This window comes from Terriglobia bacterium (assembly GCA_020073205.1).
GTDB lineage: Bacteria > Acidobacteriota > Polarisedimenticolia > Polarisedimenticolales > JAIQFR01 > JAIQFR01.
This window is the reverse complement of sequence record JAIQFR010000001.1, coordinates 1-57,671: the sequence shown is the minus strand read 5'-3', so window position 1 is coordinate 57,671 and position 57,671 is coordinate 1. Positions and strand designations below refer to the sequence as shown.

At 68.7% G+C, this 57,671-nt stretch carries 42 protein-coding genes (1 of these 42 running past the window's edge); 6 read left to right on the top strand and 36 right to left on the bottom strand.

What is annotated here, in order from left to right:
- The 3 genes from LAO51_00210 to LAO51_00200 form a co-directional block, all read left to right on the top strand.
- A protein-coding gene (locus tag LAO51_00210; GenBank protein ID MBZ5637156.1) for a 2-hydroxyacyl-CoA dehydratase family protein crosses the window boundary here: on the top strand, positions 1-891 show its 3' portion. It extends 354 nt beyond the left edge of the window; the window shows 891 of its 1,245 coding nt (coding positions 355-1,245); its start codon lies off the left edge, out of view; its stop codon occupies positions 889-891.
- Positions 892-914: 23 nt separating this feature from the next.
- Positions 915-1,775, top strand: coding sequence for an acyl-CoA dehydratase activase (locus LAO51_00205; GenBank protein ID MBZ5637155.1), 861 nt, complete (start codon positions 915-917; stop codon positions 1,773-1,775).
- Positions 1,776-1,848: 73 nt separating this feature from the next.
- Complete coding sequence (locus LAO51_00200) at positions 1,849-3,927, top strand: acetate--CoA ligase family protein (protein MBZ5637154.1); 2,079 nt, start codon at positions 1,849-1,851, stop codon at positions 3,925-3,927.
- Positions 3,928-4,007: 80 nt separating this feature from the next.
- Here the strand turns inward: LAO51_00200 and had are convergent, their stop codons facing one another.
- The 19 genes from had to bcrC all read right to left on the bottom strand — a co-directional run bounded on the left by had (position 4,008) and on the right by bcrC (position 26,158).
- Complete coding sequence (had, locus tag LAO51_00195) at positions 4,008-5,045, bottom strand: 6-hydroxycyclohex-1-ene-1-carbonyl-CoA dehydrogenase (protein ID MBZ5637153.1); 1,038 nt, start codon at positions 5,043-5,045, stop codon at positions 4,008-4,010.
- Positions 5,046-5,109: 64 nt separating this feature from the next.
- On the bottom strand, positions 5,110-7,011 hold the full coding sequence (locus tag LAO51_00190) for an AMP-binding protein (protein ID MBZ5637152.1): 1,902 nt from the start codon (positions 7,009-7,011) through the stop codon (positions 5,110-5,112).
- Complete coding sequence (locus LAO51_00185; GenBank protein MBZ5637151.1) at positions 7,001-7,822, bottom strand: acyl-CoA dehydratase activase; 822 nt, start codon at positions 7,820-7,822, stop codon at positions 7,001-7,003. The genes LAO51_00190 and LAO51_00185 overlap by 11 nt, the downstream gene beginning before the upstream one ends.
- Positions 7,823-7,848: 26 nt before the next feature.
- Positions 7,849-10,125 carry a 2-dehydropantoate 2-reductase gene (locus tag LAO51_00180; GenBank protein ID MBZ5637150.1) on the bottom strand — a complete coding sequence of 759 codons (2,277 nt, stop codon included), beginning with the start codon at positions 10,123-10,125 and terminating at the stop codon, positions 7,849-7,851.
- A gap of 39 nt (positions 10,126-10,164) precedes the next feature.
- Entirely contained in the window at positions 10,165-10,938 is a 774-nt protein-coding gene (locus LAO51_00175; protein ID MBZ5637149.1) for an enoyl-CoA hydratase/isomerase family protein, read from the bottom strand.
- Entirely contained in the window at positions 10,935-11,411 is a 477-nt protein-coding gene (locus LAO51_00170) for a Zn-ribbon domain-containing OB-fold protein (GenBank protein MBZ5637148.1), read from the bottom strand. Before LAO51_00170 ends, LAO51_00175 begins: the two co-directional genes overlap by 4 nt.
- Before the next feature lie 4 nt (positions 11,412-11,415).
- Entirely contained in the window at positions 11,416-12,570 is a 1,155-nt protein-coding gene (locus LAO51_00165; protein ID MBZ5637147.1) for a thiolase domain-containing protein, read from the bottom strand.
- Positions 12,571-12,580: 10 nt separating this feature from the next.
- Positions 12,581-13,330, bottom strand: coding sequence for an SDR family oxidoreductase (locus tag LAO51_00160; protein MBZ5637146.1), 750 nt, complete (start codon positions 13,328-13,330; stop codon positions 12,581-12,583).
- A gap of 12 nt (positions 13,331-13,342) precedes the next feature.
- Positions 13,343-14,305, bottom strand: a complete 963-nt coding sequence (locus LAO51_00155) for an enoyl-CoA hydratase/isomerase family protein (GenBank protein ID MBZ5637145.1) — start codon at positions 14,303-14,305, stop codon at positions 13,343-13,345.
- Between the two features lie 2 nt (positions 14,306-14,307).
- Positions 14,308-15,258, bottom strand: coding sequence for an XdhC/CoxI family protein (locus LAO51_00150; protein MBZ5637144.1), 951 nt, complete (start codon positions 15,256-15,258; stop codon positions 14,308-14,310).
- The gene (locus LAO51_00145) at positions 15,255-15,911 is read right to left on the bottom strand and encodes a TetR/AcrR family transcriptional regulator (GenBank protein MBZ5637143.1); all 657 of its coding nucleotides are present in this window, start codon (positions 15,909-15,911) and stop codon (positions 15,255-15,257) included. Before LAO51_00145 ends, LAO51_00150 begins: the two co-directional genes overlap by 4 nt.
- Positions 15,908-18,442, bottom strand: coding sequence for a molybdopterin-dependent oxidoreductase (locus LAO51_00140; protein MBZ5637142.1), 2,535 nt, complete (start codon positions 18,440-18,442; stop codon positions 15,908-15,910). Before LAO51_00140 ends, LAO51_00145 begins: the two co-directional genes overlap by 4 nt.
- 326 nt (positions 18,443-18,768) lie before the next feature.
- Positions 18,769-19,665: a xanthine dehydrogenase family protein subunit M gene (locus LAO51_00135; protein ID MBZ5637141.1), complete on the bottom strand. Its 897-nt coding sequence runs from the start codon at positions 19,663-19,665 to the stop codon at positions 18,769-18,771.
- A 163-nt stretch (positions 19,666-19,828) separates the two neighbouring features.
- The gene (locus LAO51_00130) at positions 19,829-21,010 is read right to left on the bottom strand and encodes an acyl-CoA dehydrogenase family protein (GenBank protein ID MBZ5637140.1); all 1,182 of its coding nucleotides are present in this window, start codon (positions 21,008-21,010) and stop codon (positions 19,829-19,831) included.
- Between the two features lie 76 nt (positions 21,011-21,086).
- Positions 21,087-21,551 (bottom strand): GNAT family N-acetyltransferase, encoded by a 465-nt coding sequence (locus LAO51_00125; protein ID MBZ5637139.1) that lies wholly within the window; start codon positions 21,549-21,551, stop codon positions 21,087-21,089.
- The gene (gene bcrD, locus LAO51_00120; GenBank protein MBZ5637138.1) at positions 21,512-22,381 is read right to left on the bottom strand and encodes a benzoyl-CoA reductase subunit D; all 870 of its coding nucleotides are present in this window, start codon (positions 22,379-22,381) and stop codon (positions 21,512-21,514) included. The genes LAO51_00125 and bcrD overlap by 40 nt, the downstream gene beginning before the upstream one ends.
- Positions 22,378-23,655 (bottom strand): acyl-CoA dehydratase activase, encoded by a 1,278-nt coding sequence (locus tag LAO51_00115; GenBank protein ID MBZ5637137.1) that lies wholly within the window; start codon positions 23,653-23,655, stop codon positions 22,378-22,380. The genes bcrD and LAO51_00115 overlap by 4 nt, the downstream gene beginning before the upstream one ends.
- The gene (gene bcrB / locus LAO51_00110; GenBank protein MBZ5637136.1) at positions 23,652-24,926 is read right to left on the bottom strand and encodes a benzoyl-CoA reductase subunit B; all 1,275 of its coding nucleotides are present in this window, start codon (positions 24,924-24,926) and stop codon (positions 23,652-23,654) included. Before bcrB ends, LAO51_00115 begins: the two co-directional genes overlap by 4 nt.
- Positions 24,926-26,158 (bottom strand): benzoyl-CoA reductase subunit C, encoded by a 1,233-nt coding sequence (gene bcrC / locus LAO51_00105; GenBank protein MBZ5637135.1) that lies wholly within the window; start codon positions 26,156-26,158, stop codon positions 24,926-24,928. Before bcrC ends, bcrB begins: the two co-directional genes overlap by 1 nt.
- A gap of 322 nt (positions 26,159-26,480) precedes the next feature.
- On the opposite strand from bcrC, the gene LAO51_00100 reads away from it, so the two are divergent.
- Positions 26,481-27,611, top strand: a complete 1,131-nt coding sequence (locus tag LAO51_00100; protein ID MBZ5637134.1) for an SRPBCC domain-containing protein — start codon at positions 26,481-26,483, stop codon at positions 27,609-27,611.
- Positions 27,612-27,624: 13 nt separating this feature from the next.
- Here LAO51_00100 and LAO51_00095 read toward each other — a convergent pair whose 3' ends face one another.
- The 3 genes from LAO51_00095 to LAO51_00085 all read right to left on the bottom strand — a co-directional run bounded on the left by LAO51_00095 (position 27,625) and on the right by LAO51_00085 (position 36,340).
- Positions 27,625-33,810 carry a translocation/assembly module TamB domain-containing protein gene (locus tag LAO51_00095; protein ID MBZ5637133.1) on the bottom strand — a complete coding sequence of 2,062 codons (6,186 nt, stop codon included), beginning with the start codon at positions 33,808-33,810 and terminating at the stop codon, positions 27,625-27,627.
- Between the two features lie 168 nt (positions 33,811-33,978).
- Positions 33,979-35,802, bottom strand: coding sequence for a hypothetical protein (locus LAO51_00090; protein ID MBZ5637132.1), 1,824 nt, complete (start codon positions 35,800-35,802; stop codon positions 33,979-33,981).
- A gap of 100 nt (positions 35,803-35,902) precedes the next feature.
- On the bottom strand, positions 35,903-36,340 hold the full coding sequence (locus tag LAO51_00085; GenBank protein ID MBZ5637131.1) for a hypothetical protein: 438 nt from the start codon (positions 36,338-36,340) through the stop codon (positions 35,903-35,905).
- Positions 36,341-36,466: 126 nt separating this feature from the next.
- On the opposite strand from LAO51_00085, the gene LAO51_00080 reads away from it, so the two are divergent.
- The gene (locus tag LAO51_00080; GenBank protein ID MBZ5637130.1) at positions 36,467-37,870 is read left to right on the top strand and encodes a sigma-54 dependent transcriptional regulator; all 1,404 of its coding nucleotides are present in this window, start codon (positions 36,467-36,469) and stop codon (positions 37,868-37,870) included.
- A 101-nt stretch (positions 37,871-37,971) separates the two neighbouring features.
- Here LAO51_00080 and LAO51_00075 read toward each other — a convergent pair whose 3' ends face one another.
- From LAO51_00075 to LAO51_00025, 11 genes are all read right to left on the bottom strand, one after another.
- On the bottom strand, positions 37,972-41,241 hold the full coding sequence (locus LAO51_00075; protein ID MBZ5637129.1) for a hypothetical protein: 3,270 nt from the start codon (positions 41,239-41,241) through the stop codon (positions 37,972-37,974).
- A 609-nt stretch (positions 41,242-41,850) separates the two neighbouring features.
- The gene (locus LAO51_00070) at positions 41,851-43,596 is read right to left on the bottom strand and encodes a hypothetical protein (protein MBZ5637128.1); all 1,746 of its coding nucleotides are present in this window, start codon (positions 43,594-43,596) and stop codon (positions 41,851-41,853) included.
- A gap of 35 nt (positions 43,597-43,631) precedes the next feature.
- Positions 43,632-44,972, bottom strand: coding sequence for a radical SAM protein (locus tag LAO51_00065; protein MBZ5637127.1), 1,341 nt, complete (start codon positions 44,970-44,972; stop codon positions 43,632-43,634).
- A gap of 64 nt (positions 44,973-45,036) precedes the next feature.
- Entirely contained in the window at positions 45,037-46,059 is a 1,023-nt protein-coding gene (locus LAO51_00060; protein MBZ5637126.1) for an NAD(P)-dependent oxidoreductase, read from the bottom strand.
- Complete coding sequence (locus LAO51_00055; protein ID MBZ5637125.1) at positions 46,056-47,243, bottom strand: nucleotide sugar dehydrogenase; 1,188 nt, start codon at positions 47,241-47,243, stop codon at positions 46,056-46,058. The genes LAO51_00060 and LAO51_00055 overlap by 4 nt, the downstream gene beginning before the upstream one ends.
- A gap of 176 nt (positions 47,244-47,419) precedes the next feature.
- The gene (locus LAO51_00050; protein MBZ5637124.1) at positions 47,420-48,139 is read right to left on the bottom strand and encodes a class I SAM-dependent methyltransferase; all 720 of its coding nucleotides are present in this window, start codon (positions 48,137-48,139) and stop codon (positions 47,420-47,422) included.
- Between the two features lie 20 nt (positions 48,140-48,159).
- Positions 48,160-48,660 carry a hypothetical protein gene (locus tag LAO51_00045; protein MBZ5637123.1) on the bottom strand — a complete coding sequence of 167 codons (501 nt, stop codon included), beginning with the start codon at positions 48,658-48,660 and terminating at the stop codon, positions 48,160-48,162.
- A gap of 378 nt (positions 48,661-49,038) precedes the next feature.
- Positions 49,039-49,395 carry a cupin domain-containing protein gene (locus LAO51_00040; GenBank protein ID MBZ5637122.1) on the bottom strand — a complete coding sequence of 119 codons (357 nt, stop codon included), beginning with the start codon at positions 49,393-49,395 and terminating at the stop codon, positions 49,039-49,041.
- Between the two features lie 109 nt (positions 49,396-49,504).
- The gene (locus LAO51_00035; GenBank protein MBZ5637121.1) at positions 49,505-50,098 is read right to left on the bottom strand and encodes a YIP1 family protein; all 594 of its coding nucleotides are present in this window, start codon (positions 50,096-50,098) and stop codon (positions 49,505-49,507) included.
- Between the two features lie 214 nt (positions 50,099-50,312).
- Positions 50,313-50,807: a hypothetical protein gene (locus LAO51_00030; GenBank protein ID MBZ5637120.1), complete on the bottom strand. Its 495-nt coding sequence runs from the start codon at positions 50,805-50,807 to the stop codon at positions 50,313-50,315.
- 235 nt (positions 50,808-51,042) lie between these two features.
- Positions 51,043-51,984: a hypothetical protein gene (locus tag LAO51_00025; protein ID MBZ5637119.1), complete on the bottom strand. Its 942-nt coding sequence runs from the start codon at positions 51,982-51,984 to the stop codon at positions 51,043-51,045.
- A gap of 571 nt (positions 51,985-52,555) precedes the next feature.
- On the opposite strand from LAO51_00025, the gene LAO51_00020 reads away from it, so the two are divergent.
- Positions 52,556-53,800, top strand: a complete 1,245-nt coding sequence (locus LAO51_00020; protein MBZ5637118.1) for a hypothetical protein — start codon at positions 52,556-52,558, stop codon at positions 53,798-53,800.
- Positions 53,801-53,833: 33 nt separating this feature from the next.
- Here the strand turns inward: LAO51_00020 and LAO51_00015 are convergent, their stop codons facing one another.
- The 3 genes from LAO51_00015 to LAO51_00005 form a co-directional block, all read right to left on the bottom strand.
- Complete coding sequence (locus tag LAO51_00015; GenBank protein MBZ5637117.1) at positions 53,834-55,834, bottom strand: cache domain-containing protein; 2,001 nt, start codon at positions 55,832-55,834, stop codon at positions 53,834-53,836.
- A gap of 98 nt (positions 55,835-55,932) precedes the next feature.
- Positions 55,933-57,213, bottom strand: coding sequence for a Ni/Fe hydrogenase subunit alpha (locus LAO51_00010; protein ID MBZ5637116.1), 1,281 nt, complete (start codon positions 57,211-57,213; stop codon positions 55,933-55,935).
- The coding region (locus LAO51_00005) for a hypothetical protein (protein ID MBZ5637115.1) at positions 57,210-57,671 on the bottom strand (462 nt) is incomplete at its 5' end. The genes LAO51_00010 and LAO51_00005, both read right to left, overlap by 4 nt.

Here is a 57,671-nt window from a genome sequence, read left to right as displayed (position 1 = left end):
CCGAAGCCGGATGTCCTGGTCTTCAACACCAACCAGTGCCGCGACGTGCAGGACTGGTTCGCCTTCTACCAGCGGCACTGGGGCGTGCCGATGGCCGGGATCGACACCATGCGCGGCCTCGGAGAGATCACCCGGGACCACCGCGACTCGCTCGTCGCCCAGCACAAGGCCCTCCTTCCCATCCTCGAGCGGGTCTCCGGGAAGAAGTTCGACATCGACCGGCTCAAGGAGGTCGTGGCCTCGAGCTACCGCTGCACCCAGCGATGGAAGAGGGTCCTTCGCCTGGCCGAGCACGACCCCTCGCCGATCACCTTCTTCGACGGCACCATCCACATGGGCCCGGCGGTGGTGCTCCGGGGCGACGAGCGGGCGGTCCTTTACTACGACGTCCTCATCGCCGAGCTCGAGGAGAGGATCGCCCAGCGCGTCGGGGCGGTGGACGGCGAGGCCCACCGGTTGTACTGGGAGGGGATGCCGGTCTGGGGCAAGATCCGCGAGCACGCCGAGATCTTCGCCGGCCACCGAGCCTGCGTCGTCGCCTCGACCTACTGCAACAGCTGGATCTTCGAGGCGCTGGCCGAGGCGGATCCCTTCGAAGGCATGGCCGGCGCGTACTCGGAGCTGTTCATCGTTCGATCGGAGGCCTTCAAGGAACACTACTTGAGCGGCATGGCGCGCGACTACCTCATCGACGGCATCATCTATCACGACGCCAAGACGTGCCCCAACAACTCCAACAATCGTTACGGCATGCCGGAGCGGCTCGCGAAGAAGCTGGGCATCCCGTTCGTCGTCATCCACGGCGACCTGAACGACCTGCGCCTCTACTCCGAGGAGCAGACGAAGACCCAGTTCGAGGCCCTGGTCGAGCAGCTCGGCGAGCGGGCCTGAGGAGCCTCGGAGGCCACGGGCCGATGACGGATCGACCTTCGAACCCGAAGAGCGAGCAGGGCGTCCCACGGTCCCTGTATTGCGGTGTGGACATCGGGGCCTCGGCCACGAAGCTCGTGCTCATCACGGCGGCATCGCCGGCCGCGGACCCGGGCTCCGAGATCGTGGCCCGCGCCGTCCTTCCCTCGGGTGTCGACTACTCGAACACCGCCCATCGCTGCCTCGCGGCCGCGCTCGAAGAGGCCGGGGCGGCTCCCGCGGACATCGTCCGCACGCTGGCCACGGGGTACGGCCGCAGAAACGTCGACTTCGCCCAGGGCTCCGCCACCGAGATCCACTGTCACGGGATCGGCGGGTTCCACTTTCACCCCCACGCCATGACCGTGGTGGACATCGGCGGCCAGGACAACAAGGTGATCCGCATCACGGCCGTGGGCCAGCGCGCCGACTTCCGCATGAACCGCAAGTGCGCCGCCGGCACGGGAGCCTTCATCGAGGAGATCGCACTGCGGCTCGGCCTGCCGCTCGAGGAGCTGGACGTCTTGGCCGCGAGCACCGACCAGGCGGTGAAGCTCAGCAGCTTCTGCACCGTCTTCGCCAAGACCGAGATCCTCGCTCACCTGCGCGCGGGCGAGCCGGTGGCCCGGATCGTTCGCGGCGCCTTCCAGTCGGTCGTAGCGAGGGTCCTCGAGATGGCGCCCCTCGACGGCGACGTGCTCTTGACCGGCGGCGTGGTCGACCACAACCCGAGCATCGCCGCGATCTTGAGCGAGAAGATCGGCCGCGACGTACTGGTTCCCCCGCACCCCCAGTTCGTCGGCGCCCTGGGGGCGGCGCTCCTCGTCCGCCGGCAAGCGGCGCTCTCCGAGGCCCGGGCGACGTGACCGGTCGGACCCGACACGCGAGACGTGTCCCGAGGCGCGGTCCGCGTTGACGCGCGCCGAAAGGGAGCACAACATGCTGGACGGACTGTTCAAGCCCGGATCGGTCGCCATCGTGGGCGCCTCGAACAACCCCCACTCCATCGGCCACATCGTGATCAGGAACCTGGCCGCCTACGGCTTCAAGGGGCCCATCTACCCGATCAACCCGAAGGAGCGAAGCATCCGCTGCTTCAGGTGCTTCAAGTCGGTCCTCGACGTTCCCGACCGGATCGATCTCGTGAACATCTCGGTCAACTACAACCTGGTTCCGGCCGTGATCAAGGACTGCGGCGAGAAGGGGGTCAAGTTCGCCATCGTCCACACCGCCGGGTTCAAGGAAGTCGGCGAGGAGGGCGCGAAGCGCGAGCGGGCGATGGTCGAGCTGGCCCACTCCTACGGGATGCGCATCTTCGGCCCCAACAGCCAGGGCATTCAGAACGCCGACCCCGAGGTGTCGGTCTACGCCAACTTCACGTTCGTCCCCATGAAGCCGGGCAACATCTCCATGGTCGCCCAGGGCGGGGGCATGGGCGAGATGCTCAAGCTCCACCTGCACAACGTCGGCCTCGGGCACCGCATGTACTGCTCGTACGGGAACGAGTGCGACGTGTCCATGCCCGAAATCCTCGCCTACTACGGCCAGGACCCCGGGACGCGCGTGATCATGATGCAGATCGAGAGCTTCAAGGACCCCGCGGCCTTCCTCGAAGCCGCCTCTCGGATCACTCCGGAGAAGCCCGTCCTGGCCATCAAGGCGGGAAGGACCCTCGAGGGCTCGGTGGCGGTGTCGTCGCACACGGGGACCCTCGTGGACCAGGCCATGATGGCCCGGGCGCTGTTCAAGAAGGCGGGTGTCATCCAGTTCACCGACACGGACGAGATGATCAAGACCGCGGGGGCCATGTCCGTGCAGGAGATCCCGAAGGGCCGCAGGATCGGTATCATCACCAACACGGGCGGCCCCGGTATCCAGGCCGTGGACGAGTCGGTGGAGCAAGGGCTCGAGCTGGCCCTCTGGTCCGAGGCCGGCGAGAAGCGCCTCTGGGAGAGCCTCTACGCCGAGGCCAGCTTGGGCAATCCCGTCGACGTGGTGGCCACGGCCAACGCCGATCACTACCACGTGGCCGTGGAGACGCTGCTCCGGGAGGAGAGCGTCGACATGGTGCTGGTCTTCTTCGTGACCGCGCCCTTCACCGATACGAACGCCATCGCCACCCGGATCCGGGAAGCGTGCGACGCGGCGCAGAAGCCCGTGGTGGTCGTGGTGGAGACCTCGTCGGAAAGGTACGGCCTCATCGAGAAGCTCCGCTCGAGCGGGCTGCCGGTGTACGAGTTCCCCGAAGACGGCGCGCGGGTCCTCGCGGCGATGGCCCGCTACGGCGAGGTGCGCCGCCGCGCTGTGGAGCCGCCTCAAGCGCTCGCCGTGGACCGCGCGGCGGCGGCCGCGATCCTCGATCAGCACAGGGGAAACGACGCCTACGTGCCGCAGGCGGACGCCTTCGCCGTGCTCCGAGCGTACGGGATCCCGGTGCCCAAGTTCGCGGCCGTGAGCAGCGAGAAGGACCTCGCTCGGGCCACCGCCGAGGTGGGGTTCCCGTGCGTGCTCAAGGTGGACGCGGCGTCGGTGGTCCACAAGTCGGACGCGGGCGGGGTCGTGCTCGACCTCGACGACCTGAAGGCTGCGTCCGACGCGCTCGCGAAAATGAAGGCCCGGTTCCCCGGCCCGGACGCGAGCTTCCTGCTCATGGAGCAGAAGCGGCCGGGGAGGGAAGTCATCATCGGGGCCAAGACCGCCCCTGGCCTGGGCAGTCTGGTGCTCTTCGGCCTCGGCGGCATTCTCGTCGAGGTCATGAAGGACGTGACCGTGGCCGTAGCGCCTCTCAGCCGGCCCGAGGCGCGCGAGATGCTGCGCGGGATCAAGGGATACACGGTGCTCCTGGGCGTGCGCGGCCAGGCGGGGGTGGATCTTACGGCGCTCGAGGACGCGCTGCTGCGGACGGCCAGGCTCGTCGCCGACTTCCCGGAGATCGCCGAGCTGGACCTGAACCCCGTGTTCGCCTATCCCACGGGGACGCCCCCCGCGGCGGTGGACGTGCGGATGCGGGTGCGCTGAGCGGCGCGAGCAGCAGCCCTCCATGTCTCACGGCCTCGCACCAGGCGCCGCGGCTCGCTGGCTCGGGCACTACCGTCGCCTCACGGGACCAGCACGGCCCTCTTGAGCAGCTCGCCACGGTGGGCGGCCTCGAACACGCGGTTGATCTCGGCGAGGGGGTGCTTCTCGACGAAGGGGGAGATGCGGATCCTGCCGGCGCCGATCCAATCGAGGACCTCGGGATAGAGCACCGGGTCGCACCCCCAATTGCCGGAGAGCGTGGCGTCGTACGCCATGAGGTTGCTCAAGCGCACCTCGAGGCGGTCCATCGTGAAGCCGACGATCGCGACCACCGCGCCGAACCCCATCAGCCCGAACGCGGTCTCCTGGCCGGGGCGGGTTCCGGAGGTCTCGAAGATCTTCCACCGGTGCTTGGGCGCGCCGATCTTCTCCGCCTCCCTACGGACCTGCTTGAGCAGGTCCTTCATCGCCAGGCCCGAGACGTTCACGGCGGCCGAGGCGCCGGAGGCCAGCGCGACCTCGAGCTTCGCGGGGTTCACGTCGAGCGCGATCACCTTCGCCCCCGCCGCCGCGGCGATCTGGACCCCGTGGATCCCGATGCCGCCGGCCCCGACGAACACCGCGAGGTCCAAGGCCGCGAGGCCCGCGCGCCGGATCGCCTGGAACGGGGTGGTGACCGCGTCGGAGACGATCGCGAGCTCCCACAGCTCGTGACCTTCGAGGACCTTCTCGCTCACGCGGCAGAGGTAGCGTGCGGGCACCACGACGTGGGACGCGAATCCGCCGTCGCGGTCGTTTCCGGGCATCACCTGCGAGCGGCAGATCGTCCGGGCCCCGGCGCGGCAGAGATCGCACTCGCCGCAGGGGAGAACCGCGGGAACCACCACCGGCCTCCCGATCCAGTCGCGATCGACGCCGTCGCCGGCGTCCACCACGACGCCGCTGATCTCGTGGCCGAGGACCAGCGGGAGCTCCGCCCGGGTCTTCACCCCGTGGTGCAGGAACGAGACGTCGGTGTGGCAGACTCCGCAGCCCGCGACCTCGACCAGGGCCTCGCCCGCCGCCGGGTCGCGTCGGGGAAGGGAGCGCCGCTCGAACGGAGCGCCGGCGGCGGTCATCGCCCAGGCGTCGATCGTCGATTCCGATCCGGTCGCCATGCTCATCGTCGCCCCCCCCTGACCCTCACCTGTCGCCGAACACGAAGCTCCCGCACTCGTGGCACTGGTCGAGCGTCTTGTCGCTGTCCACGAAACACCGACGCGGGTCGGGCGCCAAGCGCATGACCTTCTGGAGGAGGCGGCAGTCGCTGTCCTCCGTCGGCGCGTAGATCGCCTCGAGGTGCTCCTCCGCGTTTCGCAGCACGTTCCGCACGCGCACCTTCATGGAGGGCGTCAGCTCGTTGTCCTCGATGGACAGCTCCTTGCTGACCACCGCGAACGCCTGGAGCCGCTCGTGCTCCACCACGCGCTCGCGGTTGAACTCCAGGACCGTCCGCCTCAGCGACTCCTTGACCACGCTCTCGGCCTTCTCCCGGTCCTTCCCGAACTCCTCCTCGATGAGGAAGAAGTCCGGGAAGATCAGCGCCGAGAGGAAGCTCCTCCCGTCCCCCGCGACGACGACGTGCCGGACGTACTTGTTCCTGCCGGCCAGGTCGTTCTCGATCTCGGTGGGGAAGATCCTCCCGCCTCCGGCCATCTCGAAGACGCGGTCCTTCCTCCCGACCAGCCTGAGGCCATCGCCGGCGAAGCCGCCGAGGTCTCCTGTGCGGAGCCAGCCGTCCCCCGGGAGCACCTTCGCCGTCGCCTCGGGATCGCCGTGGTACCCGCGGGTCACGTTCGGTCCTTGCACGAGGATCTCTCCGTCCTCGGCGAGCCTTATCCTCACCCCCGGAAGCGGGTATCCGACCATTCCCCGAACGGTCCGGGGCTCGTCGACGTTGGTCAACGTGCAGCAGGGAGAAGTCTCCGTCAGACCCCAACCCTCGATCAGGGGAATCCTCTTGGAGGCCAGGAAGTCGGACAGGTTGGCCGGCAGGGGAGTCGCGGAGGTGAAGAGGAAGCGCAGCTCCTCGTGGAACACCCGGCCCTCGTCCTCAGGGTGGAGCCGGACGTGGCCCACGAGCTGCTGGTAGATCTTCGGCGTGCCGAAGAACACGGTCGGCCGGATTTCCTTCCAGTTCCTGAGCAGGAGGTCGAAGTCCTCACCGACGCCGTCGTCGAGTGCCAGCGTCGCGCCCTGGTACAGCGCCGTGTACTTCTCGAAGATCCCGCCGAAGCCGTGGTGCCACGGCAGGTAGGAGAGGAGGCGGTCCTGCGGGCCGATCCGCCAGAGCTGGGAGAGGGCCCGCTGTTGCGACAGGATGTTGTCGTGGCTCAGGAGGACCCCCTTCTGCGGCCCGGTGGTCCCCGAGGTGTACAGCAGGAGGCACGGCGCGTCAGGGTCGAGGCGTGCGGCCGACCACAGGAACATCTTCAGGCGCAGGTCGTCCTGGTCGCCGGTCCCGTTGCGGCGGAGGGCCGCCTTGAAGGTGAAGTACTCCGCCTCGCGTCCAGCGATCGCTTCGTCGACTCTCGCCCTCGCAATCGGCTCGAACGAGACGATCAAACGGACCGACGGCGGCACGAAGACCTTGTCGAGCTGCTGGCGGTCCGACAGAAGGAGCGCCACGGCGCCCGATTGGTCGATCAGCGCGCGGGTCTGCTCCGCGGAGTAACCTGGAAAGATCGGGACGTAGACGGCGCCGAGGCACATCGAGGCGAACTCCGCCACGAGCATCTCGCCGCGGTTGCGCGAGACCACGGCGACGCGGTCCTTCCTGCCGATGCCGCAGGAGGCCAGGAACTGGCCCAGGGAGACCACGTCGTGGAGGAAGTCCTCCCACGTCACGCCGACGAAGCGTCCGCCGCGCTTCTCGCTGAAGACCGCCCTCTCGGCCATGGCGGCGGCGTTCCTGGCCAGCATGGAGCCGACGGTCTCCCGTGGCCCCACCGGCTCCAGCGTGGAGTAGATGACGTCGCCGTCGCGAACCGTCGAGCGGGTCTGGCCCTCGCCCCACCCCCTGCGGGGAAGCTCTTCAGCGTTCATGGGTCCCTCCCGAGGCAGCGCCGCCCGCCGCGGCTTCCTCGAGCGCCTTCAGCGCCGCCCCAAGCGCGCCGGCGAAGAGGGGCTGTGACACCATCGTCACCTTCATGCCCGACTGCGACTCGAGCGCCCGGATCACCCCGGGAAAGTACTCGGGAACGCCGCCGGTCACGACCAGGGGCTCCTTGAACCCCCCGATCTCCAGGATCCGCTCCGCGATGGAGTGCATGCTGCCGAGAGCAATCTCCTCCCGGCTCGCCCCCTCGCGCAGCCTCTCCAGGATCTCGGTCCCGGAGAACACGGAGCAGAAGCTGCTGATCGGGGCCGGCCTTTCAGCCGCCGCCGCGAGCTCCTGCAGCCGGGTCGGGTGCACGTCGAGGTGCCGCGCCGTGAACATCAGGAACGTTCCGATCCCGACGGCGCACCGGCGCACCGCCAGCGCCTCGAGCCTCCGTCCGGCGTCGTCCACTTGGATCACCCGCGGGTCCCGCCCGCCGATGTTGATCACGGTCATCGCCGACGGATGGTGCCGGAACGCGCCCCGCGCGTGGCACGCGGTCTCGGTGGCGGTCGTGGTCGCCTGCGGCACGCAGGACGCGGCAAAGCCGGTGGCGCAGACCCCGGCGAGGTCTTGCTCGCGGGCCTGGGCGTCGTCGAGGGCGGCGGCGAGGGCCTCGTGGACGCAGGCCTCAAAGTACCCGCGCGTGAATACGACCGACCGGCCGATCACCCCCCCCGAGGCGTCCACGACGATCGCCTTGACGCATTCGGTCCCGACGTCCACCCCGGCCGCGGCACGATTCTCGCTGCTCACCGGCTCGTCCCTCGCTTTCTCCCGCGTTACGCCAGTCCCTGGCCCCGGCCCGCGTCCCGCTCCTCCCGCTGCTCGAGGAAGTCCGCGAGGAGGCTCTCGAGGCGCTCCGTCGAGACGAGCCTCGCGTCGTGCGAGTCCGCCTCGAGGACGAAGGACGGCAGGCCCGTCAGCCGCCGAACGCGGACCTCGAGACCGTAGCGGACGTTGCTGTGCTCGGGGGAGGTGCGGCACTCGTGGTACACGACGCCGTCCACCCCGTACTCCTCGAGCTGCTGCACGATGCACGCCGCCTTGTAGTCCTCCGAGCGGTTCGGGAAGATGCTCATGTAGGTTCGCGCCATGCTCTCCATCGGGTTGTCCGCGTCGAGGCCGGCTAGGGCGAAGTTCGACGCGAAGGTGGAGGCGACGAGGGCCGCCCCGCGCTCTGCGAAGAGCCGCGAAAGCGGCCGCAGCGCGCTCCAGATCGGCGGGCCGTCCCAGTAGAACCGGTGCCGCTCGCCCTGGACCGCGGCGACCCCGCGCGCGAGCCGGTCCTCGATCTCGGCCTTGAGGAGCGAGTAGTACTCCACCGCCTGCGGGGTGCCGCGCAGGAGCACCATCGGCGCGACGTGGATCAGCGTGTCGAAGAAGGAGATCGGCGCCGGCACCGCGCGCGCCAGCGAGAGGATCTCGGACCACAGGCTCGCCGCGTGCGCCGAATAGCCCACGATCTCGGCCAGCCGGTCGATGTCGAGCCTGCTGCCCGTGACCTGTTCGAGCCGGCTCGCCAGCCGGAGCATCTGGTGCACCGCCGCGTCCACGTCGATCCGGTCGATCTCGCCGAGCGCCGCCGGCGGGTGGAGGCCGAAGACCGGCACCCCGTAATGCCCGCCGTAGTACTCGAACCAGCGGATCAGGCTGTGGCCGTTGTTCGTGCTGTAGACGACCATGTCGGGACGCGGCGGCCCCGAGATGCCGTGGGTCGTGACGAGCGGGCTGTCCCCGGCGAGAAGCGCCCCGATGTCGCACCGCATCCCGGAGCTGACGAACTGCGAGAAGCCCTCGGCCGCCGCGCGGGGGATGTACTTCCCGGTCTGCCGGCTGGCGCCGATGAGCGCCGCGTGGTTCTCCGGGAAGTACGGCGTCATCCCGAGGGCGCGCACCAGCTCGACCGGGCCGAGGCCGGAGCAGCAGGCGACGAGCCGCTTCGGGTCGTCCGAGGCGGCCTGGAGGTCGTGGTAGTACGCGTGAACCATGTCCTTGAGGACGGCGGCGCTCTCGAGGGGCGCGCCACCGGACGGCATGCCGCCCTCCGGGGCCATCGGGGTCGCCCGCGCGCGCTCCCGCGGGGGCGCGCCGGCGCCTTCCTGGAGCTTCAGCGCGATCTCCTGCCTCCTCAGGATCTTCTGCCGCTCCCTGGAGTGGATGAAGTGGACGAGCGCCTTGTTGTGGGGCGCGGCGATCCCGAGCCTCGTCCCCTCGGACATGATCGCCCCGTTGATCGCGTCCACCTCCGTCTGCTGCCCCCGCGTGAGGTCCTGCCACATCGAGGGGCGGTTCTTGCCGAGCGCCTTGAGCGACCCGATGACCGGCCGGAAAGGGTCCTCCTCGTCCACGATCGGCACCCCGTGGGCGCGCATCACCGCGATGCACTCCCCGCAGAGATCCCGCATGAACGCCATCAGGTCGTCGTCCGCGAGCATCTCGCGGCAGGTCAGCCCGGTCACCGCCGAAACCGGGTTGACCACGGCGTTGTGCAGCAGCTTGTGCCAGATGACGTTGTCGATGCTGGGAACGACGTCGGTGGGCAGCCCCGCCCCGCTCAGGAGCTTGCCTATCGCGTCGATCTCGGCGGTGATCTTCCCAGTGTGCGGCGCGATCTGAATCGGCTTGATCCCGGCGCGGAAGTGGATCCGGTTGGGACCGGTGTGCTGGATGCTGTGGTACGTGATGCCGCAGAGGACGCGCTCGCCGCCCAGAATGCGCGCCATCACGTCGGTGTTCCCGATACCGTTCTGGAGCGAGAGAAGTCGGGACCCGGGGCCGATGGCCGGCAGGACCGCGCGGACCGCGTCCTCGGTCTGGTAGGTCTTGACCGCGACGAAGACCAGGTCGAAGGGGGCGAGCCCCTCGAGCGAGGAGACGACCCGGATCTTGACGCAGCGTTCCTCCTTGCCGTCCTGGGTGATGAAGATCCCCATCTCGGAGAGGAGGCGCGCCCGCGCCTTGTTGACCTCCACCAGGGTGACGTCCTCGCCGGCCTCGGACAGGTGCGCGCCGATGAGGCCCCCGAGCGCCCCCGCCCCGACCACCAGGATCCGCATCCCGCCTCCGCCGGCGCGCCCGACCGCGGGCGGCGCCCCTCAACGGTTCTTCCAGACCGGCTCCCGCTTCTCGAAGAAGGCCGCGATCCCTTCCCGAACGTCCTCCAGGGGCATCAGCTCCTCGAGGAAGACTCTCTCCGCCTCCCGCCGGGCCTCCTCGAACGGCCGACCCTGTAGCCGCCTCACCATCCTCGCGTTGAGCCGCATCACGAGCGGGCTCGCACGCCGGAAGTCCGCGAGCGCGGCGTCCAGCGCGCCCTTGAGCTCCTCCGCCGGCACCACGCGCGACACGAGGCCCATCGCGTGCATTTCCGCGGCGGTGTACGTCCGCCCGGAGCAGGTGACCTCCATCGCCCGGGCCGGGCCGATGCGGGCCGGAAGCCACGCCACCCCCACCGGCGCGAAGAAGCCGAGCCGGATCTCCGGCTGCCCGAACCTCGCCCGGTCGCTGGCGAGTACCAGGTCGCCCATCATCGCGAGCTCGAACCCCGCCCCGAGCGCTGCGCCGTCCACGGCCATCACGACGGGGAGCTCGAGGGCGCCGAGGAGCGCGAACATCCGGCTGAACGCCGCGATCATCTCCGGCGCCCGCTCCGGCCGGTGCTCGCCGACGTCCGCGCCGGCGCTGAAGGCCTTACCGTTCGCTGTGAAGGCCGCCGCTTTGAGCGTCGGGTCCGCGCCGACGTCTCGGAGCGCGTCCGAGATCGCGTTCATCGTGGCCGAGGTCAGGACGTTGAGCGGCGGCGCATCGAGAGTGAAGAGCGCGACGCCGTCGACCTTGTCGAGGCGGATCCCTCTCCCATCGCCACTCATCGCGATCCCTCCGGCCCCGCCTGCCGCGGCAGGGGCTCCTTGAACCACGTGGTTCCGGGCCGCTCCAGCGTGTAGTGCACCTTGATCTCCGGGATCTCCTCGAACAGGCGCGGGACCGCTTGGAGGTCCATGCCGATCCGGATCTCCTCCGGCGGGATCGATTCGCCGAACCACGCCAGCAGCCGGCCGGTTTCCTCGAGGTCCACCAAGCCGATCACGTACGGCGCGACGTCCTCGAACCCGGCGGGGGCGGCGTCGATCCGCGTCCAGGAGACGAGCTTCCCGCGGCCGCTGATTTCCGTCAGGCTGAACTCGTCGGAGAGGCACCTCGGGCAGTCCGCACGGGGCGGGAACGACAGGAACCCGCAGGCCGAGCAGCGCGACGCGGTGATCCGCCCCGTCTTGAGGAGGTCGGCGAACTCCGACACCTTCGTGTGCGGGCAGTAGCTGACCCTGCCGAACCAGGAGAACACGGCCCTAGTCCCTCCGGTAGACGTTGACGAAGCAGTACTGGCCGATGCCGCCGACGTTGTGCGTCAGCCCGACTTCCGCGCCGGGGACCTGGCGCTCGCCGCACACCCCGCGGAGCTGGCTGACGATCTCGTAGGCCATCGACACGCCGGTGGCCCCGATCGGATGTCCCTTTGCCTTGAGGCCGCCGTCGACGTTCACCGGGGTCGAGCCCCCGATGTAGGACTGCCGGGACTCGATGAACTCCCCTCCACGACCTTTCCGGCAGAAGCCGAGGTCCTCGTACGCCATGATCTCGGCGATCGTGAAGCAGTCGTGCACCTCGGCCACCCTGACGTCGCGCGCCGAGACCCCCGCCATCGCGTAGGCCTGGCGCGAGGCCTCGACGGCGGAGGGAAGCCCGGTGAGGTCGGGACGGCGCAGGACGGACATGCTCGCGGAGGCGCAGCCGAGGCCGTCGAGCCAGACCACCCGGTCGCTCGTCGCCTTCGCCCGCTCCTCGGAGGCGAGGATGAGGCAGGCCGCGCCGTCGGCGTTCGCGCAGCAGTCGTAGACGAGAAAAGGCGATGCCACCGGATCGGAGGCCAGCGCCTTCTCGACCGTGATCTCCTTCCGGAAGAGTGCCTTGTCGTTGCGCGCGCCGTAGTAGTGGTTCTTGACGGCGACGAGGGAGAGCTGCTCCCGCGTCGTGCCGTACTCGTGCATGTGGCGACGGGCGAACAGCGCGTAATAGCCGGGGAACGTGGTGCCGAAGACCGATTCCCACTGGACTTCGCCCACCCGGCCCATCAGCGCCAGGATCTCCGGGGTGGACAACTCGGACATCTTCTGGCAGCCGACGACCGCGACGACCTCGTGGAGCCCCGAGCGAATCGCCATCCAGGCGGTCCGGATCGCGGCCGATCCCGAGGCGCACGCCACCTCCGTCAGCCAGGTCGGTTTGGGGTTGAGGCCGAGGTACTCCTGGATCACTCCCGCCAGCGAGCGCTGCTTGTGGTACTCCGGCACCGAGCCGACCACCGAAGCGTCGACGGCGTCCGGCCCCATGCCGGCGTCCCGGAGGGCGTCGCGGTACGCCTCGAAGGCCAGCTCCTGCACCGTCGCGTCGGAGCGCTGGCCGAACCTCCCGTGACCGATCCCGACGACCCCCACCCGCGTCATCGAGCTTCTCCTAGATGTACTGGCCACCGTCCACCTTGACCACCTCGCCCGTCACGTGTCGCGACGCGTCAGAGCAGAGAAACGCGACGACGTTCGCCACGTCGTCGGAGGTCGCGATCCGGCCGAGCACCGTTTCCCTTACCGCGGCGTTGAGGACCTCGGGAGCGAGCGTCTCCGCCATCTCGGTCATCACCATGCCGGGGGCGACGCAGTTGACGTTGACGTTGAACTTCCCCAGCTCCCTCGCGAGCGTCTTGGTCAGCGCGATGTTCCCCGCCTTGGAGGCCGAGTAATTCGATTGGGCGAACTTGCCGCGGAGTCCGTTGATCGAGGAGACGTTGACGATCTTCCCGCTGCGCCGGTCCTTGAAGACCCGCGCGGCCGCTCGGTTGTAGTTGAAGTACCCCTTCAGGTTGGTCTCGATGACCGTGTCCCACTGCTGTTCCGTCATCTTCCAAACAACGCTGTCCCAGGTGATCCCGGCGTTGCAGACCAGGACGTCGAGTCCGCCGAGCTCCGCGACGACGGAGTCCACCGCCTTCTCTGCGGCGGCGAAGTCCGAGACGTCCGCCTGGATCGGCATCGCGCGCCGACCCAGGGCACGGATCTCGACGGCCACGGCCTTGGCCGCGTCCGCGCGCCCGCGGTACGTGAAGGCGACGTCACAGCCCTGGCGGGCCAGCGCGAGGACGACCGCGGCGCCGATCCCCCGGCTCCCGCCCGTCACCAGCGCGACCTTTCCACCGAGCCCGAGATCCATGTCGCAACCCTCTCACTTCGCTTCGAGCTGCGCCCCGCACTTGCCGCAGTAAGCGAATTCCGCCGGGATTCCCTTGGCCCCGCACGCCGCGCACGCTCCCCGGTAGGGGCCCCAGAGGAACTCGCTGCTGCGGCCGGCTGCGGCCGCCTCGCGGAGGCCACGGTAATTGACCTTGCGCTTCTCGACGAAAGCCTGCATCCCCTCGTACGGCTCGAGCGAGGTGAAGTGCGTCGACAGCCAGTCCCGCGCGTGACCGACGGTGGAGAACCAGGCGGCCTCTTTCCAGTAGTTGAGCTGCTGCTTCGTGTAGCGGGTGCACTCGGGGAATTTGTCGAGGCACTGCTCCGCGATCGCGGCGACCTCGGCGTCGAGCCGATCGCGCGGTACGACCCGGTTGACGAGTCCCCATTCCAGTGCCTGTCTCGCATGGATCCGCGGGTTCAGGAACAGCATCTCCCGCGCCCGTCGGTCGCCGACGTGGAGGCTCAGCCACTGGGTGGCGCCGCCGCACGCGACGCTGCCGACGCTGGTGCCGACCTGCGCGAGGTAGGTGTCGTCGGCCATCACGGCCAGGTCGCAGGCGAGCTGCGACTCGTTCCCTCCGCCGACCGCCATGCCGTTGATCCGCGCGATGGTCACCTTGCCGTTCCGGAGGATGCCCTCGATGTAGCGGCTGAAGAGCCCCATGTACTTCCAGTAGTCGCGCGGGCGCTGGGTGTACACCGAAGCGTACTCCTTGACGTCCCCTCCGGTGCAGAATGCCTTGTCGCCGGCGCCGGTGTACACGATCACGCCGACCTTGTCGTCGCACGACGCATCGTCGAACGCCGCGATCAGCTCGCGCAGCGTGTCGGTGGAATACGAGTTGTAGACTTCGGGCCGGTTGATCGTGATCCGTGCCACCATGTCCTTCTTCTCGTACAGCACGTCGTGGAGCTTCAGCTCGGAGGCCGCCTTCGAGGGGAACATGTCCATCGTCAGACTCCTTGGTGTTTCGCGTCCGAAGTCAGGTCGGGTTCCGACGGGTCGGCGACACCGGGCGCCCGCGAACTCGCTCGATCGCGCATGGGCGCCACGTCCTCCCGCCCATAGCGGACCGCCAGCATCTCGGCCGCGATCGCAACGGCTATTTCTCCCGGCGAGCGCCCGCCGATATCCAGGCCGACCGGTGCGCGCACCTCGGCGAGCCGGCGTCGGGACGCCGCATCCGTCCCGAGGCTCTTGAAGAGCCGGGAGACCTTCCCCCGGCTCCCGATCATCCCCAGGTATCGCCATGGCCTGGCGAGGCACGCGGCGAGCACGGTCTCGTCTTGCTCGTGACCGTGGGTCACGATGACCACGAACGTGGATTCGTCGAAGGGGAGCGACCCGACGACCGGCGGCAGCGGCCCGTTGACGAGGCGAACGGAAACAGGAAACCGTGCGGCGTCGGGATAGCCGGGCCGGTCGTCGATCACCGTCACCCGGAAGCCGGCCGCCTCCGCGATGGGCGCCAGGGCGATTCCGATGTGGCCGGCACCGAACACGTGGAGCCGCGGAAGGACGAGACACGGCTGGACGTAGAAGTCCGTCTTGCCGAGGCAGGCCTTGTCGAGGTTCTGCGCGGCACTCCCGGAGTAGTCGTAGTGAAACCGGCGCGGCCTCCCGTCGGCGAGGGATTGGAGCGCGTGCCGCACGATCTCGTGCTCGAGGCTCCCGCCCCCGATGGTCCCGGCGATGCTCCCGTCGGAGCGTACGGCCATCGCCGCCCCCATCCCGCGAGGGGCGGAGCCCTCGGTCCCGACGACGGTCACGAGCGCGACCGGCTGGCCGGCCTCCGCCAGCCGCACGAACTCCCGGTATGCGTCCATCTCGAGCCGCTCGACCGGCTCGCCGACCTCGACCAGCGGGTCGGGCGGCGGCCCGGCCGGCGTCTCGCGGCGTGTCATCGCACCTCCTTCCGGGAGGAGAGGCCGGGCAAGACGAGGTCCGCCATCTCGTCCCCGAGGTTCTCCACCGGACCGTCGCGCTGCGGGTCGTACCACATCAAGGTCCAGTTGAGCATTCCGAAGACGAAGAGCGTGATATGCCGGCTCGCGAGACGCCGGGGATCCTCTCTGCCCGCCTTCTTCAGGAGCTCCCCGACGACGGAGGCCAGCAGCCGGTAGTACCGCCGCCGGAGCTCCTCGATCTCGCGGTACGCTTCGTCGCGAACCGATTCCAGCTCGAACGTGCAGACCTTCATCTCGTTCGGGTGGCGCGCGTAGAACGCGAGGTGCCCCACGATCAGCCGGCGGAACTTCCGCTCGGGCGGCTCCTCCACCGCGAACTCCCGCTCCTGCGCCTCGAGGAGCGACGAGAACGCGCGGTGCTGGATCTGGAAGAGGAGATCCCCCTTGCTCTTGAAGTAGTAGTACATCCCGGGCAAGCTGGCACCCGTGGCGCGCCCGACGTCGCGGATCGCCGTCTGCTCGTACCCCCGGCGCGCGATCAGCGCAGCCGCCACCGACAGCAGGTTAGCCAGTTTCTCCTGCGTCCGGGGGCGCGACCGCCGAGGGCCGCGTTCCGCAAGAACGGGGTCCGGTGCCCTCAGTCCGCTCATGTCGAGCTCCGACATCCCCGGCGCGCGGGGGCCGGGTCGCGGTTCGCCTCCGGGAGTTTCCCCAGCCCCCGCAAGATCCTCTCCGGCGTGATCGGAAGCTCCGTCACCCGCACGCCGCACGCGTCGTAGATCGCGTTGGCGATCGCGCCGAGCGCGGGCAGAAGCGATCCCTCGCCGATCTCCTTCGCCCCGAACGGACCGCGCGGCTCGTAGCTTTCGACCGCAGCGGTGCGTATCTCCGGGGTCTCGCGAATCGTGGGCACGAGGTAGTCGTGGAGGTTCGGGTTCTCCGGCGCGCCCGTCGCGTCGAAGGTCGTGTCCTCGAGGAGGGTCTCGCCGAGCCCCATGATCATCGCCCCCTCCACTTGGCTGTGGAAGGTGGTGGGGTTGACCACGGTCCCCGCGTCGCTGAAGTCGGTGAACCGGTCGACGGTGACGTATCCCGTTTCGAGGTCCACCGTCACCTCGGCGACCGCGGTGGAAAAGCTGTACGCCGGCGACGTGCCGACCGTCCCTCCCTTGAACTCGCCTCCGAGATCCTTCGGCGGCGAATAGGATCCGACCCCGACGACCGGGCCGCGCGCCGCGAATGCGAGTCGCGCGGCCTCCTCCCAGTCCATCCCGACCGCCGGGTGCGCCGCGACGAAGATCCGCCCGCTCCTGGCGACGAGGGCGTACGGGTCGCAGCCGAGGTGCCTCCCCGCGGTCTCGAGGACCTGCGCCTTGACCCCCGCCGCCGCCTGGCGGACGGCGTTCCCTCCCATCAGCGTGACGCGGCTCGAGTACGATCCGAGGTCGAGGGGGCTCAGGACCGTGTCGCAGTCGGCGAGCCAGACCCTTTCGTACGGAATCCCGAGCTCCTCCGCCGCGATCTGCACGAGCACGGTGTCCGAGCCCTGGCCGATATCCGCCGCGGCGATGTGCAACGAGGCTCCGGTGCCGTCCTCGTGCACTCGGATCATCGCGTTCGAGTGCGGGAACTCCGACCGGTAGATCGGGTACCCCGCCCCCGACACGAACCCGCCACAGCCGACGCCGATCCCCTTCCCGCGTGGAAGTCGCCCTCTCTTCTGGCGCCACCCCGACTGCTCTCTCGCGTTCTCGAGGGTCGCGAGGAACTCGCAGGACGAGATGTCGAGCGCGTTGCAGGTGCGGGTCCCCGGCGTCATGGCGTTTCGGAGACGGATCTCGAACGGGTCGATCCCGAGGTCCTCAGCGAGCATGTCCATCATCGACTCGAAAGCGAACCGGGGCTGGGGCACACCGTGCCCCCTGAACGCCCCCGAGGCCGGCAGGTTCGTGTACACCCTGAGGCCGTCGTACTTGTAGTTCGGGAACTTGTAGAGCGTCGGGAGCATCGATCCCGCATAGTATGCCGTGATCACGCCGTAGGACGTGTAGGCGCCGCCATCGAGCGTCGAGCGGAACTGCACTGCGGTGATCGTACCGTCTCGCTTCACCCCGACCTTTAGGTCCATGGTCTGCTTGTGCCTGCCGCGGAAGTGAAGGACCATTTCCTCCCGCGAGTACTCCATCATCACGGGACGTCCGGTCCGCCGCGCGAGGATCGCCGCGCAGAAGTCGAGCGCCGTCGTCTCAGCCTTGCACCCGAAGCCGCCGCCGACCGCGGGCTTGATGACCCGGATCGAGCCCATCGGAACACCGAGCGTCCGCGACAGCGTCCGATGCAGGTAGTGCGGGGTCTGGGTCGCCGACCAGATCGTCAGCCGCTGCCCGTGGTGCTCCCAACGCGCGAGCGCGGCGTGCGGCTCCAGCGGGTGCTGGTAGGTGCGATTCCCGACGAAGCGCTGATCGCGAACGTGGTCGGCCTCGGCGAATCCCCTCTCGACGTCCCCGAAGTGCCACGCGACGCGGGTGTTGACGTTCCCCTCGTACCGTGGGTTTTCGGGGTGGATGACGGGAGCGCCCGGCGCCAGCGCATGGTCAGGGTCGAACACCGCCGGGAGCTCCTCGTACTCGACGTCGATGAGCGACATCGCCTTCTCTGCGGTCTCCTCGTCCACGGCGACGACGGCGGCGACCTCGTCACCGACGTAGCGGACGCGGTCCTTCGCGAGGATCTGCTCGTCATGGCGGGAGGGGCTGACGCCGTACCACTCGTCCGGGACGTCCGCCCCGGTGATCACGTCCAGCACCCCGGGGAGCGCGCGGGCCCTGCTCACGTCGATCCGGCGCACGATGCCATGCGGGATCGGACTCGTCAGGATCTTTCCGTGAAGCATCCCGGGGAGCCTGAGGTCCGCCGTGTACTTCGCCCGGCCGGATACCTTATCCGGCGCGTCGTAACGGGTGACGCCGTGGCCGACCACGTCGAGATCCCTCGCTTGGTCGCGCTCGGCGTCGCTCAAGGGGTGCGTGTCGAGCGGAACCGTTTCGAAACTCTTCCAGTCCAGGACCGCCCGGAGGATCCGGTTGTAGGCCGCGCAGCGGCAGAGATTGCCGGAGAGTGCCTGCCGGATCTCGTCGTCGCCAGGCGACGGGTTCGCGTCGATCAGGGCTTTCGCGGCCATGAGGGTGCCGGGGGTGCAATAGCCGCACTGCAGCGCCCCGTGTTTGACGAACGACTTCTGGAGAGGGTGCAACTCCGCCCCTTCGGCGAGCCCCTCGATCGTGGTGATTCGGGCTCCCTCGGCCTGGGCCGCGAGCATCAGGCAAGACGCGACCGGTTTGCCATCGACGAGGACCGTGCACGCACCGCAATCGCCCATGCCGCAGCCCCGCTTGGTCCCGGTCAGGTTCAGGTGCTCGCGGAGAACGGTCAGGAGCGTCGTGTTCGGTCGGACGGCGACGGAGCAGTCCTGGCCGTTCACCAGGAAGCGCACCACGATCCCGTCGCTCATGCCGCGCGCTCCGACGCCCGGGCCGCCGCCTCCCTCAGCGCGCGCCGAGCCAGGACCTCGACCAATAGCCGACGGAAAGGCTCCGATCCACGCAGGTCGCTGATCGGGCGGGCCTCCGCCGCGGCCTCGGCCGCGACGCGCGCGAATAGGTCTTCCTCGGGCGCTCGTCCTTCGAGCATAGCCGCGCTCCGGGTGGCGGCGAGCGGCACCGGCGCTACGGAGCCGAGCGCCACCCGAGCCGAGCCTATCTTGTCGCCGTTCAGAACCAACCGAGCGGCCACGGACGCCACCGCGAGCGCCGAGCCTTGCCGTAGAGCGAAGCGCTGATAGCTCGCGCCCGACCGGGGCGGCTGCGGCGGGATCAGAATCTCCACCAGGAGCTCACCGGGGCGCAGAACGGTGCAGCGCGGTCCGACGAAGAAATTCTCGGCCGGAAGCGTTCGCTCCCCTTCCTCGCTCACCAGCCTGACCGTAGCGCCCCCCACGATGCACGCCGGCGGGGTGTCGGCGCAGGGGACGGCCCGGCAGAAGTTCCCGCCGAGGGTCGCCTGGCTTCGAATCTGGGGGCCGCCGAGGGTGAGGGCCGCCTCGGCGAGCACGGGATAGGCCTCGCGCACGGCGGGGGATTCGGCCAACTCGCGAATGGTGGTCATGGCTCCGATCCGGAGTCCGGCGCCGTCGAATGCGATGCCGTGGAGCTCCGGGACGCCGTCGAGCGCGATGAGGTCGCTCGCCGTCTCGACGCCGCGCTGTATGTCAGGCAGAAGCTCTGTCCCTCCGGCAAAGTAGAGAGCTCCGGCACCGAGCCGCTGGCCAAGGCGACACGCGTCGGTCAGCGCCGTGGGCCGGTGGAAGACGAAATCACAGAAGGACATCGTCGACCCGCTCTTCAAGACACCTTGCCGGTCCGGGGACCGGGAATCTCGAAAATTTCGAACGAACGTTCGATACGTTACCCCGAGTCAGGGCCATTCGCAACACGAAATCATCCCTGCGGTTCCCCGAAACCGACTCCCTACCGGGCCCGCGCGACAGCCCGCGCGACGAGGTCTCGGCTCAGAACGCCGGGTGCCCGCTGATGCGTTCCCCGAGGATCAGCGTGTGGATATCGTCCGTCCCCTCGTAAGTGAAGACCGCCTCGATGTTGCCGAAGTGTCGCGCGATCGGGTACTCGTGCATGATGCCCGAGGCGCCGAAAATCTCCCGCGCGAGATGCGCACACTGCCGGGCGGTCCGGCAGCCGTTGCGCTTGGCCATGGAGATCTGTGCGAAGTCGGCGCGTCCCTGGTCCTTGAGACGCCCGAGGCGCAAATTGAGGACCTGGCCCTTCGTGATCTCCGTCAGCATGTCAGCCAGTTTCGCCTGCTGGAGCTGGAACGCTGAAACCGGTCGGCCGAACACGATTCGTTCCCCCGCGTACCTCACCGCCTCCTCGTAACAAGCGGCGGCCATGCCGAGGGTCCCCCATGCGATGCCGTAGCGAGCCTGGGTCAGGCACATCAGCGCGTGCTTCAGCGCGCCGGTCTTCGGCAGGACGGAGGACTCGGGGATCGCGCAATCGTCGAAGTACAGCTCCGACGTCACCGATGCCCGGAGGGAGAATTTCCCCTCGTAATCCCGGGTTGTGAACCCCGGGGTCCCCTTCTCGACCAGGAAACCGCGGATCCCGTCCTGCGTCTTCGCCCAGACCACGGCCACGTCGGCGAGCGAGCCGTTGGTGATCCAGGCCTTCGCGCCGTTCAGAATCCACTCGCCGCCGCGCCGCTCGGCGCGCGTGACCATCGTGCCCGGGTCCGACCCGTGGTCCGGCTCGGTGAGGCCGTAGCACCCGACCGCCTCGCCGGCCGCGAGACGTGGCAGCCAATGCTCCTTCTGCTCCTCGGAGCCGAAAGAGTGGATCGGGTACATCACGAGCGACGTCTGGACGGACACGAACGAGCGGAGACCCGAGTCGCCCCGTTCGAGCTCCTGACAGATGAGGCCGTAGCAGACGTTGTTGACCCCGGCGCAGCCGTAGCTCGTCAGGTTGGCGCCGAACAGGCCCATCTCCGCCATTCGAGGCACCAATTCGATCGGGAAGCGGTCCTTCTTGAACGCCTCATCGATGATCGGAAGCACTCTCTCGTTGACGAAGGAGCGGACCCCGTCGCGCACCTGGCGCTCCTCCTCCGCCAGCTCGGCGTCGATCTCGAAGAAGTCGACGCCGCGTGCGGGGCTGCCGGTCGGTCGGATCGTCATCGTCTCACCTCGCGGGAAGGCGGTCCATCGTGCGCTCGAGCTGCCGGAGGACGCACGACGCGCGGATACGGGCGGTTCACCGGGCCGCCGGGACCGGAAGCTCGAGCACCAGGCGCGGAACCGGTGCGAAGCCCGCCCTTTCGAAAAAGGCCATGAGGTCGAGTTCGTTCCAGGCGACCTCGGTTCGCAGACGCTCGATTCGCAGCGCCGAGAGGTTCTGCAGCAGCTGCCTGAGCATCGCCGTTGCGATGCCCCTCCGCGCGAACGCCGGATCCACGAGCAGCGTGTCCAGGATCGCTACCGGCTCCGGCTGCCCGAATTCGCCGTAGTGCACCGACCCGAGGAGGGCGCCCACGAGGGAGCCGTCCACATCGGCACCGAGCGAGATCCGGACGTCCGACTCTTCGAGGGCACGTCGGGTCTTCCCCTCGTACCAGGCCCGGCGGTTTCGCCCGCTGATCTCCTGGTCCATCCTGACCAGTCGCGCACAGTCGTCCGCCTTCAGGCTACGGATGAGGGGTTCGCCGCGTCCGATGTCCATACCGCACCTTCCTCTCCCAGCTTCCGATGTCGGAAGTCGCCCCAGATCGCCGCCCCGATCGCACCCGCGCAGATGGCGAGATCGTGAGTGGCCAGCTCGAACGGCCGGGCCGCCGAGGCGGCGCGCCCGGCGAGCGCGTCCTCGAGAGCGGCGATCAATCCGACGTCCGCGGAGAGCCCGCCGCTCACGAAGACGGTTCCCTCGATCGGAAGGGATCGGAGGAGTCGGGCGAACCGCTCGGCCATGCTCTCGTGGATTCCCCTCAGGATATTGGGCGTGCTGACGCCCCGGGAGACCATGTTGATCACGTCCGTCTCGGCCAACACCGCGCAGATGGAGCTGACCATCTCCGGGGCGTCCGCCTGCAACGAGAGCGAACCGACCTCCGCCTGGGATACGCCCAGGTAGCGGGCGATGTTTTCCAGGAACTGTCCCGACCCGGAGGCACACTGGCTCGTCATCTTGTAATCCAGGACCCGTCCCCTGCCGTCCATCGCGACGGCGCGCGCGTGCAGCGCGCCGACGTCGAGGACCGCGCGGGCTCGCGGCTCGAGGTACAGGGCGCCGCGGGCGTGGGTCGTCATCCCGTAGAAATGACCCGTGGCGAACGGGATGTCCTCTCCCTCGCCCGTGGTGGCGATGTAGTGGATCTCCCGCACCCCCGCGGCGGCCACCGCCCTCCCGAACACCTCCTCGACGACGCGGCCCACGTCCCGGCGACGGATGCGTGAGGTCACGTGCGACAGGATCTCGGCTCCGGCCTCGCCGGTGCTCAGGACCACGGCCTTGACGGCGCCGCTGCCGACGTCGATGCCCGCAGTGATCGTCATGCGCTGACCATCCGGTGGGCAAACAGTGCGGCGCCCCATGCGCCCGTGTAGATGCTGTCGGGGGAGATGTTCGTCCGGATCTCGCCGTAGTTCTCCCGAACCACGGCGCGCAGGGCCCGCACGGCCGCCGGGTTGTGCGCGACCCCGCCCGTGAACGTGAACTCGTTAACGACACCGCCGGAGCGCGCCAAAAGGCTCATCGCCCGCAGAATGATCGCCCGGTGGAGGCCGGCCAGGATGTCCTCGCGCGCCTCCCCCAGCGAGAGCAACTCGCGCAGCTCCGCACCGGCGAACACCGTGCACGTCGAATTGATCTTGACGCAGCGCCGCGATCGCTCGGCCAGCGGGCCCAGCTCGTGGAGCCCGAGGTTCATCTCGTCGGCGATGTAACCCAGGTACCGGCCGCACCCGGCGGCGCACCGATCATTCATCTGGAAGCTCGTGACGATCCCGCGCTCGTCCACCTGGATCGCCTTGGTGTCCTGCCCGCCGATGTCGAGGACGGTCCGCGTCCCCGGAAACATCGCGTGCGCGCCAAGGCCGTGGCAGAGGATCTCGGAGCGGATCTGCTCCTTGGGGAACGGAAGGCGTGCGCGCCCGTACCCGGTTCCCACGCTCGCCGCTTCCTGAAGCTGGGCCGCGGCCGCGGACTCGACGCCCGCCTCGAGCTCCTGCGGGCTGCCCATTCGGGCCAGGGCGGAGCCGATGTGGGCGCGGAAGCCCAATTCGAGCGGCTCGTTCTCGACCCGGATGATGCACTTGTCGTAGAGCCCCACCAACGCATCGAAGGTGACCGCCGGGGGTTCGGCGACCTCCTCGGCAATCCGGGTGTAGGCCGACCCGGCGGCATCCCGGAAGAACTCGGATCCCTGCAGGAGATCGGGCCGGGTGAAGCGCTCCTCTTCTTCCGCGGCGATCCGGCGGCAGATCTCCCCGACGGCGCGCCGCAGGGGCTCGGCGAGCTCGCCGAAAGCGCAGCGCTCGATTTCCTCGTCGAGCAGCGCCCGGAGGCGCCGAAGCTGGTGCAGCGTCTGCTCGACGAGGAAGGCCCGTCGCAGCCTCGCGACCGCCTCCGCTCCCGCCACCGGCTGGACCTCTCGCCGCAACAGGCCGAACCGCGCGCTGATGAACGCCTCGCTTCGAGCCACCGCGGCGGCCAGATCGTAGTTGGATCGCGAGTTGGTGATCCCGCGGCCGAGCACCTCGCCGTTCTCCGCCAGGATCACCGCCTTCGTCGTGGTGGAACCGAGGTCGATCCCGAGGACGCAGTTCATTCCGCCGACCCCGTCCGCCGCGCGTCGATCATCTGGAAGTAGCTCTCCAGCCGGTTCTTGATGTTCGCCGCGGAGAAGTAACGCGGATCGACGAGGTCCGACTCGATGAACGCTCCCGCGACGCCGGTCCTTCGCTCGACCTCGCGCAGGATCATGAGCTGCCCCGCGGAGAAAGAGTTGCAGGACTTGACCGAGTTGATGATGAAACCGTCGGCCTCGTACTCACGAACGTAGGACGACAGCATCTCGACTCGCTCGGGCAGGTTGAGGTTCGTGTAGCAGCCGCTGCAGTAGTCCGCCAGAGTACCCAGAGGGTCTCCCGGGTCGTGCCGGAAGCCGAAATCGTACGTGCCGCCGACCTTGCTGTAGGTCGACGCGACCACCACCGCCCCCTCGTCGGCGAACATCTTCCAGAAGTCGCGGAAGTGGGTCCAGTTCGGCGGCCCCTCGATCACCAGCCGGTACCTCTGGGTGTCGAGCGACCCCTCCGGCGTGATCGGGCCGAGGCCGGCAGCGACACGCGCCTCGACCTCCTCGCGAAGCGCGCGGTAATACTCGATCCCCTCCGAGGTGCCGCGGAACGCGCTGAATATCGGCCCGACGTAGTAAACCGCGCCGAAGTACCCGTCGATCGGGCTGGGGCGGCGCTTCGCCGAGTGCAGCACGGCGACCAGGTCGTCCTCGGCCCGCGCCGACCGGGCCAGGTTCTCCTTCAGCTTCTCCTCGTCGTACCGACGGCCAGTGGCCCTCTCGAGTGCGGGGATCACCTCTTCGCGGAGCTGCCTGACCATGTAGTCGCGCTGTTGCGGCTCCTGCCTCCCATCCCCCTGGTACGGGACGTGGAAAAGCACCGTGGGACAGTCGTACTCCTCCCGCAGCAGCTCGAACCACTTCATGAACGTGTAGCATCCGGTGTACGAGAGCAGCAGGAGATCGGGCTTCGGGAGCCGTGTTCCGGATGGCCCGATGTTGCCCGACTTGAGCATTCCGAGGTCGCACTTGACGTAGGTGCAGACGTCTTCGGAGTGGCCGGCCCGCTCTGCCTCGGCGATGTAATCGGCGGAGAGCTTCCGCATGCCCGACTGCAGCGCGTTGATCTCGGGCAGCACGGGCAGCGCGTCGAACGATCGGATCAGCTCGGTGAGGTTGCCCGGCACGAAGGTGTAGACCACAGGTTCGCGAGTTTCCGCGACCCGCTCGAGTCGCTTGAAGTGCTGCTCGATCATCTCCTTTTGAAGGAGCATCGAGCGGTCCTTCTGCACCTCGGCCATCACGCCCCTCCCCAGAGCTTGATCGAATCGGAGAACGTCCCCGCCTGCTCGCGGAACTGCTGGAACTGGCCGCTGTTCTCGGAGTACTTGAACGCGATGCAGGCGATCCCGGCCGCCTCGGCCCCGGCCCGCAGCATCGGCTGGTCCAGGAGCGCGGGATCGCAGAAGCTCGGCGCGGCGAAGATGATCCCGTCGGCCCGGGCGACCGCCGCGCGCTCCTTCATCAGGCCCCGTTTGCCGCGGGGGTCGGCTTCGAAAAGGATCGACGTTCGAAGGTCGTTACGGACAAAGGCCAGGGCGAGCGACCGGATCGGGTCGCCTTCCGGAGATACGTCCGAGGAGAGGAAGCGGTTCCCCAGCAGGAAGTCGTCGTCGACGATGTAGCACCCCGCGCGCTCGATGGTCTTGATCAGTCCCAGCGGCGGCTGCTCGCAGAACGCGCCGACGACGATGACACGGCTGTTGTCTCTGGGGCGTCCCGGCTCCGCCTCGACCGCGCCGAGGTAAGCCCGCGCTCTCTCGACGAATACGTCCGCCGGGACGACCTCGCCGGCCCGCATCAACAGGTATAGCTCCTCGGTCGGGACGTTCCAGGGTGCCTCGCGGCGTGCCTGGTACAGCGCGCGGACCCAGCGCCGCGTCTCGTTGTAGAGCGCGATCGACTCCCGGAGCACGTCGTCCGTCGCCGGGCGTCCGGAGATCTCGCCGAGATCTCCCAGTAGACGGCGCAGCTCCGCCTCCCAGAACGCGCCGCCAGTCGAGGGGGACGTCACCTGCGGAACGTCGATGTAGCGGACGTAGGTCGCAGGGTAGAGGAGCTTCCATATCCCCGATAGGTTCCGGATCACGTCGCACGTCGAGGGGAAAAGAACGGCGGAGAGCATGTCGAGCCGCCCGGACTGGGCGAGCTCGATGACCGACCGCGGGAGGTGGCAGATGTACGATTGGTAGAATGCGTCGCCCCTAATGATCTCGAGGCGGTCCCCCCCGCCGTGGATACCCACCGGCAGCATCCCGCACGCGTGGACGATCTCGCGTGGCGCGTAGACCGGAAGGTATCCGGCGGCGGTGCGCCCCGGGCGCGCCGCAATCCAGCGGCGGACGGCGCCGAAGTCGAGATCTTCGTACAGATCCCTCGCCCAATCGATGATTTCGGCCCGTGCGGTCACTTCCCAGCCTCCGGAAGAGATCACCGAAATATTTCGAACGAACGTTCGATATAATACATTCATTCGCTGAGATGTCAACAACATTGGCGAGTTCGCTTCAGCAAGAGTAACTTGATTTAAATCAAATGAAGATCCTGCCAGTCCTCGAGAATCGGGTCAGACTCATGGACTGAAATTCTCCATTGCCGCGGTCCGGATCGTGCCTGTTGTCGTCCGATCATCGAGTTAGAGGCGATGGCAGGCCGGATGGAACGATCCGCGATTGTCGTTTCGGAGCCCGGCGGCAAGATACCGCTGCTGGCGAACGCCCACCGGAGCGAGCCTAGCCCGTGGGACGCGCACCGCCGGTTCGAGCAAGATCCGCCGGATTCCCTGGAGACCTGCCATGGCACGAACCGCACGCCTCGAGCGACCGATCCTGGCCGCCATCCTCCTCGGATGCCTCGGCGTCCTCGTCCCTCGGGCTGCCGCCGAGCCCCGCCCGATCGAGACGGGAGGATTCGCCTTCGACCTCGACGTCGAGGTGCCGGCTCCCCCGGAACGGGCCTTCGACGCCTTCACCCGCGAGACCCTCGCATGGTGGGGCCACCACTTCTCCGAGAATCCGAAGGCGCTGTATTTCGACGCGAGGCCGGGCGGGGGATTCGTGGAGGCGTTCGACGACAAGGGCAACGGCGCCTGGCACGCGACGGTCATCTACGCCGAGCGACCGAAGCGCCTGCGGTTCAACGGTCCCTTGGGTCTCTCCGGATCGGCGGTGGACGTCGTCACCTCCCTCGACTTCGAGCCCACCGATCGCGGGACGCGCGTGAAGCTCTCCGTGCACGCCGCGGGCGAGTACCACAAGGACTGGCCCGCGGCCGTCGAGGGCGTCTGGCGTCACTTCCTCGTCGAGCGGTTCCTCCCGTACGTGACCGCGCACCCGGCCGGGACCGGCTCCGCGGCATCGGTGGACGCGTCGAATCCCCTCGTCGCCACCGTTCTCCGCTACCGAGACGCGAAGCGCCGGAACGACCGCGACGCGCAGCGCGCGACCCTCGCGACCGACGCGAGGATGTGGTTCGAGACGAGGGACGGACAAGGCTCGAAGCTGGACGCGGAAAGCGACGGCGACCCGTGGGCGGGCTGGGACCGGTTCTTCCGAAGCGAAGGGATCCTCGAGGCCGCCGTCGTTACGGCCCGCTCGGTGCGCGCGACGGTGTCCGAGACGAACGACTGGTACCGGCTGGTGGATCGCCCGCCATCTCGGTACTACATGACGTACGACTTCGACGAGGGTGGGAGGATCTCCGGAGTGCTGGTCCACTCGATTCCCGGTGAGCCGAAGCCGCACGATCGCGTCGATGAGTTCAAGACGTGGGCGCGAGCGAACCGCCCTGGCCTGCTGGAGAAGCTCATGCCCGACGGGAAGCTCGATCCGGCCCTCGAAAAGGCGAAGCAGTGGAAGGTCTCGCTCTTTGAGTGGAGGAGGGCGGCCGGCCTGGGTCTCCCGGAAGGCGTGGATTCTGGCTCTTGACGGCGCGTGCCCGTCAGAAGCTCTGGCCGATGGTGAAGACGTACTCGCCCGCCGACTCCCCGGCCCTGGGGTCGAGCTTCCAGCCGAACTCGATTCTCACCGGACCGATCGGAGTGTCGAAGCGAATTCCCGTGCCGAGCGTGTTCCGGAAGCGATCGAGGCGGATGTCGGCCGGGGTCGGGAAGACGCTGCCGGAGTCCCAGAAGAGGACCGCGGATATGCTGCCGGCCACGCGGCGCCGCAGCTCGTTGCTGAGGATGAAGACGGACTCGCCGCCCAGCGGGCGGAGCGTGCCGTGCTCCAGGGTGCCGGCATCGACCTGGACCGGGTTGCCGGACGAGTCGGTCGCCTGCTCGAGATCGACGTAGCCGACGCCGTCCTGCCTGAACCCGCGGAACGTCGAGCCCCCGCCGGCGAAGTAGCGCTCCTGCAGCGGAAGCGGATTCGGGGTCCCCAACCGGGATGCGAGGCCGATCTTCACGGCGGACGCGCCGACCAGGTCCCCCGGGAGCGGACGGGCCGCGCTTCCCTGGAGGAAGAGCTTCGAGAATCGCTGCTGCGAGCCGATGGGCTCCGCGAACACCCTGAGGTCCGCGCTGGCGTAGGTTCCCCGGGTGGTGTTCAGAGGATTGTCCCGCTTGTCGCGGGCGATGGAGTAGCCGACGCTGCTGAGGCGAACCTGCCCCAGGTCGAGGCGCGGCTCCGTCGCGTGGAACGTCTCCTCCGGGACCGTCAGGGCGTAGACGTTCGAGAAGCTGGTGGTGTAGCGGACGATGTGGGTGACGTCGCCCGGCGTCTTCCGCTCGAGCGCGACGGACACGGCGGTCCCCGTCTGGCTGAACGAGTCGCGGACCTCGACGTCGTGAGTCGCGCTCAGGATCGGCACCCAGCCCGCCACGGCGCGCGGCGCCCTGAAGTTGAGCTGCTGGCGCTGCACCTTGCTGCCGTAGAGGATCGACAGCCCCGAGTACCAGCCGGTCCCGCGCAGGTTCGTGTCGGCGGCGTCCACCTGGACGCTCGGCCCGTTGAAGGTGTCGTAGGCGGCCCCCGCTCCCAGTGCCAGGTCGTCGGCCTCGCGAACCGAGATCTTGAGGACCTGCCCGCCCGGCGGCCCCTGCGCGTCCGCCCACGAGAGCCTCACCTCGCTGAAGAGCCCCGTGCGCGACAGATCGGTCTGCATCTTCTGGAGCTGCGCGTGGCTGATCGGGTCGCCCGGAGCCAGGTGGACGAGCCGCCGGATGACGCTGGTGCGGGTGATGCGGTTCCCCTCGATCTCCACGTCGCGCAAGGTCTTTCGCTCTCCCTCGACGATCACGTAGACCAAGTCGACACTCTCGCCGTCGGAGCGGACGTCGTCCTCGACCCGCGCGTCGAGATATCCCCCCTCGTCGTAGATCGAGCGCATGCGCTCGAGGTCCTCGTACACCTTCGCCGCGTCGAAGGGCTCCCCCTCGCGGCTTCGCACGAGGGCGCGGAGGCGGTCGTCCCCAATCTCCCGGTTCCCGCTGATCCGGACCGAATGCAGCGTCGCCCTGGGCCCCTCCGTCACCTGGATCTCCACGTGCGCGTCCCTGCCGTCGGGGGTGAGGGCGACGGACCACGCCGCCCGTGCCGACAGGAACCCCCGGCTGTGGTAGAGGTTCTCCACGGTCGAGACGTCGATGTCCAGGACCTCGGGCTTCAGCACGTCGCGCCTAAAGCGGGTCTCGCGTCCGGCCAGGACGTGCTGGAGGATCTCGGCCTCCGGGATCGACGACGCCCCCGCGATGGACAGGCTCGCCACGTGGACCTTCTCGCCGCGGTCGACGTGAAAGGTCACCTTCCGGCCCGATGAGGTCGACTCCGCGTCCACGCGGACCTCGCACTTGAAGTACCCCTCCGCCTGCAGCGCCGGCCGGATTCGCTCCCGCGCCTCCTCTTCGAGATCGGTTCCGGTGGAAGCCGGCTCCAGCCAGAGCGCGTCGAGGATCCCGCGGACGGTCTTCTCGGAATCGCCCGCGCCCTCGATCACGAGTTCGATCTTCGGGCCCCGGTCGATCGCGTACTCGACGTCGACGAAACCCGCGCGCGGGCTGGCGCTGGACGCGGTGACGGACGCCTCGAGATACCCGTCCTTCACGTAGTGCTTCTTCAACTTGAGCGTTCCCTCGACGAGGTCCCTCCGGCTGAAGTCCCGCCCGGTGCGGACGGGGACGAGCCTCGCGAGCTGCGCCGTATCGCCGCCCGGATCTCCGAGGAACCTCACCTCCGACACCTTCTCCTCGGCGTGGGGAGAGGCGGGGGTCGTTGCCTTGCGGCGGGTCCGGGCGTAGTGGGACCACGTCTTCCCCGAGTAGCGCGCGCCGGCCCCCAGCGCGTCGCGGTCGGTTCGAAACGCAGAGGCCTTCACCTTCCGATTCACCTGGTACTCGACCTCGTAGGTGGTGGTCTGGGTGGTGGAGTTGAGCGGAACGGAGGTGCGCACGAACACCCGCGGGAAGAGCCGCTTGCCCAGCGTGATGCGCGTCGTCGGATCGCCCGTCGTCTGGTACTGGTAGGGATCGATCCGCACCTCCTCGAATCCGAGCCACCGCTCGAGCTGGCTGCCGACCATGCTCCCGATCTGCCCTCCCACGAGGCTTGCGGCGCTCCCTTCGATCGTGCCCGGCTTCGCCTGGTAATCGGCCGTGTCGGTGGTGGAGCCCGTCAACAGGAGGGCGAGGATGTCCCTCTCCGCGAGCGAGGGGTTCGAGCTGAGCTCGGAATCCACCCGGGTCGTGTCTCCCCAGAGGTGCATCCTCACGTCGTACTCCCGGACGCGGGTGGACGCGACGATGTCGAACTCGGGGTTGAGCCGGGGTCCGGCCGGGATGTCGACTCTTGCCGACTCGAGCTGGTATCGGACCTTTCCGAACCGGAGCTCGCCGCCGTCGAGCGACTCGCAATGTCCCGACACCTGCGGGTGACCGACGGTCCCGCCGATCTCGATGCGGCCCCACGCCTCGGTGTCGGCGAGGTCGTTGCGGAGCCAGAGGTTGTCGTTCGCGTCAACGGTCACGTCGAGGGACGTCCTGGCCAGACCTTCGTCCGGCTTCGGCACCTCGACGACGGGGGCTCGGGTCCTCGCCAGGAGGTTGATCCGGTCGAGCTCGAAGTTCCTGCGCCAGACCCCTCGAATGAGATCGAGACGCCCGGACAGCGCCGGGTCCTTCCCCTTCGCCGCCTCGAACCTGAGGTCGCCGGAATACAGGCCGCGGAATCCCTCGGGAATCTCCGGCGCCGCGGCGTTCACCTTGGCTTCGAGCACGAGGGAAGCGGGCTCGAGACCCTCGAGCGTGACAAGTCCCGTTCCGTGAAGGGATCCGCCGGCGACGGTCCCCGAGAACCGCTCGATGCGGACGGCGCCGCGCTCGATCCGGGCCTCCGCCTGCAGGCGGTCCGCGGCGGCCAGGGGATTGCCGGCCATGCGAACGCGGCCGCCCTCGAGCCTCGCCGTCCCCTGAAGGTCGGGCGTGGTCGGGCTTCCCGTCGCCTTGAGCGCGACCGTGAGCGTTCCCGCGGAAGTCAGACCCCTGACGAACGCGGTCAGAGCGCTCAGGTCCGCTGATGCGTCGAGCGAGAGATCGAGCGCCGCTCGCGACGGATCGAGCGGGTAGCCGCCGCGCACCTCGATCCGGCTGGCTCCGGACACGAGCGACACGTCGTCGAAGGAGATCCGGCCGCCCTCGAGCGACACCCTGGCGGGCCGGGGCGCCGTGAACGACTCGGCCCCGACGACGACGCGCAACGGGTGGATCTCCGCGTCGGCCCGGATCGCGCCCGGATCGTCCAGCGGGCCCGACCATTTGATCCGGCCGGTGAGCTCTCCGCCGACCGACGACGCGGCGGCCGGATGGATGAACTCGACCAGCCAAGCGACCGGGACGGACGTCAGCTCGAGCTGTCCCTTCGAATCGTGGGGCGGGGCGATCGCCACCTCCGCCAGGGCGGTCGCCGTGTTCCCGATCCGCACGGTCAGGCGCGCGCTCGCGCCGTCGCCCTCGGAGGAAACCGAGAGGTCCTCGACCGGGCGTCCCCCGAGCGACAAGTCCGGATCCGGCGAGAGGGTCCCACTCCAAGCCGTGGTCCCGCTCCCCGTCTCGCCTCGCAGGGAAAACGCGACGCGTCCGGCCACCGGGAGTCCCCGCAGCCACGGGCCCGCCAGCGAGGCGTCGACTCCCGAAGCCTCGAGCGACCCGGCGATCCTAGAATTCGCGAAATCGTAGCTCCCCGACGCGGCGACGCGGCCAGCCGGACCCCGGACGGCAAGGCTCGTGATCTTCAGGACGGATTCCTCGAGCACCGCTTCGACGCGCCCCGTCTCGAAGGCGATGGGGCCCAGCTTCGCGTCGGAGAGGGAGAGATCCGACGACCCGTGCCGGCCGCCGCTCCCGCCGCCGATCTCCGCGCGGCCGGTGATCCGCGCGGTCGGGGAGCCGGGAGCGCCGGTCCGCGCAAGGACGTCGTCGGCGGGCCAGGCGTCGAACGATCCTGCGAAATGCCACGGCTCCCCGGCGGAGGTCGGCGCCGTCCCCTCTTTCAATCGGAACGTCCCGCTCCCCTTGCTCGCCCGCGTGTCGCGGAAGGTGAGGACCCCGCCCTCCACCTCGAGGGTGCCCGCGGCGGAGTCCGCCCCGACGCCCAGGTACGCGATGTCGTCGACGACGAACGCGATCGTCCCCGACGCGTGGTGCCCTTCCTCGATCGTCAGCTCCGCCGTCGCCTTCCCACGCCCCTCGAGCCTCGCCGAATCGAGCGGTAGCGGGCTCTCTCCCGGCGCGTGCCCGAAGAGGGCGGCGACGAGATCGGCGCTCTCGCCCAAGGCCCCGCTCACGATGTCGAGGTGCAGCCGCACCTTCGGCCCGTCCAGCGCCTTCTCGGCTCGGATCGATGCCGTGGTCGGGCCGACGCGGGCCGCCGGCGCGATCGCCGAGATCACCAGATGCTCGAGGCCGATCGTGCCCGTCGCCTCCGCGTCGAGCCGCCGGCGCGCGCCGGCCGTCCCGGTCGGCATGACGCGGAACGTCCCGGTCCCGCGGAGCGAGCCCCGATCGCCGAGGCTCCCGGACAGATCCGCGTCGAGCGATGCGACCCCGTCGAGCGCGGCGTCGAGACCTGCCACCTTCAGCGCGTCGTTGACGGAGAGCCCCTCGGCGCCGACCTTCGCACGGATATCGCCGCCACGGCGAAGCTCGACCGACCCCGCGGCCGTCACGGTGCCGCCCAGCATGCGGGCGGACAGGCTCCGTATCGTGGCGCCACGCTCCGAGGCCGCGACCTCGGCGTCCAGCGCGGACGCCTCGATCCCCGAATAGGCGAGGTGGTCTCCCCGCACGCGACCTTCGGCGGCCCACCCTTCGCTCCCGAAGCGAACGGTCGCGGTTCCCCGGAGGCTGCCGGCGATCGGGCCGCCGAGGCCCAGCAGCGAGGGGATCAGCGGTACCTCGGCAGCCCTGGGGACGTCGAACGCCGCGCGGATCTCTCCCGAGACCGTGGGGGTCCCCCGGAGATCGAGGTCCGCGTCTCCCTCGAGATTCAGCACGCTGCCGCCCAATGACACCGCGCCCTTGGACTTCGCCTTCTTCCCGGTCAGCGCCGCCTCGAGGTGCACCTTTCCGAGCTGCTTCGCGTCGCCATCCCCCACGCTGAGCCGGTTCGTATCGAGCGTCCCTTCACCGTCGCCGTCCCGGCGGGACACCCACGCGATCCGCACCTCCTCGGCGCGTCCCCACAGGGGAATCTCCCGGTCCTCGACGGAAACGACGCCGTCCACGATCTCGAGCCGGCTGAGGAGGATCGCCGTGCGGCGCTCCTCGCCCGCGGAGGCCGGAAACGGGCCCTCCCAGCGTCCGTCCTCGCGCCACACGTTGACCTCCGGTCGCTCGATGCGCATCCCCGAGATCTCCAGCCGTCCTTGCAGGAGAGGCCGGAGCGCCAACGTCGCGGAGAGAACCGGGATCGTGAGGACGGGCCGGGCCGCCGGAGGGGACGCGCTCAGCGTGAGGCCGCGAATCTCGATGCGGCCCGAGAGCACCGAGACGTGAACCGACGCGACCGACACCGGCCGCTCGAAGGCCGCCGACGCCCCGTCGCGGACGCGGCGGAGAGCAAGTGCGTCGAGCCTCGCCCCAGGGCCGGACAGATAAGTCACCAGCCCGGCCGCCAGGGCGATGAGCAACAACGCCCATCGGAGCGATCGACGCGCTCGACCGGGCTTCCGTGTGGCGTCGTCTTCAGGCACTTGTGGGGGCCACCGCCGATCGATTCGCAGGTCCCGAGGAGACGCGGGTCATACTAGCACCCGCGGGACCCGAGGGTCGCCCCGGATCCATCGGGCCGGAGGAACCGCTTACAGTCCGTGGCGGTTCCCGGCGATCGCCCGGCGAAGCGCCTCGACGGCGCGCTGCGCGGCGGGCTCGCGGGGGAGCGATGCCGGTCCGGCTCGTCGCGCCTCGGGGACGCAGAGGTGCTCGTCGACGAGGGCGCGAATCACGGCGTAGATCGCGTCGGAATCCAGGCGCCGGCGAGTTCTCGAGAGGCGCGCGGCGACATCGATGGCGGCGTCCCCCGTGATCCGCGCGAACCGGTTGACGACCGCCGAGCGCCCGGCCACTTCCCGAAGGACGCGGCGCGGGGTCGTCCCGGCGAGGCCGGCTGCGATCCCGATCATCTCCAGGTACGCGCGCTGGAACGCCCGGACCCGCCGAGCCCGGGAGGGAGTGGACTGGAGGTGGCGGCGCGAGGCGTAGGTGGACGCCGCGATCTTCAGAAACTCCCGCGGGGCCAGCGCCCGCTCCTCCTCGAGGTACCGGGCGGGGAGCTCGCGCAGGACGTCCCGGGTGGAGTACACCGCGTTCCGGGTGATCCCGTCGGAGACGATCAGCCGGCGGCGGGACGAGGCGCGCTCGAAGTAGCGGTGCTCGCGACGGAACCGCTCGACGGCGGGCGCCGCGGCCGCGAGCAGCCGCGCCGCGATCGACGGCCGGAATCCGACGTTTCCGAGGAGGAGCCGCAACCGGTGGGCCTCGAATTCCCGGTCGAAGAGCTTTACCACCGGGTCGTGGCCGTAGGCGCCGATCGGCCGCCTTCTTCCGCACAGGAGCGCGTCGCGGACCTGCGCGAACGTCTGGACGATGTACCTCGCCTTCCGCCGCTGCTCGGGGATCGTCGTCGACCACCGAGGTCCGTCGTCATACCGGTACTCGCGATGGTAGAGGCCGAACTGCCGGACCGACCCGTAATCGAGGACTCCGCCGTCCATGAGCACGTTGTCGCCGTCCCATTCGAGCCAGCAAAACACGTATTCGGCCTCGAAGGCGGCGGCGGCTCTCGCAAAGGACCGCGCGACCCACTCCGAGAGGTGCCTCCACCGCGCGCCTCCCTCAAGGGGAGGGAAGGCGCCGTTCGCGACCTGGCGCCGGTAGAACAGCTCCGCGATCCCGCGAAGGGACGCCAGGTCTCCCTGCTTCAGCCACACGAAGAAGTGCGCGGGTCGCAGCAGGGAGGGGTACGCCCTCACGGTGATCCCGAAGCCGCCCGGAACGGCGACGACGGCGAGCACGCGCTCGGTGAGGATGCCGTTCGCGTGGAAGCTCTCGCTCATCAGCGCGGCGGAGAGCCCCTCGAACACGGTCGCGGTGCCGCATCCGTAGCACGCGCGGCGGCTGCCCGTCTTGTAGAAGCGCCCCGTCCACGCGGTCGCGGGGCAGAGTCGGGTCACGCCGGTTCCGCAGGCCGAGAGGTCCCAGGTCGATTCACGGCCGGCGACGGATCCGATCCAGACGCTGCGGCCGTCACCGGAGCTGTCTCCGCGCCGCCCCGGGTGCTGGAGCTGCAGGTAGCGGGTGGCCATGTACGCGCCGGGGAGGAGGTCCCCGGCGGGGACGACGGTCCCGCGCCGGGTGTCGTGCTCGTTCACGATGGTGATCGCGAAGGCCCCGAGAGCGGCGTCCCTGAGGCCGGGGGTCATGAGATCGGGATGATCGGCCGGGATCAGGCCGATCTCGCGCCCGAGCGCGAAGTTGAAGTAGGCGATCTCCGCGCCGCGCACCCTCCGCGCGCGGTAGTCGACGAACCCTCGAGGCACCGCCTGCCGAAGGGGGTGCGATCCGTCGAGTGCCCGGAACCGCGCGTACGCGTCGTCCGCGCGCGGGGCCGCGAGCGTCGCCACCATCGTCGAGCCCTCGATATCCTCTCTAGAATCTAGGCACCGGGGCTCGGCCTGCAACGTCGGCTCGCGACGGCGGATCGGCCGCCTCTCGGGGCTCGCCCGTCTAGTGCGTCCCGGGCGCCCGGTAGGCGTCCACGCGGGTCCTGAAGACGTCTCCGCGCTCGGTGCGGGAGTAGACGTAGAGGACCGCCGGGCCGCCGCTCTGCCACCGCTCGAACGCCGCCCCGGGAACGGTCGCCATTCGCGAGCCGCTGAGTTCGCCGCCGGAGCCGATCGTCCCGCCGCCGAACGTCGCATAGGCCGACTCGGCGTCCGACAGGTCCGCGAGCGCGATCCGGTCCACGACGATCTCCGCGTCGCCGCGATTGTGGAGCGTGAATGCGAACGTGACGGAGACGCCGGCCGAACCCGCGCTCACCGAGGACGCCTCGTAGGTGGCCGAAAGCCGGGGACCCTGGAACGCCAGGACCGCCGTGGCTCCGGCCGCCAGGCCCGTGACGAGAAGGACGCGAAGCACCTTTTCGATTCGAGTGAGTCTCATGGTCTTCCCTCCTGCCCCGCGAGAACCGTGCCCGACGCCGGCACCATTGTAGGCCTCATCGGCTCGAGGCGCCCCGTCGGCGTCACGCGGGCGCGTGTACACTACGGGCCCGATGAGGCGACGACGATGACCGAGGAAACGCTCGCCGGCCGCAGGATCCTGATCGTCGACGACGAGGAGGTGATCGTCGAGTCCTGCCGCGCCATCCTAGAGCGGTGCGGCTGTCTGGTGGACGGCGAGACGGACGGGATCCGCGGGCACGACCGGGCGCTCCACGGCGTCTACGACCTCGTCCTCCTGGACGTTCGTCTGCCGGGGACGGACGGGCTCGAGATCCTCGCGGCGGTGCGGGAGCGGAGATCGGACCTCGAGGTCATCGTCATCACCGGGTACTCCACCGTCGAGGCCGCGGTCCGGGCCGTGAAGCTCGGCGCCTTCGATTTCCTTCCGAAGCCGTTCACCCCCGACGAGCTGCTCGCGCGGGTCCGGTCCGCATTCGCCCAGCTGGACCAGCGCCGGCCCGCGCCCGCCGCGCTCCCCGGGGAGATCGAGGGCATCGTCAGCGTGTCGCCCGCGATGGAGGAAGTGCGGGCGATCATCGCGCGGGTGGCCGGCTCCGACGCGACGGTGCTCATCCACGGCGAGACGGGGACCGGCAAGGAGCTGGTGGCGAGCCTCGTCCACGGCGCGAGCCCGAGGCGTGACGGTCCCTTCGTATCGGTGGACTGCTCGGCCCTGGCCCCCGGCCTCCTGGAGAGCGAGCTGTTCGGCCACGTGAAAGGGTCGTTCACCGGGGCCCTGACGTCCAAGCCCGGCCTGTTCGAGCTGGCGCAGCACGGGACCCTCTTCCTCGACGAGGTCTGCAACCTGAGCCTGGAGACTCAGGGAAAGCTCCTCCGCTTCCTGGAATCCGGCGAGTTCAGGCCGGTCGGAGGCGTCGAGGTGAAGTGGGTGAACTTCCGGCTCGTGGCGGCGACCAACAGGGACCTGGCTGCCATGGTCGAGGAGGGCAGCTTCCGCCAGGATCTCTTCTACCGGATGAACGTCGTTCCCCTCCACCTGCCGCCCCTGCGCGAGCGGCCGTCGGACATTCCGGGGCTGATCCGCCACTTCCTCAGGAAGCACGGGACGCCGGACGCGGCGAGACCCTGGCGCTTCTCGCCCGAGGCTCTCGAAGTCCTGAAGCGCTACTCCTGGCCCGGCAACGTCCGCGAGCTGAAGAACCTCGTCGAGCGCCTGTGCGTGATGGTGGAGGGGGATACCGTCCGCGTCGAGCATCTTCCCGCTCACTTCGCCGGTCCGGCCCGCGGACCGACCGAGGACGTACCCCGAACCAACGAGGAGCTGAAGTCGCTCAAGCGGACGATGCGCAGCCGGATGTTCGACGACGTGGAGCGGCGCTTCGTGATCGAGGCGCTGACGCGCAGCGAGTGGAACGTCAGCCGCGCCGCCCGGGAGACCGGCCTTCAACGCACCAACTTCCACGCGCTGATGCGGAAGCACCGGATTCGGGGGAAGGGGCCGGAGTGATCGTCGCGATGAGCGCCCGTCGTCACGAGAAAGCGCGCACCTGCGCCATGGCGCGGTAGGAGCCGGGCTGGCGACCGGGCAGCGGCCGGGGGACTTCCTCCTCAGGGACACGCGCCAGCGACACGCTCCGCCGCCTGCGATCCACGCTCGGCGGCATACCCGTAGGTGCCCGCACCGCAAGCGTGCCGCCCCCGAACGACGTACCAGAAGACGCCGCCCTCCGGCGGCAACGACGGGTCCGACGCCATCGGAGCGTCCGCACCGGAAACCACACAGGCCTCTTCGGCGCCAACGCCCACCGGCAACTGGCTCCCGAGTCCTCGCGCCACGTCGTACGAGACGCCGACGACTCCCCCGGTGATCGCGTCCCAGGTCAATGTGGAACGGTCCGGATCGGACCGCAGGTTCGAAACCTCCGGAGGATTGCCGACCGGCGTTCCCGGAACGCACGTCCCGGCGCTACAGGTATCGCCCGTGGTGCACGCGTCGCCGTCGCTGCACGGTGCCGTGTTGTTCGTGTGGACGCAGCCCGTCGCCGGGTTGCAGCTGTCGTCCGTGCAGACGTCTGCGTCGTCGCAGACGAGAGGCGGCCCGCCGACGCACGCGCCACCCAAGCAGGCATCGGCCGTCGTGCAGGGGTCGCCGTCGTTGCAGGTCGTTTCGTTCGCCGCGGCCGGGTCGCTGCACAGGCCGGTCGAGGTATCGCACGTGCCCGCCCCGTGACATTGGTCGGATGCCGCGCAGACGACCGGGTTCGATCCGACGCAGACGCCGCTCTGGCACGTGTCGGTCTCTGTGCAGGCGTCGCCGTCGGCGCAGACCGTGCCGTTGGGCTTCGCGGGGTTCGAGCAGAGGCCCGTTCCGGCGTCACAGTCGCCAACGTCGTGGCACGAGTCGAGCGCGCTGCAGGTCATCGGGTCACCGCCGGTGCAGATGCCCGACTGGCAGGTGTCCGTCTGGGTGCAGAGGCTGCCGTCGTTGCAGGCGGTCCCGTCGGCCATGGCCGGGTTGGTGCAGAGGCCGGTTCCCGGATCGAAGACGCCGGCCGTGTGGCACGGGTCGAGCGCCGTGCAAAAACTGTACTGCCACGCGCCGCGGCCGTACGTCCCCGCCGTGATCGTTCCGGTGGTCGCGTTGAACTCGAGGTCGGTGACGACGAGGCCGGCGGGAAGACCGTAGTTGAAGGGCGTGAAGCTCACCCCGCCGTCGCTGCTGACGAAAACGCCGACATCCGTCCCCACATAGACGACGTTCGCGCTGAGGACGAGCACGGTATTCGCCGGGACGTCGGGCAGGCCTCCGCCCCGCGCGACCCAGCTGCCCTCCGTGTACTCGTAGAGATGTGCGGTGCCGAACCCCGAGACGACGCAGAAAGCGCGCCCCGGATTCGTCGGGTCCGCCTCGACGTCGTTGATCCTGCGGGCGGGCAGTCCGCCCGAGAGCTGGCTCCACGTGGACCCGCCGTCCGTGCTCCGCCATGGGTAGCCGTCGGTCGTCCCCGCGTAGACGTAGTTCCCGTCGGTGCGGCAGACGCTCACCGTCGAGATGTTCTCGGAGCCGCCCCCCGTCATGTCGGTCGGCCCCACGAGGCTAAAGCTCGTTCCGCCGTTCGTCGAGCGGTACATCTGGTACGTGCCGAGGAACATCGTCGAGGGACTGGTCGGGGAGAGCGTGTAGGGCGTGACCCAGTCGATCCGGCTGGTGGCCGCGATCCCCGCGGTCGAGCCCGTGATGCCGCTGTAGGTCCCCAGGATCCCGTTCGTCGAGCGATAGACGCTGGGCAGGTTGTTGTACGGGTAGCTCGCGATGTAGTCGGTGTTGGGGTTCGCGGGGTTGATCGCGCACATGAACCCGTCGCCGGTGACCGTCTGCACGTCCCACACGTTTTCGGTCGTGCGCGCGAGGGACGAGTTGTCCTGGGCGCCGCCGCAGAGGATCTCGTCGCTCACCGGGTGGATCCCGACGTCGTAGAACTGCGTGAAGTTGAGGTTCGCGTTGAGGTTCGCGAACGAGCTCCCGCCGTTGGTCGTCTTCCAGACGCCGCCGTCGCAGCCGATGTAGATCTCGTTGCCGTTCGAAGGGTTGATCAGGAGGATGTGCGTGTCCTGGTGCACCTTCTGGGTCGAGCCCCACGCCCCGGTGAGGTTCGTCCAGCTCGTGCCGCTGCTCGTGGACTTGAAGATCTGGATCGTCCCCCGGTACAGCGTGGTCGAAGTCGTCGGGTGGACCTTGACCGTCATGTTGTAGCCGCACTGGCCGTCACAGGCGCTCGATCCGTAGACCATGCGTGTCCACGTGCTGCCGCCGTTCGCCGTTTTCCACAGCTCGGGTCGCGAATACGCGACGTTGTTCTCGAAGAGGGCGTAGGCCGTGTTGACGTCCGAAGGCGCCGCGGCCACCTCGACGCGGTAGGTGTTGTTGCCGTACGGGATCGAGCTTCCGGTCTGCTGCGTCCACGTGACGCCGTTGTCGGCGGACTTGTAGACGCCTCCGTAATACACGCCGGCCCACAAGATGTCGGGGCTCGCGCTGCGGACCACGCTGGTGACGTAGCCCTGGAGCCGCTTGGTCCAAGTCGCCCCGGCATCGGTCGAGGTGTAGATCCCGCCCTGGCTGTACGCCCCGGTCGTGCAGTTCCGCGTCATGCCGCCCACGACGAGATTGCCGGAGTTCCTGGGGTCGACCAGCACTGCGGCGAATTCGGACAACCCCTCGAGGGTGCTCCCCCCGGAGCCGTTCCGAAGCTCCCAGGTGCTCCCCTGATCGGTGGAGCGGAGCAGGCCGATCCCGAAGTAGTCCTCGCACCAGAAGTCGGTGTTCTCGCCCGTTCCGACCCACAGCGTCGTCGGCGTGTTCGGGTCGATGGCGATCGCGCCGATCGTCATGGTCCCGGCGGACTCGAAGATCGGCTTCCAGGAGACACCGTCGTCCGTGGTCTTCCAGACGCCGCCCGAGGCCGCGCCAGCGTACAGGATATTGTTGGCCCAGTCCTTCGCGAGCGCCGGGACACGGCCCGAGACTTTCCCGAAAGCCCAGCTCCCGAACCTGGACGACGACGGACCGCGGCTGGTCCAGATGCCCGCTCCCCTGGGTCGGGCCTCGAGCAGCGCCTCGCGAGCGCGAGTGAAGTCCACGGCCTTGGCTCGCAACTTCGCCATGTCGCCCGACGTGCCTGCTTGCCGCGGCCTGAAGAACCACTCCTCTCGCTGCTCTATGGCGTACTCCTCCCCGCCTTCCTTGCTCACGACCTGGTCGGGGCCTTGCGGCGGATCGCCGGCCTCCTGCGCGAGGGCCGGAGCGGCCCAGAGCGCGATGCTGAGAAGCAACCCGCAACCCAGTCCCGGACGCCCGGCGAGATGTTTCGGTATCACGAGAGCCCCCTGCAAAAAGCGAAGACGGGCACACGACTCCTTCTCGTTCACAATATAGGGCGAAATCAGGCCGCGGATGCGACGAGAGACGCCGAATTCTCTCGCCGTCCCCGCGAGCGGCCATTGAGGTGGGCGTTCTTGGCCTGCAGGTACTTCCTGATCGCTGCGTTCACCTGCTCCAGGGGGTAGGAACTCGAAGCTGCGAAACCGCGGCGGCGTCCGGTGCTGGAATGCTATGTCAACCCCGCCCTCCTACGCCAAGATCCCCCACACGCACCCACTTTTCCTCCCGGTGCCCGGGGGATTCAAGCTGTTCGCCGCGGGGCACGGCGAGGGCCGGCGCCCCCCGTCGGCCGCGCACACACCTGTCCGCCCGTGACCGTCAGGGTGGAGGGATCAGGGACCAGCTAGAGGTCGACCGGCAGGAGATCGCCTGGCGCCGGGGGCGCGATCGGGGGTGGGCGTGCGGGGAGACCGAGGCACTCGAGGATCGCGCGGATGGCCTCCGGCGATTGGATCGCCGCCAGGACGCGCATGGGCTGCCCGTAACGAGGACATGTAAACGCGTGCTGCACCGGACGGATCAGGCGTGTCGGAAACGCGGCCGGGTCACCCCGCCGTGTCGGTCAGGATGCGCAGCACGTTCGACGGATGATGTCGGCGGAAGTAGTCGGCCGAGAAGCTCGCGGCGGCGGTCCGATAGTGCTCGCGGTGGCGCGCGATCTCCCGCAGCAGGTCCGGAAACTGGCCGAAGTCCGCCGCGATCAGCCCGACCTGGCCCTCGGGGCAGCGGCCGCCCGCGAAATCGTCCGCCGCCAGGAACCGGATCTCGACGTCGCTCAGGTCAATCGGTGTGGAAAAGTAGGCGTTCGAGAAGCGCAGCCGGAGGCTTCGGGCCTCCGGGTGCATGTGGAACATGGCGATCGACGCGCGGCTGTCGGTGCGAGATCCGCACACGGCCGCCCATCGGTCCAGGACGTCTCCGCGGTCGTTTCCCTGGACGATCTCGATCCGGGCGTGGTGTCCGCGAGCCGTCCCGGCCGACCAGCGGAAGCTCACCTGGAGCTCCGTCGCCCCCTCGGGAGCGGCGCAGTCCGCGAAGGCCGGCGCCTCGGTTCCACCGCATCGCAGGACTCGTGGAAGAGCCGCGTCGCGCGCCGCGACGCCGCGCATCTCGCGCGCCAAGCGCTCCAGGTGCGCGGCACTCGCCTCGGCCACCTCGTCGCTCAGCCAGCAGCCCGCGGGCACGACCACGGAAGCTCCGGCCGAGAGCATCTCGACGAGGATCGCGCTGAGCCGCGCTGCGTACCGGCGCTCGTCGTACAGGAACAGGCCGACGTCCGCGGCCGCGATCAGGCGGAGGTACTCGTCGAGCGGGAGCGGGTGGCGAACGTGGACGATTCGGGTGCCGCCGGGCACGGTCCGGTCGCCCGGGTCCGCCGAGACGGGTGACGAGGCGCCTCCGTGCGGGATCTGATCGACGCGCTCGGCCTGCACCCAGAGCTGGAGCCGCCCTCCGAAGAAATCGTCGCGGGCGAGATCCTCAACGACCCGGCGGAGGTGATGCGTGCCCTTCTCGTCCCGGACGCCGCCGGCGCACACCACGCGGACGGGCCCCGCCGGGTCCCCGGCGGGGCGCTCGGCCAGCGCCGGGTTCACGGGATACGCGAGAGGACGGCACGGAAACACGCCCAGCAGCTCGTACTGGGACGCCAGTTGGGGAGTGGTCGCGTAGAGGTGGAGGCGCACCTCCGGGATAAGGGCCCGCACGTGCTCGAAGTGGGCCCTCATGGCGTGGAGCAGCTCGGACTGCCCGTCGTACTCCGGGACGCGTCCTTCCAGGAAGCCGAAGTGGAACTGCGCGTGCCAGTCGGGCACCCGAGCGTGGCGGTAGGACCTCAGGAACTCGGCGAGCCCGACGAGGTCGAACTCCGAGATCGTCGGGAGGAAGACCTGGTCACCGGGCCCGGGCGGGAATCGCTCGAACAGCCGGCGGCAGCTGCGGGCGAACAGGCGCAGGCGGCGCCGCTGCCGCCACCGGACCTTCCACGCGTCGAGCCGCTTCCGCGCCGATGACCGGCCTCCACGGTCCTCCGGGGCTCCCCCCAGGAAGGGGTTCACCGGCAGGCGCGAACGGCCGAAGAGGACCGTGTGCTTCGAATACATGTCGAAGTGGAACACCGGAGCGACCGCCCAGTTCGCGGGCAGGTGCTCGCGCGCGCGGCACCGGACGTGCGATCCCAGGACCGGCTCCCAGCCAGCTTGCTCCGCCGCCCGCAGTACGTGTAGGTCGTACTCGTAGTGATGCCCCCCGAGGTCGACCAAGGAATGATCGAGCACGTAGAGTCGAGGCACTCAACGCCTCCACCGCCACGGACGCCCGCGAAGGGCTAGGTGCGGTCGCGAAGATCCTCGACCAACCGATGCCACTTCTTGTTTCCGTCGGTCTCCCGGGAGTATCCCGCGTCAATCCTGGCGTCGCCGAACCGCTCAAGGCGCCCCCGAACGCGAAGCGTGTGCAGTGGCGTGCCCTCGATCTCGGCCGTCCCGGACTCCTGGACGGAGTCGAACGGAATCGACCGGACGAAGCGCCGCGTCTCGAGCATCTGCTCGCGGGTCTCGCCCGGAAGCCCGTACGTGAAGGTGCCGTGAACCGACATCCCGACCCGCTGGATCTCGTGGACCGCGCTGCGAGCGTACTCGAGGTCGAGGTGCTTGTTCACGATGGTGTCCACGACCTGCTGACTGCCGCTCTCGAACCCGATCTTTACCCCGAAGCAGCCGCTGTCCCTCATCAGCTGCCAGGTCTCCATCTTGCTCGTGTCGGCGCGGCACATGGCCGACCAAGGAAGCCCGATCCGGCGCATCACCTCGCACATTCGGATCACGTGGCCGTTGCCCAGGTTGAAGGTGTCGTCGTCGAAGTAGATCGAGCGGAACCGGTAGCGGTCCACGATCTCGCGCAGGTAGGCTTCCATGTACTCCGGCGTGTAGTGGCGCGCCGTGCGCCGCTGCTCGCCGTCTGGGTCGTTGCCCGTCATCGTGGCGGGCCACACGCAGAAGATGCACTTGAACGGGCACCCGCGGCTGCTCCACACCTGCGCTTGCGGCGCGACCTGCCCGCGCGGGTTCTCGTCCCAGTAGCGGTGCGCGTGCAGATCATCGAACCACGGGAAGGGGGCGGCGTTCATCTCCTCGACGGACAGCAGGTCGAAGTCGAGGATCCCCGACCGGCCCTCCAGGATCTCGACGCTCCCCTTCTCGTACTCTCCGCGAATGCAGGCGTGCACGGGATGATCCCGGAGGATCTCCTCGGCCCTCGTGGTCGTGACCGGCCCGGTGACGACGAGGCGCGCCGCAGGGAGTCGCCCACGGATCGCGTGGAGCAGTCGCGCGTCGTGGTCCCAGCTCGGCGTCGCGCTCTCGACGAACACGTAGTCGTACTTCTCGACCTCGAGATGCCGGAGCCATTCCTCGTACGTCTCGCGCAGGGCGACGCTGTCGCGCAGGCGGACGTCCGCGCCGGTCACCCTACGCGCGTACGTAGCCGCGTACCCCATGAAGAACGGGTAGGGAACGTAGTCCCCGAATCGGTAACGGCCCGGACGGCAACGCGTCGGGTAGGTGAAGGGCCACCGCGAGCCGGCCCGCACCCCGACGCGCCAGCGGCGCCGCAAGAAACTTCCTTCCGGCGCCTCCCACCAGGGCGGATTGCTGAAGAGGACCTTCACGTGAGGCTCCGAGTGCGGGGGTAGCCTACCGTCCGCCGAGCCGCAGCGCAAGGCGGCGCCCGAGTCAAATCGTGCCGAGCTCGATCTGCTCCCGGATCCAGGGGATGACCTCGTCGAGAATGGTCTCGAGAGACGTCGTGGACTCGAAGCCCAGGAGGCGCTTGGCCTTCGAAACGTCCGGCGTGCGGAGCCGGACGTCGTGCTCGAACGGCGGATCGGAAACGTAGCGGAAGGGCTCCGCGTCGCATCGCGCCTTCTTCCAGATCATCTCCGCCAGCTCGAGGACGCTCGTCCGGACGGGCGTCGAGATGTTGAAGTCCTCGTTTCGCGCCTCGGGGCGCTCGATGCACAGGCGAATTCCCCGCGCGAGGTCGCCCCCATAGGTGTAGTGGCGCACCTGCGTCCCGTCGCCGAGGAGGTGGAGAGGGTCCTGGCCCTTGAGCACCTTCTGCACCAGGTCCGGCACGACGTGGCTCATGGCCAGCTTCACGTTGCCCGAATAGATCTCGTGCTCGCCGCGGGCGCGCCCCTCGCCGACGCCCACGCAGTTGAACGGGCGGACGATCGTGAACGGCAGGCCGTACTGCTCCCAGGCGCCCCGCGCGTAGTACTCGGAGGCGAGCTTCTGAAAGCCGTAGGTGGAGAGCGGTGGAGACGACGTGCGCTGCGCGCCCTCCGGCGTCGGGAATTGCGTCGTGGACTCGAAGACCATGGAGGAGCTGAGGAGGGTGGCCTTGACGAGCTTCCGGCTCCGATACGCCCAGAGGGCCGCGTCGAAGGCGGCCGCGGTGATCCGGTCGTTCTCGGCGAGGAGATCGTACGCGTATCGGTGGAAATAGGAGATCCCCCCGATCATCGCGGCGCACATCACGAAGTGGTCGCAATCCGCGACGAGGTCCTGGAGCAGGTCGAGGTCCTTGGCGTCGCCCTCGACCAGCCGGTAGCCCGGATGCGCGTCGTAGGACTTCGCCACCCTGCCGTACTTGCTGAAGTTGTCCACCCCGACCACCTCGTACCCGTGCTCCAGGAGCTCGGCGACGAGGTAGCCCGCGATGAAGCCGTTCGATCCCGTGACGAGGACCTTCATACGACGCTCACTCCTCCCGGAACGGAGTTCCAGACGTCGATCACGGTCTTTCCCCGCATGTCCAGTGCCTTGTACGCCCGATGCGGTGCGCCGACGAAGAGCAGGCCGGAGCGTTCGACGACCTCCTCGGCGGGGAGGATCCACGGCCGGTCGAGGTAGGGATCGGCGCAGAGCACCTCCTTTGCCTCGAAGACCAGGCACTTCCTGAGCTTGAAGGAGAGCGAGTCGCGCGGGTCGTCGGAGTCCGCCTTGAAGGTCATTCCCAGGATGCCCACCGTCATCTCCCGCAGGTCGTACCTCGACGTGACGCGACGCACCAGGTAGTTGGGCAGGCCCTCGTTGACCAGCATGGCCGAGTGCCCCAGGAAGAACGCGTTGTTGTTGAAGGTGGCCAACTGCATCGTGTCCTTGAACAGGCAGGGGCCCGCGGCGAATCCGGCGCGGGGGAAGCCTCGGGCGCGAGGGTACTTCTCGGTCATCGCGCGGTGGATCTCGTGGAAATCGAGGCCGCAGTCGTTCGCGATCATGTAGAACTGGTTCGCCACGGCGAACTGGATGTAGCGCCATGCGTTGTTGTAGAGCTTCGTCAACTCGGCCGCCATGGTCGGCAAGCCGATGACGTCCGGGGTGAGCAGGCCGAAGAGGTCGGCCGCGCGTCGCTCTGCGCGCGGCGTGGTGCCGGAGACGATCTGCGGAAGGGAGTGGATCTCCTCGAGCGCCACTCCCTCCGCGACGCGCTCGGGACAGAACGCAACGTCGAGGTCGAAGCCGGCCCGCTCCAGGGCGTGCGCGACCTGATCGGTCGTGCCCGGGTAGACGGTCGAGCGGAGGACCAGGAGCTGCCCGTCGCGCAGTCGCGACCGGTCGCGCCGGATCAGGTCGGAGTAGACCTCGAGACGCGGGTTCAGGTGTTCGTCGAGCGGCGTTCCGACGACCGTGATCACCGTGTCGGCGTCCCGGATCGCGTCGCTCGACGTGGTCGCCGTGAAGGTCTTCTTCCGCAGGACCTCCGGCAGGCATCGATCCGCTCCCGCATCGACGAACGGCATCACCCCCTGGTTCGTCCGTGCGACTTTTTCCGCGTCGATGTCCACGGCCACGACGCTCCGGCCGGCCAGGGCGAACGCGAGGCCCAGAGGCAATCCGACGTGCCCGCAACCGCCGATGATGACGATGTCGGCCATGGAGAAACACCCTCCGAACGGGGCTCCCGGGGCTCCGTGGCGGGAAACCCCGCCGGCTCGACCCAGCTGCCCGAGTCGTCCCGGGGGCCGCAGAGCATACCCTTCGCGCACCGAGAGCGGCAAGGCGCTTCATTCCGCCGCGATCGACACGCTCGAGAGCAGGAAACGACCTCGGATCAGGCCTCGTCCGCGCCGCGAGCGCCCCGGTAGTCGCTCGGTCGAGCGAGCCAGATCCAGTCGCTCAAGACCTCGAACTTCACGAAGGAATCCCGTACCGCGCTGGCGACTCCCCAGGTGCCTCGGTCGGAGAAGTCGTCTCCCGCGATGGTTCCGTCCGGGTTCAGGCGGCGCATGGCGAGTCGGATCGTCCGGTCGGTCGAATGGTAATCGTGGGAGGTGTCGACGTAGATGAAGTCGAACACCTCCGCCGTCTTCGCGAGGAAGCTCTCGGCCTCCTGCTTCCGCAGACTCACGTTCCGATCGAGGCCGAGACGGGCCAGATTGCGCCGAGTCGTCTCGATGTCCGGCGGCTCCCCGAACCCGGCCTGGCGCCAGCTCAAGCCGCTCGCGGACTCGGGCCAGTCCTTGCAGGGGGTGTCCTCGAACTTGTCGACGCCGACGATGGCGGCGTCACCGCGCCCTTCGCGCGCGAGGAGCGCGGAGAGGTACGCGACGTCGCGGCCGTGGTAGACGCCGAGGACGCAGAGCTTACGGAGATTCGGTCGTCTCGCGATCGTCCGAAAGAAGTTCCAATGCCCGTCACCCGAGTAGCCGATGCACACCGAATCGACCTCGTCCTTTTGGCGCCGCTCGGCCGGGGACAGTCGGGGGCGTGAGCGTCCCAGACCGAGGCCGCGCCGGAGCCCCCTGAGCGCTCTTCCGATGAGATGGGTCACCGCCGGCTCCTTTCGTTGCCCTACAGCAGCCTCTCGCTCCTGACCCAATCGTCGAAGCCGTCCGCGAGCTGCTCGAACGAGTCGATGGCGTAGAGCAGCGGCTGGAGATGCCAGACGTCGTAGTCCTGCTCGACGATCTCGCCCGGATCGAACGGGTGCACCTCGACCGAAACCGTCAGGCTGTGCTCCGCCTCCGAGGGGACGTCCGACGGCTCGGGGCCACCGCACCGGAGCTTGAATTCCGGCCGAGGCGACGCCATCGTCTCGACCGCGTCGGCCAGCCCCACCGAGGCGTCGCGGTCGCTCTCGCGCCAGCGGGCGGTGAGGGCGATCTCGAAGATCGTCGCGACTCCCGCCGAGCCCGACCCCGCGACGACCGTACGGAAGTCGTCCACGAAGTCCCGCGTGCGCTCGACCTTCCCCGGCTGCGGCCCGTGGGGGAGCCCGTCGGGGTGCAGCGTGATGGAGCCGTACTCGATCCCCTTCCGGCCCATGGACTCCTCAATGCAGTAGTCCAGCACTTCGTCCGATCCGACGTTCGAGTGATCGCAGGGAACTCGAAGCGGCGAAACCGCGGCGGCGTCCGGTACTGGATTGCTATGTCAACCCCGCCCTCCTGCCCCAAGACCCCCCCACGCACCCATTTTCCTCCCCGTGCCCGGGCCAAGTCTCGCGCAGGGGTCGCCGCGAGTCCGAGCAGATCATCCGGAGCGCGTCGATGACCGAGGACTTCTCCACCGGGTGAGGACGCTCCCCGGTCAGCATCTCGTAGAGGATGACCCCCAGGGAAAACACGTCACGACCTTGGAATGGTCGTCCTCGTCTCGGGTCCGTCCGACGCTCGCGCTGCCCCGCGTCCCACCGTGCAGCAATGAAGGCCGCTATCGGTCTCTGTGGCCCTAACCACGGATCATGGTGAGCACCATCTTGAATCGCTGCGAGGCTTGCACCGCATGGGGGACATTGGCGGGCATCAGGACGGTCTCGCCGGCAGCGGCCGGAACCGGCTTGCCACCGATGGAAAGGGCCACCGCGCCGTCCAGAACCTGAACCACCGCGTCGTAAGGTGCCGAGTGTTCACTCAGACCCTGGCCGGCATCGAACGCGAACAACGTGATGGTGCCCGCGGCGTTCTTCACGAGCGTGCGACTGACGACCGATCCCGGAACGTAGTCCACCAGCTCGTCCAGCTTCACGGGACGGGCCGCGGGAAGCTCGCCGGAAACCTGTTCGGGGTCCGCGGATTCCTGTGTCATGTCTTCTCCTCCCCTTGCTCTTTCGCGCCCGTTCTCACTCGCGGTGTCCCTCGTGCCCGTGCACGGAGGTGGCGTCGACGTCCTCGCCGCGAGAAGGCCCCGTGAAGGGCTACATCCTGCCGGTCATCAACCTCTGGAGCCCGAGCGGAATCGCCGCGATCATCGCGATCGCGATGAACAGCACGATGGCGCAAACGACGACCACGATCGTGTAACCCAGGGCTTTTTCCTGCGGCACCTTCATCAGGACGGGAAGTCCCAGGAAAAGCAGGTAGAGGCTGTACAGGCCCAGAAGCCCAAGAACGCTCAGGACCGGGACCAGCGAGAAGATCCCAGCGACCCACGCGGCCGTGCTGGAATACGCGGCGACCTTGAGCGACCGGATCGAGCTCTTCTGGCCGCCGAAGGGCGCGGCGAGGGCGTCGATGAGCAGGGCAAGCACGAAGATACCGACGACCGCGAGGACCCAGTGGAGGACCGCGCTCGAGACGGCGGTTCCCAGCGGGACCCGGAGCGTTTCCCCGAACGGAACTCGGATCCCGAAGACGGTCAGCCCGATCAGAGACGCCACGGGCCCGATGGCGCACATCGGAAGCACGTAGCCGGCGAAGATCGCGGAAGCGGTCGCGGGCTCGGCATCGATCGCCTGCCACTCCTGCTTCGGCCTGAACAGGATTCTCTGGACGCGGGCGACGAGATTCATTGCCGTTCCTCCTGCGTTGGCGGGCTTCGCGAGGATCTTGCGCCCTCGCCCGGAACCAAGTCAAGTCGCGACCACGGTGGCCGCAATCGGGTTGATCGCGGTGCGCGCTTGGCACCCTGGCGTTCAACGTGCGACCGCCGGCGCCGAGGGACATGACGGTCGCGACGTCTCGTGGGAAGGTTGGTGGGTCGCGCCCGGGAGCGCGACCCGGAAATCACTTGTGCTTACTCTCGGCCGTGCCGATCTTGCTGATCGTGAACTTCGAGAAATCGATCCCGATGTCGACACCTTCGCCCGTTCCAGCGAGCGCGAGGGAGACCTTCCCCTTGGTCATGACCTCGACCGCGCCGGCCTTGGCCACGCCCGCATGGGCTGCCATCGAGGCGTACGACCCATAGATCTCGTTGATCGATCGTACGCCGGATATCTCGGCCTTGCCGTTGAAGATCTCGGTTTTCCCGAAGGTGAGGCCACCTCCGTGCACGGTGATCGCCACCTGCGCCGTCTGGCCGTTGGTGCAGGTAATGCTCCCCTCGCCCTTGGCGGTCTTGTAGATCGCCGACCACCCTTTGAGGCTGTAGGTCATGTCGCAGTCCTTCTTCTTCTCTGAAGGACTACCGGCGGCCGGATCGCTTGCCGAGGCGACCGAGGCCAGGATCACGAGTAACGAGGCCATCAACACGATCGCTCCCCTGCACCTTCTCGTCATAGGAGATACCCCCTTTCCTCGTCGACCAGCTTAGCCCCAAGGGGCGATCGGGGACAAGGACGTCGCGGGCGAGAGCATCCGCCGTACGTACGAGTGGACTCCGTGCGGTGCTCTACCGGCTGAGCTAACCGCCTGGAGCGTCGTCAGAGATCCGAGAATAGCACGGAGCTGACTCAAAACGGGGGAAGGGCAGGCGCCCTTCCCCCCGTTCTTCAGCGGTCCTGCGTGCGGGTCGTCAGGGGCAGCTGCTGATGTGAAGCTGCAGGTTGCCGTCCGTGATCCGAACCGGATCCACCGTGGCCGGATTGCCGTCCTGGTCGATGAGGAGCAGCGTGCTGCTAACCGGGTTCAGGGGATCCGTGAAGACGTGGAGGAAGTACCGGTCGATGAGCGCACCGTCTTTCGCTCCATTGCTTCCCGGCTCGTTGCGGTCTTCGCACCGGGCGAAGAAGTAGACGGGTATTGTGCCAATCTTGTTCCCCGAGATTCCCTTCAAGGTACCCGTCCCCTGGAACTCGATGTAGTTGAATGGAGTCGCGGGTGATGTCGAGCCCTCCGGGATGCCGGGGACGTTCCCGCAGGCGACGATCTGAACACTCCACCCCTGGAAATGGAGGTTGCCGACGTGGTCAATGGTGTTCCACTGGCCACCGTCGCCGGCGGTCGGGCTGCAGCCAGGGAACACGTTGCCGCCGAAGCTGTACTGCTTGCCCTGCGTCGCCAACTTCAGGCCCACGATCGGCTCGTACTTGGCTCCACCGCCGGTAAGCCAGCACTTGCCAAGCTGGCAGTTCGCACTGCCGATGAGCCAGTTGCGCTCGACTAAGGCCCCGCTTCCGGGAAGGTCGATAACGAACTCTCCCGATGTCGGGATGAGATATTGATAGTCACTCGGCAGCGTCACCGGGTCGAGGGTCTGCCTGTACGTGTCTTCGGTACACTGGGCTTGGATGATGTAGTAGCCATCGGCGCGGGTCACGACAGAGCCGCTCCACGTTCCGGCAAGGTTCACCACTCTGACCACGACATTGGCCAGAGGGGTGTCGCTGTCCTCGTACAAACCGTCTTGGTTGGTGTCGCACCGTACATACCCCTCAATGGTCGGGCACGCCATTGCGACACCGGCGCCCATGAAAGCCACCGTCAGGACTGAAAGAAGAACTACCCACCTTTTCATGTTTCCCCCCTTTTCGGCATTTTCGTCGCACCGCCGCGTATCAGCACTTGCCAAACCCCCGCTTCGTAACTGAGAGGTACTCTGCTGCAGCACCTCAGTCAATGGAGAAATTCGACGCAACTTCCCGGACGTGGCTTAGAACTTTTGACTATCTTCACCAAAATACCGCGGATAGGAACTCGAAGCTGCGAATCCACGGCGGCGTCCGGTACGGGAATGCCATGCCACCCCGCCGCTCCCGCCCTGAAACCTACCGCCCTGGCCCATTCTCCTTCCCGTGCCCGGGTGAATTCAAGCGGTTCGCCTCCACGCCGCGGCGAGGCCCTGGCGCACCTCGCCCGAGGCGCTCGAGGTCCTGAAGCGATACGCCTGGCGGGGAAACGTCCGCGAGCTGAAGAACCTCTTTCCTAGACTTTCCGAGCGCATGGCGGCGGATCCCTTGCCTTCGATTTCCGGCAGGCGCTACCATCGCGACCCAATCGAAATGATCGCGACAACCCACGCACCGGAGACGCTGACCGAGCGGGCCATCCTGCGATTTTGGGCCCCCTTGGCCGCCACGTGGCTCATGATGTCGGTGGAGGGTCCGTTCATCGCGGCGGTCATCGCCCGCCTCCACGATCCCGAATACAACCTCGCGGCCTTTGGGGTCGCCTTCTCGTTCGCGCTGCTCGTCGAGTCGCCGATCGTCATGGCGCTGAGCGCCGCGACGGCGCTCGTGCGCGATCGCCCATCGTTCCTGACGCTGCGGCGGTTCATCTACTCCCTCAACGTCTCGATCACCGTGGCGATGCTCGTCCTCCTCGCGCCCCCCGTCTTCCGTCGGATCATGGTCGATCTCGTCGGCCTGCCCGTGCCGGTGGCGCGATTGACTCATCTTGCGATGGCCGTGCTGCTGCCCTGGCCGGCGGCCATCGGGTACCGGAGGTTCTACCAGGGGGTTCTCGTCCGCCACAAGCTCACCCGCCGGGTGGCGTACGGCACGGTGGTGAGGCTGACGTCGATGACGGCCGTCGCCGTCCTCCTCGGCACGCTCAGCCCGCTTCCCGGCGTGTGCGTCGGCGCGGCGGCGCTGTCGGCCGGCGTCGTCATGGAGGCCATGGCGACCCGGCTGATGGCCCGCCACGTCGTGCGCGACCTCCTGGGCGGGACGGCATCGCAGGACCGCGGGATCCCGCCCCTGACGACGGGGCGCGTCGTGTGGTTCTACTATCCGCTGGCGCTGACGTCGATCCTGTCGTTCGGGATCAACCCGCTCATCAGCCTCTTCCTGGGGCACAGCCGGCTGCCGGTCGAATCGCTGGCGGTCCTTCCGGTCGTCATGTCGCTTCTGCTCCTGTTTCGCAGCGGCGGCATCGCCTACCAGGAGGTCGCGATCGCGCTCCTGGGAGACCGCGGCGAGCATTTCGAGCCGCTCGCGGCGTTCGCCCGGAAGCTCGGGGGCCTGGTGACGCTGGGCCTGGCCGTCGTCGCCTTCACGCCGCTTTCGACCGTCTGGTTCCAGCGCGTGTCCGGGCTATCCGCCGAGCTGGCCACGCTCGCGTTGCTCCCCATCCGGATCCTGACGCTCATGCCGGCGCTCGAGGTTCTCCTGTCGCTCGAGCGGGGCCTGCTCGTCCATGCGCATCGCACGCGCCGGATCACCTGGGCGACCGTCGTCGAGGTCGCGACGGTCGTCGGCGTGCTGCTCGTCGGCGTCGCCGGCTTCGAGCTGGTGGGGGTCGTGGCGGCCTCCCTCGGCCTGCTCCTCGGAAGGATCGCTTCGACCGGATTCCTGGCGGGACCGGCCCTGGGAAGGGCGGCGCGCCGCGCGTGAGCCGGTGGCGCGGAGGTCGGCCCCACCCACCTCCTACGCCAGCCCCAGGTCCGACTCCGTCTCGGCGCGGACCGACTGCGGCGCGTCGCTGGCGGGGAAGCGGACGGTGAACGTGGTGCCTCCGGGGGAGGTTCCCACTTCCACCCGGCCCCCGGCACGGGTCACGATCCCGTGCACGATGGCCAGGCCGAGCCCCGTGCCTCGCCCGACCTCCTTGGTGGTGAAGAACGGCTCGAAGATCAACGGCAGGGTCTCACCGGAGATCCCTTTCCCGGTGTCCTTGATCCGGATGCACACCTCCCGCCCGTCGAATGATCTCTCGGTGACGACGGTCAGCTCGCCCTTCTCCTCCATCGCGTCCACGGCGTTGACGACGAGGTTGAGCACCACTTGCTGCAGGTGGCCCGGATCGATCAGGATCGGCGGAAGGCTATCCCCCGCGACCCGCGTCGTGCGGATGTTCTGGAAGCTCGCCTGCTGCTGAAGGAGCATCAGCGTCTTGTCCACCACCTCGTCCACGTCGGTGAGCGTCGGCTTGGACTCCGACTGGCGCGAGAACTCGAGCAAGCCCTTGACGATGTCGCGGCACCGGAGGGTCTGCTTGACGATGATCTCGAAGTTGCGCCGCTGGGGGTGGTCCGCCGGCAGGTCCTCGAGGCCGAGCGTCGCGAACGTCAGGATGCCCCCCATCGGATTGTTGATCTCGTGCGCGACTCCCGCCGCCATCCTGCCCAGGGAGACCATCCGCTCGGCCTCGACCATCTTCGATTGCATCTGCACCAGCTCGGCGGTCCGCTCGCGGACCTTGTCCTCGAGCGTCTGGGTCCACTGCTCCAGCTCGTCCCGGGCCACCCTGAGGCTCGCCACCATGGCGTTGAACGACACTGCCAGCGTGCCGATCTCGTCTCCGGAGGTGACCGGCACCGTGTGATCGAGATCGCCGGTCGCGATCCGCCGCGTCGCCCCGGCCATCACCGCGAGGGGCCGGACCATGGCGCGCGCGATGACGTAGGTCAGGCCGAAAACGATCAGCACGCCGACGCAGGCGACCACCAGGAACGTGAGCATCACCCGGGTCCGCAGGGCGAGGTAGGGGTCCTCCCTCACGCCGACGCCCAGCATCCCGACGATCCGGCCCCTGGGGTCCCGGAGCGGCTCGTAGGCCGTGATGAACCACTCCTTCACCACGAACGCCGGACCGAACCAGGGCACTCCTGAGTCCAGCACCTTCGCGGCCACGTCGGAGGAAACCTGCGAGCCCAGGGACGTCTCCGTGGTCGAGACCCGGACGTCCCCGAGGAAGATCGACACGGCCCCGACCGGCCTCCCGTCGAACGTCTCGTTCCCGAAGACGGCCAGCTTGACCTGGTTCACGACTTCGGTGTTGCGGCTGATCAGGACGCCGCCGTAGGCCGCCCCGACGATCCTGGACCCGATCCTGACCGGCGCGGCGGCGAACAGGACCGGACCGCGGTCGACCGATTCGTCGGAGACCGGCCGGCTCCTGGGGACCCGTACGATCGGCAGGAGCGCCTGCCGGGAGAGGCCGTTCCCCTCGAGTTCCAGGGCCCTGGCGTCGAGCACGAGGGTGCCGGAGACGGTCTCTCCCGCCAGCGCGGAGCGCAGCATCGCCTCGCGGGCCCCGGCGTCCCTGAGCACGGCCTCGCTCCCCGAGGAGGTCACGAGCCGTCCTCGCGCGTCGACGAAGCCCGCGAAGTCCAGGGCGTTGTCCGCGCGCAGGGAGGCGAGGAGCCCGGGGAGGTGCTCCCGGTCGGCTCCCGCGATCCCTCGGAGGAGCTGCGCCGACGCGCTGCAACGGACCACGGACTGCCGCGCGCGGTCGAGCCGGAGCTCGTACATCATGCGTGCCGTCTCGAGTCCGGTCGAGACGCGCTTCTGGGCCTCCCCCAGCATCGCGCGGGTGATGATGCCGGAGCCGATGGTGATGGACACGGACGCGCCCAGGAGGACGAGCAGGATGAAGGCGAGCGTGATCTTGACCCTGAGCGACAGGTCGCGCAAGAACGAGAGCATCGGGAACCCAGGGATTCGAGGGGTTGAAGCTCCATTCTTGCCCCCCGGTCCGGGCGAGTCAACCGGGGGGCGAGCGTCCCGTCCCGTCCCCTCCGCCGTCAGGTGCGCACCACGTGGACCGAGCAGCTGATGCAGGGGTCGTAGGCCCGCGCCACGATCTCCAGGCGGTGCCGGATCTCGTCGTCCGTCGCTCCCTTGGCGTCGCGGACGGTGGCGCGCATCTGGTCCTCCGCGTTGAGGAGGTTCTGCGCCGTGGGCGTGATCACGTCGGCGGCCAGGACCTTGCCGCCGGCGTCCAGGGTGTACGAGTGGAAGAGCGTGCCCCTCGGGACCTCCACCGCAGCGGCGCCGCTCGACGCCCGCATGCGGTAGGGCGCCGGCGCCTCGGGCTCGAGCCCCTCCTCGAGCAGCCGGTTCACCACGCGGAGCGCCTGCTCCACCGAGTAGATCATCTCGACGGCCTGGGCGACGTTGTTCGCGACGATGTTGCTCGAGGGCAGACGGAACCCGATCCTCTCCCAGGCCTCCCGGGCCAGCCCGCCGATCCGTTCGCCGTGGAGGGTCAGCCGGGCGAGGGACCCGACCATGTAGGACCTCCCCCGGTGCTCGCTGTGCTTGGCCGTGGAGTGGAGGGCCACCCGCTCGTTGGTCAGGCTGCGGTAGTCCGCCACCGGGATCCGCTCGCCGGTCGAGAGCGCGATCTCGTTGCCGAAGAAGAAGGCGTCGTCCTCCGGGACGAGCGCCGCCACGCGGATCGGCTCGCTCACGAACTCCGGCATCCTTATTCCGGCCAGGACGTCGATGACGCGCTTGCAGTCCTCGACGCCGGCCTCGAGGTCCCGGCGGAGGACCAGCATCTCGTCCAGGGTGGGGAAGCGGCCGAACCCCCCGATGACGTGGTTCACGGGGTGCACGGCCCGGCCGCCGGTCACCTCCTGGATCGAGTTGCCGAGCTTCTTCAGGCGAAGAGCCGTCGCCACGACGTCGGGGGCCACGGCCGCGAGCGAGATCACGCTCGGGTGCCCGAGCACGTCCGGGAGGGCCAGCACGAACACGTGCAGGGCATGGCTCTCGATGTTCTGTCCCTGGAAGGAAAGGTCCCTCAGCATCCGCGCCTTCCGTGAGACGTGAACACCCAGCGCGTCCTCCAGCGCGCGGAGGGCCGCCACCGTGTGGCCGTGGGAGCAGATGGCGCAGATGCGGGAGACGATGGCGGGGATCTCGTCGGCCGTCCGGCCGACGACGAGCCCCTCGAAGAGCCTGAGCCCCTCGAAGATGTCGAACTCCAGCCGCTCGATCCGGTCGCCGTCCAGGACGACCGTGACCCCGCCGTGCCCTTCGACCCTGGCCAGATGGTTGACCGCGATGGTTCTCGTCATGCTGCACCTTCCGGACGCTGCCAATCGATCACCGGAGCGGCGAAGGTCCGGAGCTTCTCTCGGATGGCCTCGTCGCTCAAGCCTTTCTCGATGAGGACGTCGCGCATCGACTCCAGGTTCGCCTCCACCACGGGTCCCCGGCAGCCGATGCAAGGCACGTTGAAGCCGGGGCACCGCGCCCCGCACCCCGCGGCGGAGACCGCGCCGGCGCAAGGGAGCCCCTTCGAGATCAGGAGGCAATCCCTCTCCAGCATCTTGCACTCGTGGCAGACCGGCGTCGTCGGCGGCAGGGGGACGTCGCCGACGAGGAGCGACGCCACCGCCCTCACGAACTCGTCCTTCTCGATGGGGCAGCCCACGAGGGGGTAATCCACCTTGACGTAGTCGGAGAGCGGCCGGTGGGGATGGGCGTCGAAGTGCGCTCCTTCGTCGCCGTAAACCACGACGCTCTTCCGATC

What these genes read in the sequence shown, in the direction of transcription:
- LAO51_00130 (MBZ5637140.1), bottom strand. Translation starts at nt 21,010, where the DNA reads ATGACGATCCGACCGACCGGCAGCCCCGCACGCGGCGTCGACTTCTTC.
- LAO51_00165 (MBZ5637147.1), bottom strand. Translation starts at nt 12,570, where the DNA reads ATGACGCGGGTGGGGGTCGTCGGGATCGGTCACGGGAGGTTCGGCCAG.
- LAO51_00035 (MBZ5637121.1), bottom strand. Translation starts at nt 50,098, where the DNA reads ATGAATCTCGTCGCCCGCGTCCAGAGAATCCTGTTCAGGCCGAAGCAG.
- LAO51_00090 (MBZ5637132.1), bottom strand. Translation starts at nt 35,802, where the DNA reads ATGGTGGCGACGCTCGCGGCCCCGCGCGCGGACGACGCGTACGCGCGG.
- LAO51_00040 (MBZ5637122.1), bottom strand. Translation starts at nt 49,395, where the DNA reads ATGACACAGGAATCCGCGGACCCCGAACAGGTTTCCGGCGAGCTTCCC.
- bcrD (MBZ5637138.1), bottom strand. Translation starts at nt 22,381, where the DNA reads ATGACGATCACTGCGGGCATCGACGTCGGCAGCGGCGCCGTCAAGGCC.
- LAO51_00200 (MBZ5637154.1), top strand. Translation starts at nt 1,849, where the DNA reads ATGCTGGACGGACTGTTCAAGCCCGGATCGGTCGCCATCGTGGGCGCC.
- LAO51_00060 (MBZ5637126.1), bottom strand. Translation starts at nt 46,059, where the DNA reads ATGAAGGTCCTCGTCACGGGATCGAACGGCTTCATCGCGGGCTACCTC.
- LAO51_00140 (MBZ5637142.1), bottom strand. Translation starts at nt 18,442, where the DNA reads ATGGCCGCGAAAGCCCTGATCGACGCGAACCCGTCGCCTGGCGACGAC.
- LAO51_00100 (MBZ5637134.1), top strand. Translation starts at nt 26,481, where the DNA reads ATGGCACGAACCGCACGCCTCGAGCGACCGATCCTGGCCGCCATCCTC.
- LAO51_00205 (MBZ5637155.1), top strand. Translation starts at nt 915, where the DNA reads ATGACGGATCGACCTTCGAACCCGAAGAGCGAGCAGGGCGTCCCACGG.
- LAO51_00180 (MBZ5637150.1), bottom strand. Translation starts at nt 10,125, where the DNA reads ATGCGGATCCTGGTGGTCGGGGCGGGGGCGCTCGGGGGCCTCATCGGC.
- LAO51_00160 (MBZ5637146.1), bottom strand. Translation starts at nt 13,330, where the DNA reads ATGGATCTCGGGCTCGGTGGAAAGGTCGCGCTGGTGACGGGCGGGAGC.
- LAO51_00085 (MBZ5637131.1), bottom strand. Translation starts at nt 36,340, where the DNA reads ATGAGACTCACTCGAATCGAAAAGGTGCTTCGCGTCCTTCTCGTCACG.
- LAO51_00055 (MBZ5637125.1), bottom strand. Translation starts at nt 47,243, where the DNA reads ATGGCCGACATCGTCATCATCGGCGGTTGCGGGCACGTCGGATTGCCT.
- LAO51_00020 (MBZ5637118.1), top strand. Translation starts at nt 52,556, where the DNA reads ATGTCGGTGGAGGGTCCGTTCATCGCGGCGGTCATCGCCCGCCTCCAC.
- LAO51_00015 (MBZ5637117.1), bottom strand. Translation starts at nt 55,834, where the DNA reads ATGCTCTCGTTCTTGCGCGACCTGTCGCTCAGGGTCAAGATCACGCTC.
- LAO51_00030 (MBZ5637120.1), bottom strand. Translation starts at nt 50,807, where the DNA reads ATGACGAGAAGGTGCAGGGGAGCGATCGTGTTGATGGCCTCGTTACTC.
- LAO51_00150 (MBZ5637144.1), bottom strand. Translation starts at nt 15,258, where the DNA reads ATGACACGCCGCGAGACGCCGGCCGGGCCGCCGCCCGACCCGCTGGTC.
- LAO51_00155 (MBZ5637145.1), bottom strand. Translation starts at nt 14,305, where the DNA reads ATGGACATGTTCCCCTCGAAGGCGGCCTCCGAGCTGAAGCTCCACGAC.
- LAO51_00190 (MBZ5637152.1), bottom strand. Translation starts at nt 7,011, where the DNA reads ATGAACGCTGAAGAGCTTCCCCGCAGGGGGTGGGGCGAGGGCCAGACC.
- LAO51_00125 (MBZ5637139.1), bottom strand. Translation starts at nt 21,551, where the DNA reads ATGGACATCGGACGCGGCGAACCCCTCATCCGTAGCCTGAAGGCGGAC.
- bcrC (MBZ5637135.1), bottom strand. Translation starts at nt 26,158, where the DNA reads ATGAATGTATTATATCGAACGTTCGTTCGAAATATTTCGGTGATCTCT.
- LAO51_00010 (MBZ5637116.1), bottom strand. Translation starts at nt 57,213, where the DNA reads ATGACGAGAACCATCGCGGTCAACCATCTGGCCAGGGTCGAAGGGCAC.
- LAO51_00025 (MBZ5637119.1), bottom strand. Translation starts at nt 51,984, where the DNA reads ATGAAAAGGTGGGTAGTTCTTCTTTCAGTCCTGACGGTGGCTTTCATG.
- LAO51_00115 (MBZ5637137.1), bottom strand. Translation starts at nt 23,655, where the DNA reads ATGAACTGCGTCCTCGGGATCGACCTCGGTTCCACCACGACGAAGGCG.
- LAO51_00175 (MBZ5637149.1), bottom strand. Translation starts at nt 10,938, where the DNA reads ATGAGTGGCGATGGGAGAGGGATCCGCCTCGACAAGGTCGACGGCGTC.
- bcrB (MBZ5637136.1), bottom strand. Translation starts at nt 24,926, where the DNA reads ATGGCCGAGGTGCAGAAGGACCGCTCGATGCTCCTTCAAAAGGAGATG.
- LAO51_00145 (MBZ5637143.1), bottom strand. Translation starts at nt 15,911, where the DNA reads ATGAGCGGACTGAGGGCACCGGACCCCGTTCTTGCGGAACGCGGCCCT.
- LAO51_00080 (MBZ5637130.1), top strand. Translation starts at nt 36,467, where the DNA reads ATGACCGAGGAAACGCTCGCCGGCCGCAGGATCCTGATCGTCGACGAC.
- had (MBZ5637153.1), bottom strand. Translation starts at nt 5,045, where the DNA reads ATGACCGCCGCCGGCGCTCCGTTCGAGCGGCGCTCCCTTCCCCGACGC.